This window comes from Corallococcus sp. AB038B, assembly GCF_003668955.1.
Taxonomy (GTDB): Bacteria; Myxococcota; Myxococcia; order Myxococcales; family Myxococcaceae; genus Corallococcus; species Corallococcus exiguus.
This window is the reverse complement of the sequence record NZ_RAWO01000018.1, coordinates 1-57,204: the sequence shown is the minus strand read 5'-3', so window position 1 is coordinate 57,204 and position 57,204 is coordinate 1. Positions and strand designations below refer to the sequence as shown.

The following is a 57,204-nucleotide window of genomic DNA, read 5'->3' as shown; positions in this document are numbered from 1 at the left end:
GATGCTGGCGGGCACGGGCGTGCTGGCGTACGTCACGGCCGCCCTGGGCTTCGTCGCCGCCGCCGGCAGGTCTGCCCCCGCGATGCCGGTGTGGGAGAACCCGCTCGTCCTCGCGATGGCGGGCATCTTCGTGGTGCTCCTGGCGGCGTCCATCGCAGGGCTCGCCCTGGGCCTGGGGCTCGTGCGCAGCCGCCCCGTCTCCAAGGGCCTGGCGACGTTGCTCGCCCTCGTGGCCCTGCCCACTTTTCCACTAGGTACGGTGCTGGGCGTCTACTCGCTCTGGTTCTTCGGTCAGGAGGGCTGGGACGCGGACCTCCAGGAGGCCTGAGCGCGCCGCGTGTGGCGAAGGGTGCGAAGGTGAACGTTTCCATCCGGCGCAGGGCTGCCCACCTGCGGTGGGCGCAGTCTCGTGGGACGCGACTCCCCCGGCGGCTTCGAGCAGGATGGAGCCAAACCGAGCAACACGAGCCCCGAAGGAGGACGGCGGATGAGCGACACGGTGCGGTCCCCCGCGGGGCAGGAAGAGGCGCGGTATCGGGCATTGCAGGCGGTGGATCCGCGTGCGCCCGGAGCCCTGGAGACCTTCACCACCGGTCTGCATGACGAGAGCTGGCGCGTGCGCCACGCGGCGGCGGAAGGACTGCGCCGCGTGCCGGATGCGCCGGGCGTCACCGCGCGGCTCGTCTCCGTCCTGGGCAAACGCGGCGAGACGGGCGCTCGCAACGCGGCGGCCGAGGCGCTGGCCGGAATGGGGCCGGTGGCAATCCCGCCGCTGGTGCACCTGCTGGAGCACGAGGATCCGGATCAGCGGAAGCTGGCGGCGGACATCCTGGGCCAGCTGGGCCGCCCGGAGGTGGAGGACGTGCTCCTGCGCGCGCTCTCCGACGACGACCTCAACGTGCGCGTGGCGGCCGCGGAGGCACTGGGCCGGATGGGCGGGGACGCCGCGGCGAGGGCGCTGGAAGGCCTGCTGGACGCGCCCACGCCCCTGTTGCGGCTGGCTGCGCTGGAGGGGCTCGCGTCGCTCAAGCGCGCCCCCCCGCTGGAGCGGGTGATGGCGCTGGTGGAGGATCCGGGAGTGCAGCGCAGCGCCCTGCGGCTCCTCGGCCTGTACCCGCCGGGCGTGTCCACGGAGCGCATCTGCCGCGCGCTGGCGTCGCCGGTGCGCTCGGTGCGCGAGGCGGCGCTCGTCGCGCTGGGGAAGCAGGCCGTGGGACTGGGCCCGTACGAGCGCGGTGAGCTGGATGCGGTGGCGCGCTCGGTGCTGAGCGGCATCCCGGGAGTGACGGCGCACGTGGCGGAGGCCCTGAACGGCGATGACGTCCGGGTGCGGGCCGGCGCGCTGGTGGCGGCCGGAGCGCTGGGCGAAGCGTCGCTCGCGGTGGCGGTGGCGGAGGTGGCGCGCGAGGACCGGCTGCTGCGCGAGGTGCTCTTCACGCTGGGCCAGCTGGGGCCGGAGGGGAGGCGCCTGCTGCTCGGGAGCATGGGCACGCTGTCGCTGCCCGCGCGCACGGTGGCGGCCGAGGCGCTGGTGCTGCTGGTGGACTCGACGTCGGTGCCGGAGCTGTGCGCGCTCCTGGAGTGGGCGGAGGACGACCTGCGCGCGGTGGTGGTGCGCGCGCTGGGGCGCACGCACTCGCCGGATGCCGTGGCGCCGCTGGTGGAGCTGCTCTCGGACCCCGCGCTGTCGGGCATGGCGGCGCGAGCGCTGGAGCAGCTGACCGTGGCCCACCCGCTGACGGCGCTGGCCGCGCTGGAGGCGGCGGTGGAGCAGCGCACGACGCCCGCGGCGGTGGCGGTGCTGGGCCGGTTGGGGGGAGCGCGGGTGCTGCCCGTGCTGCGGCGGATTGCTCGCGATGAAGACGCTTCCTGGCGCGCGGCGGCGGTGGAGGCCGCGAGCCGGGCGGACGGCGAGGCAGGCATGGAGCTGGCGCGCGGCGCGCTGGCGGACGAGTCCCCCAAGGTGCGCATCGCCGCGGTGCGCTCCCTGGGACAGCAGGGCGGCAGAGGGGCCGCGACGTTCCTGGGGCTCGCGCTGAAGGATGAGGACCGCGGCGTGCGCGTGGCCGCGGTGGAGGCCGTGGGCGTGGCGGGCGCGAAGGAGCGCTCGCCGGACCTGGAGGCCCTGGTGCGCCATGGCGACGGCGCGCTCGCGATGCTGGCGGTGCGCGCGCTGACGAAGCTGGGCACGGTGGGCGCGGGCGTGCTGTGGGACGCGCTCAGCCATCACGACGCGGAGGTGGTGAAGGCGGCGTTGGCGGCGCTGGGGTCGGCGGAGGCCTCGGCGGATGGGGCGGCGCTGGCGGTGTCGCTGCTGGGCCATCCCCGCTGGGACGTGCGGGCGACCGCGGCGCGCGTGCTGGGTGGGCTGGGGCGGCCGGAGTGCCTGCCCGCACTCGAGCAGGCGATGGCGGTGGAGCAGGACGCGCTGGCCCAGGTGGCGCTGGCGGAAGCGGTCGTCCGGTTGTCGGGGCGCTGAGGAGAGGACTCGGATGCCACGCTTCGACGAGGGCCGCCCGGAGATGACGCTGGAGGAGTTCCGGCTGCTGCGTGACCACGTCTACGCTCACTGTGGAATCCTCATCCACGAGAACATGAAGTTCGTGATGGAGCGCCGGCTGTGGCCCCGGCTGGAGGCGCTGGGGATCCAGGACTTCGGCTCCTACCACCGCTACCTGCGCTACGACGCCCAGCGCAGCGCGGAGCTGGAAGCGGCGGTGGAGTCCCTCACCACGCACGAGACGTACTTCTTCCGCGAACCCGCGCAGCTCAAGGCCTTCTGCGAGGAGTTGCTCCCCATCCTGGAGAAGCGCAACGCGCACACGCGGCGCCTGCGGCTGTGGTCGGCGGGGTGTTCCTCCGGTGAGGAGGCGTACACGCTGGCCATGTTGCTCAAGGAGAGTGGCCGCTTCGACGACTGGGACGTGGAGGTCCTGGGCACGGACCTGTCGCGCCGCGTGCTGGCCGTGGCCCGCCGCGCCGAGTACGGCCCCAGCGCCCTGCGCGCGACGCCGCCGGACCTGCTGGAGCGCTACTTCGTGCCCGTGGGGGTGAACCGCGTCCGCGTGCGCGACGACGTGAAGGCGTGGGTGAACTTCGGTCACCACAACCTGTCGGACGTGGCGGGCAGCCAGTTGGTGCCGCGCTCGGACGTCGTCTTCTGCCGCAACGTGATGATCTACTTCGACCTGGCCGCGCGACGCCGCGTGCTGGGCGTCATCCGCGACCGGCTCTGTCCCGGGGGCTACCTGCTCCTGGGCCACGCGGAGAACCTGCTCAGCCTGGGCGCGGACTTCGAACTGGTGCACCTGAAGGGCGACCTCGTCTACCGCCGGCCCGAGCTTCCGGGCGGGGAGGGCCGCTGATGGGACGCCCGCTCACGGTGCTCGTCATCGACGACTCGGCCACCAACCGCCGCACGCTCACCACGCTGCTGGAGTCCTCCCAGGAGGTGATGGTGCTGGACTGGGCCCAGGACGGCGAGGAGGGGCTCAAGAAGGTCCTGGACCTGAAGCCCGACGTGGTGACGCTGGACCTGGAGATGCCCCGGCTGGGCGGCCACACGTTCCTGCGGCTGCTCATGCGCGCGGCGCCCACGCCCGTCATCGTCATCTCCAGCTACGCGCACCGCTCGGACGTGGGCAAGGCGCTGGAGTTGGGCGCGGTCGACTTCATCGCCAAGCCGCCCCAGGTCACGCCAGCGGCGCTGGAGCACTTGCGGCGGGAGCTCATCGACAAGGTGCTCGCGGCGCGCCACGTGAAGGCCGGGGGACGCCACGGAGCCGCGCCGCGCGGCGTCGTGTTGTCGGGGGATGTGCCGCAGATCATCGCCGTGGGCGCGTCCACCGGCGGGCCTCCCGCGGTGCAGCGGCTCCTGGAGGGACTGGCCACCGAGCCGACCGTCAGCGTGCTGGTGGGCCAGCACATGCCGTCGCAGTTCACCAAGGCCTTCGCGGAGCGGTTGGATCGCATCGGCCCCTTCACGGTGAGGGAGGCGTGCGAGGGCGACGTGGTGAAGCCGGGCCACGTCTACATCGCGCCGGGAGGCCGCCACCTGTTGCTGTCTGACCGCACCGGGCGCCTGGAACTGCGCACGCCGTCGCCGGTGCCCGCGGACAAGTATGCACCGTCAGTGGACCGGCTCTTCGAGAGCGCGGCGGACGTGCTGGGCCCGCGCGCGGTGGCGGTGGTGCTGACGGGGATGGGAGCGGATGGGGCGCAGGGCGTGCGCGCGGTCCGCCGCGAGGGCGGCGAGACGTGGGCCGAGTCCGAGGACACGGCGGTGGTGTACGGCATGCCCAAGGAGGCCATCGCCACGGGCGCGGTGAGCCGGGTGCTGGCCCTGGACGCCATCGGGACGGAGCTGGCCGCGCTGGTGCGCCGCCGACGGCAGTCCGGCGGGCAGTGAATCGCTGGCTGCATGACAGCCGCCGCACAATCCCGGGCCGGACGGCGCGCGGGTGCTAGGCTGGTGTCCATGTCGCAGCAGATCCGCGCGCTGGTGGTGGATGACTCGCAGGCCATGCGCCGCAGCATCATGTACGCGCTCCAGCGCCTGGCCGACGTGGTCTGCATCGAGGCACAGGACGGCGTGGAGGGGCTGAAGAAGCTCACCACGCAGGGCCGCTTCGACCTGGTGATGACGGACATCAACATGCCGTTGATGGACGGGCTGAAGCTCATCCACCACATCCGCCAGACGGAAGAGCACCGGGCGGTGCCCATCGTCGTGGTGACGACGGAGGGCGCGGCGGCGGACCGCGAGCGAGCCATGGCGCTGGGAGCCACGGCCTACCTGGTGAAGCCCGTGCAGGCCCGCGTGGTGCTGGACACGGTGAAGGAACTGCTGAAGCTCGGCTGAGCTTCGACAGACATCCCAAGGGCACGCATGGAACCGGCGCTGGACGTCGAAGGGCTGGAGAAGACGTACGGCGCGGTGCGGGCGGTGCGCGGCCTGTCCTTCCAGGTGGCACCGGGCGAGGTGCTGGGACTGGTGGGGCCCAACGGCGCGGGCAAGACGTCCACGCTGCGGTGCCTGGCCGGAATCCTTCCGCCCTCCGAGGGGCGCGTGCGGGTGGCGGGCTTCGACGTGGCCCAGGCGCCGGTGGAGGCGAAGCGCCAACTGGCCTTCCTCCCGGACGAGCCGCGCTTCTTCGAGTACCTCACCGTCTGGGAGCACCTGAACTTCACCGCGCGCCTCTACGGCGTGGAGGATTGGGAGGAGCGGGGCCGCGCGCTCCTGGCGGAGATGGAGCTCACGGGCCGGGAGAAGTCGCTGCCGGGCGAGCTGTCGCGGGGCATGAAGCAGAAGCTGTCCATCGCGTGCGGCTTCCTGCACCAGCCCCGGCTCATCCTCCTGGATGAACCGCTGACGGGGTTGGATCCGCTGGGCATCCGCCGCATGAAGGCCTCGCTGCGCCGCCGCTCGGAGGAGGGCACGGCGCTGGTGCTGTCGTCGCACCTGCTCCCGCTGGTGGAGGAGCTGTGCCACCGGCTGCTCGTCATCGCCGGAGGGCGCGCGGTGGCGCTGGGTTCGCTGCCGGAGATTCGCGAGCAGATGGCGGGCGGAGCCGGGGACGGCGCGTCGCTTGAGGAGCTGTTCGTGCGCATCACCAGCGCGGCGTCGGAGGAGGCGGAAGCGCGGGGGAACGAACCGGCGTGAGCTTCCCGAGCGCGGTGGCGTTCCTCTGGGTGAGGACGTGGCGCAACCGGGTGGTGCGCCAGGTGCAGCGGCTGAAGCGCCCTCGCTACCTCCTGGGCGCGCTGGTGGGGCTCGCGTACCTGTACTCGCTGGTGGGGCGCAGCGTCTTCGTGCAGGGCACGGGCCGCGCGGTGTCGCCCAACGCGAGGCTGTTCGCGGAGTTCTCGCTGGAGGTCTCCGTGCTGGGCACGCTGGTGACGGCGTGGGTGCTGGGCGCGGACCGGCCCGCGCTGACCTTCACGCAGACGGAGGTGCAGACCTTCTTCGCCGCGCCCGTCACGCGCAAGGCGCTGCTGCACTACAAGCTGCTGCGCGGCCTTTTGAGCGCGATGCTCGCGGCGCTGGCTGCGACGATCTTCGTGGGGCGCTTCACCAGTCCTCGCCCGGAGCTCTTCTTCCTGGGCGCGGCGCTGGCCATGGGGACGCTCTACCTGCACGGCACGGCGGCGTCCTTCGTGCGCGCGTGGCTCGTGTCTCAAGGCCGCTGGGGCAGCGCGGTGCGGTGGGCGATCGTGGCGGTGGTCATGGTCGCGGGGATGGGCACGCTGCTGTCCACGCTGCGTGACTACCCGCTGCCAGAGAACCTCTCCCGCCCCTTCGCCGTGCGCGAGTGGTTGCGCGATGTGCTCGATGCTCCCGGTCCCCGAGCGGTGCTGTGGCCGGGCCGGGCGCTGGTGGCCCCCGCGATGGCGCGAAGCTGGGAGGGCTTCCTGCGCTACCTGCCGGCGTCACTGGCGCTGCTGGTGGCGCACTACGCCTGGGTGCTCGCGGTGGAGGTGCCGTTCGAGGACTCCGCGGTGGCCGGGGCGGAAGCGCGGACGAAGCGCAGGGAGCAGCGGGCCGCGCGCTCGGGCAACCTGCGCGTGGGCCGGGTGCCCTTCGTGTTGAAAGCCCGAGGGCGTCCAGAGGTGGCGCTCCTGTGGAAGAACCTCATCGCGCGCAGGCGCATGGGCAGCGGGCTGGCGATGTTGCTGTCCTTCGGGGTGCTGGGCGCCGTGTTCGCGCTGGTGATGGGGGACACGCGGCTGTTCTCCAACAGCCGTGAGTTCCTGGGGCCCATGGCCTTGATGGTCGCGGTGGCCATGGCCGTGATTGGCCCGAGCGCGTTCCGCACCGACCTGCGCATGGACCTGCCGAAGCTGGAGCTCTTGCGCGCGCTGCCACTCACGGGGCGGCAGGTGGTGGGCGCGGAGCTGGCGGCGTCCGCGCTGACGTTGGGCGTGGCGCAATGGGTGATGCTGCTCGTGGCGCTGGTGCTGGGCGTGGGCGCGGACGACGTGACGCTCGCGCCATGGTCCACGCCAGTGGTGTTGGGCCTCTTGTCGGTGTTGCCGGCGCTGGGCCTGGCGGGGCTGTTCGTGCAGAACGCGGCGGTGGTGCTGCTGCCCGCGTGGATTCCGGCGGACTCCGAGCGGGCGCGCGGCGTGGAGGCGCTGGGCCAGCGGCTGCTCACGCTGGTGGGCACGCTGGTGGTGACGGTCCTGGGACTGTTGCCGGCCGCCGTGGTGGCCCTCCTCGTGGGCTATCCGTTGTTCACTGTCATGGGGCGCTGGGCGGTTCCGCTCGCGGGGCTGGCGGCGGCGGGAGCACTCTTCGCGGAGGTGGCGCTGGGCGTCGCCGTCCTGGGCCGCGCCTTCGAGCGGCTGGACGTGTCGGAAGAACAGTCGAACGAAGCGTGAGCACGAAGGGAGCATCTCCATGAAGGTCGGCTTCATCGGGTTGGGGAACATGGGCACGCCCATGGCGCAGAACCTCATCGGCGCGGGCCATGAGCTCGTCGTCTGGAATCGCACCGCCTCCAAGGCGGATCCGCTGAAGCAGCAGGGCGCGCGCGTGGCGAAGACGCCCGCGGAGGCCGCCCGGGACGCGGAGGTCATCGTGTCCATGCTCGCGGACGACCACGCCGCGGAAGAAGCCGTGCTGGGGAAGGACGGCATCGTCAGCGCCCTGCCGAAGAACGCCATCCATGTCTCCTCCAGCACCATCTCCGTCGCGTTGTCGGAGCGCCTGACGAAGGCTCACACGGACGCGGGGCAGGGCTACGTCTCCGCTCCCGTCTTCGGCCGGCCAGAGGCCGCCGCGGGCAAGCAGCTCTGGGTCGTCACCGCGGGCCCGAAGGCGCAGGTGGAGAAGGTGCGTCCGGTGCTCACGGCCCTGGGGCGCGGTCTCACGGAGCTGGGGGAACGGCCGTCCGCCGCGAACACGGTGAAGCTGTCCGGCAACTTCCTCATCGCGTCGATGATGGAGGCGCTGTCGGAGTCCTTCGCGCTCGCGGAGAAGTGCGGCGTGGAGCGCGCCGCGTTCCTGGACGTCTTCAAGTCCGTCTTCGCCAAGGCACCCATCTTCGAGAACTACGCGGGCGCCATCGCGAAGGGGCAGTACACGCCCGCGGGCTTCGCGCTGCGCCTGGGCCTCAAGGACGTGACGCTGGCGCTCGAAGCGGGAAGGGCGGCGGAGGTGCCGCTGCCACTCGCGAGCCTGCTGCGAGACCACTTCCTCACCGGCGTCGCCCAGGGGCGCGGCGATGAGGACTGGTCCGCGCTCGGAGCGCTCGCCCAGGAGCGCGCCGGCATCACGAAGAAGGGCTGAAAAGACGAAGGGCCTCCCGGGGTTCGCGCCACGGAAGGCCCTCGCTGACTTCAGTGCGCCGGGGCGCGGACTAGAACGTCGCGGAGCCCGGGACGCGCGGGTAGGGGATGGCGTCGCGGATGTTCTGCAGGCCGCACATGTAGACGATGAGCCGCTCGAACCCCAGGCCGAAGCCTGCGTGCGGCACCGTGCCGTAACGGCGCAGGTCGCGGTACCACTGGTAGTGCGCGGGATCGAGGCCGAACTTCCTCATGCGCGCGTCCAGCACGTCCAGGCGCTCCTCGCGCTGGCTGCCGCCGATGATCTCGCCAATGCCCGGGGCGAGCACGTCCATCGCGGCCACGGTCTTCCCGTCCTCGTTGATGCGCATGTAGAAGGCCTTGATGGCCTCCGGGTAGTTCATCACCACCACGGGCCGGCCCACGTGCTCCTCGGTGAGGTAGCGCTCGTGCTCCGTCTGGAGGTCCTTGCCCCACTCCGGCGCGTACTCGAACTTCTTCTTCGCCTTCTGGAGGATGGAGACGGCGTCCGTGTAGTCGATGCGCTCGAAGCTGGATCCGATGAACTTCTCCATCCGCTCCGTGACGCCCTTCTGCTGACGCTCCTCGAAGAACTTCATGTCCGGCGCGCACTCGTCCAGCACGGCCTTGAACACGTACTTGAGGAACCGCTCCGCCAGCAGCGCGTCCTCGTTGAGGTCCGCGAAGGCGATCTCCGGCTCAATCATCCAGAACTCGGCCAGGTGCCGCGTGGTGTTGCTGTTCTCCGCGCGGAACGTGGGGCCGAACGTGTAGACCTTGGACATGGCCAGGCAGTACGCCTCCACGTTCAGCTGCCCGGACACGGTGAGGTAGGCCTCCTTGCCGAAGAAGTCCTTGCCCCAGTCGATCTTCCCGTTCTCGCCCCGCGGCGGGTTGTTCGCGTCCAGCGTGGACACGCGGAACATCTGCCCGGCGCCCTCCGCGTCGCTCGCGGTGATGATGGGCGTGTTCACCCAGCAGAAGCCTTCCGAGTGGAAGAAGCGGTGCACCGCCTGCGCCGCCGCGTTTCGCACGCGGGTGATGGCCCCGAAGGTGTTGGTGCGCACGCGCAGGTGCGCCACCTCCCGCAGGAACTCCAGCGAGTGCTGCTTCGGCTGGATGGGGTAGGTGTCCGGGTCGTCCACCAGACCCAGCACCTGCACCTCGTCCGCCTGGATCTCGAACGCCTGGCCCTTGCCCTGGGACTGCACCAGCGTGCCGCGGCAGATGACGGAGGCGCCCGCGGTGAGGTGCAGGATTTCCTTCTCGTAGTTGGGCAGCGAATTGGGCGCGACGACCTGGATGGGGTCGAAGACCGACCCGTCGCTCACGTTCACGAAGCTGATGCCCGCCTTGGAGTCGCGGCGCGTCCGCACCCAGCCGCGCACCTCCACCTTCGAGCCCGCTTCGACAGCCCCCGACAGGGCCTTCTTCACACTCACGACCTGCATGGTGCTCTCCCTCATGCTCCAGACCGGGAAGGCGAGTTAGTCGTGCCCGGCCCCAAGGGCAAGCACCGAGCGAGGCCTGGCCCTGGCCCGGGGCCTGCCGGGTCCCCGCCCATCCGGGTTTCCCGGTCAGGGCCCCGGGGCCGCCAGCCGTCCAGGCCTTCGACGCGCCAAGACTTGTTGCCCGCGTGTCCTACCTCCCGCTAAGAGACCGAGAAGCCATGGCGATGAACGAGCGTTACGAGCCGCAGTCGATTGAAGGAAAGTGGCAGACCCGCTGGGAGCAGGAGGGCCTCTTCCGGGCAGGCAGGCGCCCGGATGCCCCGAAGAAGTACGTCCTGGAGATGCTGCCGTACCCCAGTGGCCAGATGCACATGGGGCATGTGCGCAACTACCTCATTGGGGACGTCTACGCGCGCTACTACCAGATGCGCGGCTTCGATGTGCTGCACCCCATGGGCTGGGACGCCTTCGGGCTGCCGGCGGAGAACGCGGCCATCAAGGACGGCGTCCACCCGGCCATCCGCACCCGCGAGAACATCGAGTCGTTCAAGGCGGAGATCAAGACGCTCGGCTACAGCTACGACTGGACGCGCGAGGTCAACACCAGCCAGCCGGAGTACTACCGCTGGAACCAGTGGTTCTTCCTCCAGATGCTCGAGCGCGGGCTCGTCTATCGCCGCTTCAGCAAGGTGAATTGGTGTACCGGCTGTCTCACCGTCATCGCCAACGAGCAGGTGAAGGACGGCCGCTGCGAGCGCTGCGACTCCGAGGTGCAGGACAAGGAGATGCCCGAGTGGGCGTTCCGCATCACGAAGTACTCGCAGGACCTGCTCGACGCGCTCGACACGCTCAAGGAGTGGCCGGACCGCATCACCTCGGCCCAGCGCAACTGGATTGGCCGCTCGGACGGCGCGGAGGTGGACTTCCGAGTGCAGGGGCATGACGCCGCCCTGCGCGTCTTCACCACCCGCGTGGACACGCTCTACGGCTGCACCTACGTGGTGCTCGCGCCGGACCACAAGCTCGTGGCCCAGGTGACGACGGCGGACCGCCGCGCGGACGTGGACGCGTTCGCGAAGAAGATGGCCGCCCAGAACAAGACGGAGCGGCTGGGCGAGGACGCGGAGAAGGAGGGCGTCTTCACCGGCGGCTACGCGCTGAACCCGGTGACGGGCCAGCCGGTGCCCATCTGGATCGCCAACTTCGTGGTGAGCGACTACGGCACCGGCGCGGTGATGAGCGTCCCGGCGCACGACGCGCGCGACTTCGCCTTCGCGCGCAAGTACTCGCTGCCCGTGCGCGTGGTCATCCAGCCGGCGTCCGGCGACAAGCTCGGCGCCGGTGAGACGCTCGACGCGGCGTACACGGAGGACGGCGTCCTCGTGGACTCCGGTGACTTCACCGGCATGCCTTCGGCCGAAGCGCGCGTGAAGCTGGCCGCGAAGCTGGAGTCGCAGGGGCAGGGCAAGGCCACGGTGACGTACCGCCAGAAGGACTGGGGCTTCAGCCGCCAGCGCTACTGGGGCACGCCCATCCCCATCGTCTACTGCGAGAAGTGCGACCCCGAGCGCAAGGGCATCCCCGTCCCGGTGGAGCAGCTCCCGGTGCGGCTGCCGGACATCGACACGCAGGCGGTGCTCACCGGCAAGGGTGAGCCGCCGCTCGCGAAGGTGCCCGGGTTCGTCAACGCGACCTGCCCGAAGTGCGGCGGCGCCGCGCGCCGGGAGACGGAGACGATGGACACCTTCGTCGACTCCTGCTGGTACTTCGCGCGCTACCTGTCGCCGAAGTACGACGTGGCGCCCTTCGACCCGAAGGAGGGCAAGCGCTGGCTGCCGGTGGACATCTACGTGGGCGGCCCCGAGCACGGCGTGATGCACCTGCTCTACTTCCGGTTCTGGACCCGGGTGATGAAGCTCCTCGGGCTGTCGCCGGTGGACGAGCCCGTCACGCGGCTGATCACGCAGGGCATCGTCAACGGCGCGGACGGCCGGAAGATGGGCAAGCGCTACGGCAACGGCGTGGCGCCCAACACCATCGTGGCGAAGTACGGCGCGGACACCGCGCGCACCTACGTGCTCTTCGCGGGCCCGCCGGAGCGCGACTTCGACTGGTCCCACGAGCAGGTGGAGGGCGTGTTCCGCTTCCTCAAGCGCGTGTGGACGCTGGCCGCCACGCACCACGCCTCCTCGGCGGAGGCCACGTACTCGGGCCCCTACGAGGGCAAGGCGCTGGAGACGCGCCGCGCGGCGCACAAGTGCGTCAAGCGCGTGACGGAGGCCATCGAGCGCCTGTCCTTCAACACCGCCGTCGCGGGCGTCATGGAGTGCGTGAACGCGCTCTACGCGGTGGGCACGCCGGAGACGCCCGCGGAGAAGGCGGCGATGGGGGAGGCGGTGCGGCTGCTCGCGCGCATCCTCACGCCCCTGGCGCCGCACATCGCGGACGAGCTGGCGGAGGCCTACGGCGCGAAGGCGTCCACCGTCACGGAGTCCTGGCCGGAGTTCGACCCGGCGCTGGTGGTGGACGACGTGATTCCGTACGCCGTGCAGGTGAACGGCAAGCTGCGCGCGGAGGTGCGCGTGGCGGCGGACGCGGGCGAGGCGGATGTGCGCGCGGCGGCGGAGGCGGACGACAAGGTGAAGGCCGCCCTCGAAGGCAAGACGCTGCGCAAGTTCGTCTTCGTCCCCAAGCGGCTGGTGAACTTCGTCGTCGGCTGACGGCGGAAGGGAGGGGCGGTGCCCGCGGAAGTGCTCGTCATGTGCTCCGCCTGCGGGCGCCCCCAGACGGCGGCCCGGCGCCGCTGTGCCTTCTGCAACGCGGAGCTGCCGGAGGCGCCCCTGCCGCCCCGGTCCCGCGAGGCTTCGGAGTCGCCCGCGTCGTTTCCGGGCGTCACCCCGCTGGCGTTGGACCTGGGCAACCGGCGCGCCCTGGCGGTGAATGACATGCAGCTGTCGTTCCAGGGGCGCCCGGGAGGCGGCCCGACGCTCGACGTGCCCTGGGCGAGGGTGCGGCGGCTGGAGTGGCGCACGCGGCCCTACTACGAATCGCTGGGGCTGCTCGCCTTCACCGTGCTGGGCCTCTTCTGGGCGCCCACGCAGACGGTGCGGATCATGTCCCTCGCGGGGGGCGTCATCGGCCTGGGGCTCGTGGTGCTCTACCGCCACCATGGGCTCACGCTGGAGCTGGATGACGGCACGCGGATGCAGTGGCCCCTGTGCATGGCGCTGAAGGGCTCGGCCCGAGAGGGAAGGCTCACCGCGGCCCGAGCCACGCTGGCGGACACGAGTCGCATGCGTGGCGTACCGCTGGCCGGCTCCGGCGCTTGAGGGAGCCCGCGCCGCGGGACGACGGGCCCGGTCGCGAAGCCACGCCGCTGGCCGGCCCCGGCGCTTGACGGAGGATCGCGGCCGGGTAGGGTGCGCGCCCATGCGGCCCTCGAGGAGCGCGGTTCAGGCGGGTGCGGTGAAGGCGTTCCGGTGGGGCGTGGTGGCTGCGGCGATGCTGGGAGCCGGATGCGGCTACCGCTTCAGCCCGTGGGGCTCCGCGCTGCCGGAGGGCACGGGCCAGGTGTGCGCGCCCATCTTCGCCAACGAGACGCCGGAGCCCGCGCTGGAGAACCTCTTCACGCGCTACCTGCGGCAGCAGCTCATCGAAGCGGGCCGTCTGGCCAGCGCTCCGAACTGCACGTCCACGATTGAGGGGGCGGTGCTCAACGTCTGGGCCTCCCCGACCATCATCGGCAACAACTACCGCGTCTCCACCACGGTGCGGCTGCGCCTCGTCAAGGAGGGGCAGCTGCTCGGGGAGACGGTGGTGTCAGGGACCGAGGACTACCTCCAGGGACGCGGAAACGTCCTGGAAGCCGAGGCCAACCGTCAGGCCGCGCTGGCGCGCCTTGCGGAGTTGCTCATGCGCGACGGGTACGATCGGCTGGCAAGCACCTGGTGAGGACCGGGGAGCCCGGTCCTCAACGCGCGGTGGTGCGACGGGACGACTAGGCCTTCGCCTTCGCGGCGGCCTTGGCCAGCCGGGAGATGCGGCGCGCGGCGGTGCGCTTGTGGAGGACGCCCTTGCTGGCCGCCTTGTTGAGGGACTTGGAAGCCGCCTTCAGCGAGTCCGTCAACTTCGAACCGTCCTTGGAGGCAATGGCCTCGCGGGCGGACTTGACGGCGTCCTTCACGGACGTCCGGACATTCACATTCCGGGCGCGGCGCTTCAGGGACTGGCGGTAACGCTTCTCTGCAGACTTGGTGTTCGCCAAGGCAATGCTCCAGCGGAAGGCAAGGCAAGGAAAAAGAGGGGCCGTCCTTACTGCGACGCCCCCGTTGCGTCAAGGCACGCGTGCGATCGCGATCAGGATTTCCAGTTCGGGAACCCCTGGGAGGCCTCCGGAATGCCTCCCGAGGGCCCCACCGACGCATCATGCCGGAAGAATCATGCCGGAGGGGCGGCGTATTCCCACCGCAACCCGGCGGGATCCATGAACTGGAAGCCCGCCTCGGCGTTGGCGCATGGCACCAACCGTCCCGGATGGTGGGCTCGGAACAGCTCCAGGAGCCGGGCGACCCCCCCGAAAGAGGGGGCCTCCAGGGTGAGGGCCACCGCGGCCCCAGCCTGCGCATGGGCGCCCGGCATGAAGACGAGCCCCAGGCCCGCGCCCGTGTAGGCCGCCGTGCCATCCGTCGTCCGGGTGGGCGTCCAGCCCAGCCAGGAGGCCAGCTCGTCCCAGAAGGCCTTCTGGGCCGGCACGTCCGGCACCGCCAGGCGCAGGGTGGCCACGGAGGCGCGCGGCGGGTGGCTGGGCGGGGGGAGCGCCTTCTCCACGGCCTTCGCGGCCTGCCAGTGCCGCTCCATGTGCTCGAGCGTGGCGCCGCCGAAGGGGACGTTCTCCTCGTGCAGCTTCGCCTCGATGTACTGGAAGCGCGTGACGAAGCGGCGCGAGGCCATGCGCAGCGCATCCTCCGCGGGCGTCTTCACGAAGCGCGCGAGGTTCGCGAGCGAGAACAGGACGTCCCCCAGCTCGTGCTCGATGGCGTCCCGGCCGCCTGACGCGATGGCCTCGTCCAGCTCGCGCAGCTCCTCGTCCAGCTTGCCTCGCACCCCGGCCAGGTCCGGCCAGTCGAAGCCGATGCGGCTGGCCTTCTCCGTCAGGCGCTCCGCGCGCAGCAGGGACGGGGCCGCGGTGGGCACGCCGTCCAGCACGGAGCCCGCGCGCCCGGTCTTCTTCTTGCGCTCCTCCGCCTTCAGCTGCGCCCAGTTGGCCAGCACCTGCTCGGCGCCGTTCACCTTCACTTGCTGATCCCCGAACACGTGCGGGTGCCGGCTGGTGATCTTGTCGCTGATCGCCGCGCAGACGTCCGCCATCGTGAACTCGCCCAGCTCCGCCGCCAGCTGCGCGTGGAAGACAATCTGGAAGAGCAGATCCCCCAGTTCTTCACACAGCGGGCGCCACGGGCCTCCGTCGGAGACGCGGTCCATTTCATCCAGGACCTCGAACGCCTCCTCGGTCAGGTAGGGGCGCAGCGAGCGCAGGTCCTGTTCGCGGTCCCACGGGCAGCCGCCCTCGGCCCGAAGGCGCTGCATGATCTCCACCAGTCGTTCCAGCTCGCTTCCAGGCGCCGCCATTCATTCACTCCCGAGCAATCCCCCCGCCACGGGATCCTGTAGCACGGGCGGAAGGCACCACATGATTTCGGATCGTCCAGCCTGTCGCCTATCATCGGACGTCCGGATGCTCCGCTCGTTCCTCGGCCTGTGTTGCAGCCTCGTGCTGCTTGTCCCCGCGCGCGCCCCTGCGTTGATGCAGGAGCCGCTCCTGCGCATCGAGGAGAAGGTCATCGAGCCGGAGCCGGACCCCAGCACCTTCCAGGCCACGGAGGATGATCCGGTGGAGGACACCGGCTCCGAGGAGGCCGACGAACCGGAGCCCGAGCCCCGTCCCGACCCCCGGCGCCGCGTCATCGCCCCGCCGCCCGTGAAGCCCGTCGCTCCCGCGGCCCCCGCCGAACCCGCGCCCCCGCCCGTCATCGTCCCGTCCCGTCCCGCGCTCACCCCGGTGATGGCGCCGAAGGTGACGGACGCGGAGCTGCTGGCCACCTGGGAGAAGTGGAAGTCGGCCCGTTCCCGCAATGATCTCGCCGCGGCGGAGGCCGCCCAGAAGGAACTGCTCACGCTGCGTGAGGAGGTGCTTGCCTCCGACCTGGAACCCCTGAGCATGGGCTTCGTGCGCGAGGCCGGGGTCCGCCGCCGCGCCGGGGACCTGAAGGGCGCGCTCGCGCTCCTGGATGTGGCCGTGGCCCTGTCGCCCGGGCTGCCCGCCGCGCGCTTCGCCCGGGCGGAGACGTACGTGGTGGAGGAGCCGCTGAACGTGCCGCGCGGGCTGGGCGAGTGGAAGACCGCTCTCGTGACGCTGCTCGGAGACGCCCGCTACCGCCGGCCCGCGCTCACGGACCTGGGCGCGCTGGTGCTCGCGGCGTGGGCGGCCACGGCGGTGGCGGTGGTCGCGGTGCTGTTCCTGCGGCGGATCCGCTACGCGCTGCATGACTTCCACCACCTGCTCCCCCGGGCGGTGACGCGCTGGCAGTCCGGACTCCTGGGCTTGATGCTTCTGTCGCTGCCCGCGGTGCTGGGCGTGGGTCTGGTGCCGGTGCTGCTCCTGCTGTTCGCCTCGGTCGCGCTGTACGTGGGCCGCGCCGAGCGCTGGGTGGCTGCGGTGCTGCTCATGGGTCTGGGCGTGATGCCGCTGGCCGCGGGGACGCTGACGCGCTTCACCGTCTTCGCCGGCACGCCCGCGGAGGACGTCTACCTCCTGGAGCGCGGGGGCCTGTCCGCGGGGGGCGCGGCGGCCCGCGTGCGCGCCCGCGCGGAGGCTCGCACGGCCCGCTTCCAGGAGCTGGGCGCGCTCGCCTGGTACGAAACGCGCCGGGGCCTGCTGGAGGAGGCGCGGGCGGACTTCAAGGCCGCCTCCGCCCTCAAGTCAGGCGACGCGCGGATGCTCACGCGCTTCGGCAACGCGCTCATGGGCCTGGGCGACGTGGACGGCGCGGTGCTCCTCTACACGCAGGCGTCCAAGGCGGATCCGTCCATGGCGGATCCGCACTACAACCTGGGGCAGGTGTACCGGCGCCGGGCCCGGCTCCTGCCGGATGATCAGCTGGGCAAGGAACTGGACCGCTCCACCTCCGCCATCGCCCAGGCGCAGACCCTGGACAACTCGCTCCTGCGCCGGGATCCGCCGCCGGAGGACCGCCCCCTGCTCAACCTCCTGTTGCTGGCCCCGACGGTGCCGGAGCGCGACTGGATGGAGCTGGCGGACGGCACCCAGGAGGGCGCCCGCGTGGAGGGCCAGGTGGGCCGGTGGTTGTCGCCCAGCCTGCCTGCGGGCCCGGTGGGCTGGGGCCTGACCGCGGCGCTCGCGGCCCTGGTCGCCGTCTTCGGAGAGGCGTCCTGGCGCATGAAGGCGGCGCGCGGCTGCGAGCGGTGCGGAAACGCCGTCTGCCTCCGCTGCGACAAGGACCTGTCCGTGGGCAGCGCGATGTGCGGCCAGTGCGTCCACGTCTACGCGCGCAAGAGCCAGGTGCCCAAGGAGTTCCGCTCGCGCAAGCAGGGTGAGGTGGACCGCCACCAGGCCTGGACGAAGCGGGTGACGTACACGCTGGGCAGCCTGGTGTCCGGCGCGGGCCACGTGGGCACGGGCCTTCCGGTGCGGGGCGCCCTCTATGCCTTCCTGTTCAGCTTCGCGGTGGCCGCGCTGGTGCTCCACCGGGGCCTCGTCCGCACGCCGTACGGGGATGCTCCGCTGTACCTCAAGCTCGTGCCTGCGGGCACGGTCCTCTTCTTCGTCTACCTGCTGACCCTGCGCGGCCTGCGCCGCCACCAGCGGGGGGAGGCCTGAGCCATGGCCCTCAAGGGCACCCTCAAGGACTTTGGAATCGGCGACATCCTGCAGCTGATTGGTCAGCAGCAGAAGACGGGCACGCTCCACCTGCGCAACAAGGACCAGGAGGTGCGCGTCGGCTTCCAGGACGGCCACATCATCAAGGCCGAAAGCCTCACCCGGAAGCGCAAGGAGCTCATCGGCGCCATGCTGGTGCGCGCCGAGATCATCACGGAGACGCAGCTGGTGGCCGCGCTGGAGGTCCAGAAGCGCACCCTCAAGCGGCTGGGTGACGTGCTGGTGCAGAGCCACGCCCTCACCGCGGAACGTTTCCAGCACATGGCCCAGCTCCAGGTGACGGAGACGCTCTACCGCCTCTTCACCTGGAAGGCGGGCACCTACGAGTTCATCCAGGAGCCCGTGGAGCCCGGCCCCGAAGGCATCACCCCGCTGCGCGCGGAGACGGTGCTGATGGAGGGGTTCCGGATGGTGGACGAGTGGCCCGTCATCCGGAAGCGCATCCACCGCGACGACATGACCTTCGAGCGCGTCAAGGCGCTCCCGCCGCCCCGCGCCAACGCTGACGAGGGCGGAGAGCTGGGCGTCATCGGTCCGACGGAGCGCCACGTCTACGAGGAGATCGCCGTGGGGCGCGACCTGCGCCGCATGGTGGACCTCAGCGGCCTGGGCGAGTTCGAGACCTGCAAGGCGCTCTACAACCTGGTCAAGGGCGACTATGTGCGCGCCATCGACCCGGAAGGCCGCGCGCCCGTGCCGGAGGACACCCGCCTCGTCGCGAGGGTGGCTGGACCCCTGGGACGCATCGCGGTGACCATGGCGGTCATCGCGGGGCTGGCCTTCATCGCGTCCCGCTGGGTCGGGGGAAGCGGGCACGAGCCCGGCGCCTCCCGGTTGGGGGATCCCGCCGCCCAGCGTCAGATTGCCCATGCGCAGCGCGTCCGCATCGAGGCAGCGCTGGAGGTGTTCCAATTGGAGAAGGGAACCCTCCCGGAGCGGTTGGATGCTCTGGTGGATGCCGGATTGTTGAGTCCGGAGGAGCTGCGCTACCCGTGGCGGGAGGAGTATTATTACCGTCGCACGGACGCCCGGCAGTTCATCCTCCTACCGCCCGTGCGCTAGCCCGCGGGCAGGCTCGCCGTCGAGAGATGGCGGGCGTGGGGGGAGGGGCGGCGTTAAATTGAGGGCAAGCGATCACTGAACGAGGAATGACGCGCATTGCGAAATCCCGCCACGCTGGAAGTGCCCGCAGCCCGCGCTGAAACCACTCCCACCTCCGCCAAGGTGGACGTCCGTGACAACGAGACGACCCTGGCCCTTTGCGGAAATCAGAACGAAAACCTCAAGCTGATGGAGCGGCGCCTGGGGGTCCGGGTGGGGCAGCGCGGTACGGAGCTGCTCCTGTCGGGGCCCGCGGACGCGGTCGCCTTCGCGGTGCGCCTCGTGGAGAACCTGGAGGGGATGATCCGCGCCGGACGCCCCGTCTACCGCGAGGACGTGGAACAGGCCATCAAGGTCCTGGGCCGCGGCACGGAGTCGTTGCAGGAGGTGATGCTCGGCACCGTCCTCAAGAGCTCCGGCAACCGGCAGATCGCCCCCAAGAGCATCGCGCAGAAGCGCTACGTGGACGCCATCCGCAACCACGACATCGTCTTCGGCGTGGGCCCCGCCGGCACCGGCAAGACGTACCTCGCCATGGCCATGGCGGTCGCCTTCCTCCAGGAGCGCAAGGTCAAGCGCATCATCCTGGCGCGCCCCGCCGTGGAGGCTGGTGAGAAGCTCGGCTTCCTCCCCGGCGACCTGGCGGAGAAGGTGAACCCGTACCTGCGCCCGCTCTACGACGCGCTGCACGACATGATGGCCGTGGAGCGCGCCCAGGCCCTGGTGGAGCAGGGGGTGGTGGAGGTCGCGCCGCTCGCGTTCATGCGCGGCCGCACCCTCAACGACGCCTTCGTCATCCTCGACGAGGCGCAGAACACCACCGTGGAGCAGATGAAGATGTTCCTCACCCGCCTGGGCTACAACAGCAAGGCGGTCATCACCGGCGACGTGACGCAGGTGGACCTGCCCACGGGCAAGCTGTCCGGCCTGAACCACGCGCGCTCCGTGCTGAAGAACATCGACGGCATCCACTTCTCGGAGTTCTCCGACGTGGACGTCGTGCGCCACCCGCTCGTGCAGGAGGTCATCCGCGCCTACGAGCGCTCCGAGGCCGCTCAGAAGACCGCCCCGGCGGCCCGCGAGGCTGCCTCGGCCTCCGAAGGCGCAGCCCCTGCGGTGGAACGCACGGAGTCCTGACGTCGTGACGCCGCACCCGCCACCCCCGCTCCCAGCCTTGCGCCGGGACGGGGGTGGAGTCGCTGGGTGACCCACACTGCTGCCTGTTGGCTTACCTGCAAATATCGCAGAGCGAACTGGCGTCCGGGCGGCGGCTGTCCCACCCTCACGAATTTTCCCCGTCGCTGCTTCCTTCTAGGGAGCCTGACGTCTTCGCAGGGTGAGGAGTTCCCCCATGGCCGATCCTGAATCACCAACCCCCGGGCCCAGTCCGCTGGACGCGCTCGCGGTGCGCCTGGGGCTCGGGCGGCGTGGGGAGTGGGGTCGGCGCATCGTGCAGGCCTTGTTGCTGCTCGTCGTCTCGGTGGGGGCGGGCTTCGTCATCTCCCCGGGCCTCTACAGCCAGCAGATTCCGGCGCTCACCACGGAGAACCTGGGCAAGCCCTTCCGGGCCAACTCGCCCGCCGGCTTCAAGGCCGCGCGCGACTACGACATCGTCCACCAGTCGATGACGGAGCAGCGCCGCCGCGAGGCCCGGAGCGCCGTGCGCCCGGTGTACGACCTCAATCCGGCGGTGGTGGGCAACCTGCGCGCGTCCGTGCGTGCGGGCTTCGCCTCCGCGCGTGAGCACCTGGAAGAGGAGAAGGATGCCCGCGCCGAGGAGCCCCCGCAGGAGGAGGGCCAGACCAAACGCCGCCGCGCCCCGCCGCTCACGCCGGAGGCCCTGGAGCGCCAGCGCCGCGACCGCGAGGAGATGCAGGCCCGGTTCCAGGAGCAGCTCTTCGGCCAGCGGGACGCGGGGTTGGAGTCCGAGGACTTCCAGGCGCTCGTCGCCAACGGCTTCTCGGAGGAGTCGGAGACCGCCACCCTGGTGCTGCTGGACCGGGCCTACCGTGCGGACGGCAGCCAGGTGTACGTGGCCGGCTCGCGGGAGGAACTGGTGCGGGAAGCGCCCCAGGGCCTCACCGTGCGCGACGTGCAGCACAAGAACGAGGAGACGCTGCCCGCGGGCGCCGCCCAGGTGGTGGACATGCGGGAGGCGCACCAGGAGATGGACCGGTTCGCCTCCGTGCCCGGCAACGTGATGCCGGAGGCCCCGGCGGTGCAGCGCCGCGCGGTGCTGCGCGTCGCCAAGCGGCTCGTGCGCCCCAGCCTGACCATCAACATCGCGGAGACGGACCTGCGCCGCCGGCTCGCGGGCGATGCGGTGAAGGACGCCGTCATCGCCATCAAGAAGGGCCAGCGCGTCATCGGCGACGGCGAGCTCGTCAACGAAACGCACCTCGTCATGCTGCGCGGGATGCGCGCGCAGACGGACCGCCTGGACCTGCTCCAGCTCCAGGTGGGCGGCACGGGCCTGGTGGCCCTGCTGGTGGTGGCCTTCTACGGCTTCTGCCGCGCGGCCTTCCGCCGCTTCCGCCCCACGCGCAAGGACGGCATGCTGCTGGGCCTTTTGCTGGTGGGCCTGTTGGGCCTGCTCCAGGTCTGGGTGTCCATCGCGGACGCGGTGCAGGACCGCTACACGGCGCTGCCGATTGAGGCGTTCTATTACGCCTTCCCGGTCGCGGCGGGCGCCATGCTGGTGCGCTTCATCCTCGCGCAGGAGCTGGCGCTGTTCTTCGCCATGGTGTTCGCGTGCCTCGCGGGCGTGATGCTGGGCAACTCGCTGGCGTTCGGCATCTACACGCTGGTGGGCTCGCTGGTGGCGGCGGACCGCATCGTCAAGGCGAAGGACCGCGTGGGCATCTTCCGCGCGGGCCTCGTCACCGGCATCGCCAACCTCATCGCGGTGATCTTCCTGTTCCTCGTGGAGGGCAAGGGCCTGGCTGGGGACACGCTGATCACCGCGGTGTGCGCGTTCTTCGGCACCGCGCTCGCCGTCCCGGTCATGGTGATGGCGCTGACGCCGCTCATCGAGGCCACGTTCGGCTACGCGTCGGACATCAAGCTCTTGGAGCTGGCGAACCTGAACCACCCGGCGCTCAAGGAACTCATCGTCCAGGCGCCCGGCACGTACCACCACTCCATCATCATCGGCACGCTGGTGGAGAACGCGGCGGAGACGATTGGCGCGAACCCGCTGCTGGCGCGCTCGTGCGCGTACTACCACGACATCGGAAAGGGCCGGAACCCGCTCTACTTCGGGGAGAACCAGAAGGGGGAGAACCGGCATGACGGGCTCGCGCCCGCGATGAGCGCGGTCATCATCAAGCGCCACGTGACGGAGGGCCTGGAGATGGCCCGGCAGTACCGCTTGCCCAAGCTGGTGGCGGACGCGATTCCGCAGCACCACGGCACGCGCACGGTGGGCTTCTTCTTCCACAAGGCCATGAAGGAGCAGGAGGGCAAGGAAGGCGCGCCCCCCATCGACGAGAGCATCTACCGCTACCCGGGCCCCAAGCCGCAGTTCCGCGAGGCGGCGCTGGTGATGATCGCCGACGCGGTGGAGGCCTCCACACGCTCCATGCCGGACCCCACCAGCGCGAAGCTCCAGGCGCAGGTGCAGAAGATCATCAACATCATCTTCTCCGAGGGCCAGCTCGACGAGTGCGACCTGACGCTCAAGGACCTGAACCTCATCGCCCAGTCCTTCCTGCACACGCTGGAAGGCATCTACCACACGCGCCCCGTCTACCCGGCGGGCGCGATGGGTGGGGGCAAGGGCGGAGGCGCGCCGCTGATGATGGCGCCCGCGCCCGCCAAGACGGAAGCGAAGGACACGAAGGTGCGAACGGCGGGCATGTCATGAGCCGCAAGGTGGAGGGCGTGAAGCTGCGCAAGGGCAAGGTGATTCCGCGCGACGACGGCAAGCGCATCGAGGAGTTCGTGGGCGTGGCCAGCACGCAGACCGAGTCCGCGTCCGTGGCTCGCATGCGGGCGCCGCCAGGCTGGAGCGAACCCGCGCAGACGCCGGAGTTCGACGAGGTGGTGCTCGTCCTCACGGGCGAACTCACCCTGGTGGTGGACGGCAAGCGCGAACGGATTGGCGCGGGCGAGGTGGGCTTGGTGCCGCGCGGCAAGCGCGTGGTGTACCGCAACGACTCGCAGGGCGCGTGTGACTACTGGTCCATCTGCGCCCCGGCGTTCCGCGTGGAGCTGGCGCACATGGAGAAGCCGGCGCCCAAGGCGAAGGCCGTGGACAACCACGTGACGGTGCAGGTGGCGCACGGCCAGGGCGCGGACTACGAGCGCCTGCTCACCACCTGGTCCCGCGACTACCTCAAGCGCCTGGGCCTCACGGACTGTGAGCTGTCGCTGTCGCTCGTGGGGGACCGGGCCATCCGCCGGCTCAACCGCACCTGGCGCCAGAAGGACAAGGCCACGGACGTGCTGTCCTTCCCCGCGGGCGACCTGCCCAAGGGCACCCCGGGCCCGCGCCCGCTGGGCGACGTGGTCATCTCCCTGGATACGGCGAAGCGGCAGGCGAAGGAGTATGGCCGCACGCTGGAGTCGGAGATGGGCCGCTACCTGGCGCATGGCCTCCTGCACCTGTTGGGGCATGACCATGAGAAGCCTCGCGACGCGAAGCGCATGGCGGCCCTGGAGGAGCAGCTCCTGGGTGAGCGGGGCATGGTGGCGGACTCGCTGACCATCGACTCGCGCGCCCGCCGCGCGAAGCTCATCTGAAATCCCCGCCGGGGGGCTTGCGGCCCCCCGTGCCTCGTGTTGGATGGAACGATGCCCCGCCTGTCGTCTCTCATCGTCGCAAGCCTGTTGGGTCTCCTGCTGTCCGCGTCCCCCGCGCGCGCCGCGTCGGTACCGCCGTGGGGCACGGGCGAGAGCCGGGGCGAGGACCTGTCCATCTGGCTGGTGACCTTCAGCCCTGGCGACGACGTCTTCTCGTGGTGGGGCCACGGCTCGCTGGTGGTGGAGGACCGCGCCCGCAACATGCAGCGGCTCTACAACTACGGGATGTACTCGTTCGACGACCAGACGGTGGTGCACTTCGCCAAGGGCCGCCTGGAGTTCTGGGTCGGTGAGTCGAGCGTCAACGGCACCTTCCGCTTCTACAAGTCGCTGGGGCGCGACGTGCGCGTGCAGGAGCTCAACCTCACGCCGGAGCAGCGCGTGACGGTGGCGAAGAAGCTGGCGGACAACGTGCTGCCGGAGAACCGCGACTACCTCTACGAGCACTACAGCGACAATTGCGTGACGCGGCTGCGCGACATGATCGACGTGGCCGTGGGCGGCCGGCTGTCCGAAGCGGAGAAGGCCCCGGCCCGCATGACGCTGCGCGAGCACACGCGGCGCTACACGTCGGTGAGCCCGCCCGTGAGCTTCCTGCTCGACTTCATGATGAATGACTCCATCGACAAGCCCATCACCCGCCGCGAGGAGGCCTTCCTCCCGGACGAGCTGGAGCAGCAGGTGGCGGAGCTGAAGGTGCCGGGCCCGGACGGGCAGCCGGTGTCGCTGGTGGAGAAGCAGTGGGACTTCTACGCGTCGCCCACGCGCCCCCGGCCCCCCGCGCAACCCCCGAACTTCGGTCCGTGGATCCTCGCCCTGGGCGTGCTCCTGGGCGGCGCCGCGCTGGGCCTGTCCGCGTGGGAGAAGAAGGGCAGTCGCGCGGCGCGCATCCTCCTGGGCCTGGAGAACGTGGTGGTGGGCCTGGTGCTGGGCATCCCCGGGCTGGCGCTCGTCATCATGTGGGTGGGCACGAACCACGTCGTCACGCACCACAACGAGAACCTCTTCCTCGCCAACCCGCTGACGCTCCTGGCCGTGCCGTACGGCCTGCGCCTCACCTGGAACAGCGCGAAGGCGCGGGCGCGGCTCAAGTGGGTGTGGGGCCTGCTCGTGGCCACGGGCGCGCTGGGGCTGGTGCTCAAGGTGCTGCCCTGGTTCGACCAGGACAACTGGCGCGCCATCGCGCTCATCCTGCCCATCTCCCTGGGCATGGCCGGCGCGTTCTGGCTGGACCGGCTCCGGGCGCTCGTGCCAGGAACGGCGCGCACGCCGCCCCGTCAGGATGCGCCGGTGACCTCGCTCAAGGCCTCCTGAAACACCCCGGCTTTCCCAACTGTTTCGATACGAAGGAGACGACGAACGCCATGGCGAACGATTCGATGGAGACGATCCACGCCCTGAAGGAGCGCCTCAACGCGCTCCGGGGGCATCTTTGACCTCGACCGCAAGCGGTCCCGCATTGCGCTGATCGAGCGTGACTCCACGCAGCCCGACTTCTGGAACGACAACACCAGGGCCCAGGGCCTGCTGAAGGAGAAGTCCACGCTGGAGGCCAGCGTGGGCGCCTTCGACAAGACGATGCGCGGGCTGGACGACGCGCAGACGCTGCTGGAGCTGGCGGCGGAGATGAACGACGAGGCGAGCGCGCAGGAGGCGGAAGGCACGCTCGCGTCGCTGGAGGGCGAGGTCGCGAAGCTGGAGCTGGCGCGGATGCTCTCCGGACCGCAGGACCGCAGCAACTGCTTCATGGACATCAACCCGGGCGCGGGCGGCACGGACTCCATGGACTGGGCCGCCATGCTCCTGCGCATGTACACGCGCTACGGTGAGACGAAGGGCTGGAAGGTCGAGATCAGCGACGCGTTGCCGGGCGAAGAGGCGGGCTTCAAGAACGTCTCCCTGCGCATCGAGGGCGAGAACGCCTACGGCTACCTCAAGGCGGAAGTGGGCGTGCACCGGCTGGTGCGCATCAGCCCCTTCGACGCCAACGCGCGCCGGCAGACGGCCTTCGCGTCCGTGGACGTGTACCCGGAGGTCGACGACAGCATCCAGATTGACCTGCCGGAGAAGGACTACGAGTTGAAGTTCATCCGCGGCAGTGGCGCGGGTGGCCAGAAGGTCAACAAGACGTCGTCCACGGCGCAGCTGCGGCACCTGCCCACGGGCATCATGATCACCTGCCAGACGGAGCGCTCGCAGTCGGCCAACAAGGACATGGCCTTCCAGATTCTGCGCGGCCGCCTGTACGAGCTGGAGATGAAGAAGCGCGACGCCGAGCGCGACGCGGCCGAGGCGGCCAAGAAGGACATCTCCTTCGGCTCACAGATCCGCAGCTACGTGCTGGCGCCGTACCGCATGGTCAAGGATCTGCGCACCGGCGTGGAGACGGGCAACGTGGACAAGGTGCTGGACGGTGACCTGGAGGAGTTCGTCACCGCACAGCTCCTGGGCGTGAAGAACCCCAACCGCAACGCCGCCGCGGACTAAGGCCAGGGCGCCCTGTCCGGATGCATCCCACCCCTCCCGGGCCTTGAGTCCGGGAGGGGTTTTCCATGTCCGGGAACCTTTTTTCCGGGGCTGGTGTCAGGGGCGGGGCAGGGTGGTGCGGTAGGATGGAGTAGGCCCTACACGGGGAGGCGCGGGTGTCACCGGGCGGAGTGCTCGACGTCGGACAGCAGGCCCTGGCCCCCGAGGCCCAGGCCGACCCTCGCCGCGTGGAACAGGCGCTGCTCGTCCGGCTGCGGCGCGGCGACCCGGAGGCCTTCGAGTCGCTGGTGCACCAGCACCAGGACCGCCTCTACGACTTCTGCTTCCGCATGGTGGGCGACCGCGAGGAGGCCCACGACCTGGTGCAGGAGATTTTCGTCAGCGTGCACCAGCACGTCCGGCGCTTCCGCGAGGACGCGCGCCTGTCCACGTGGCTGTTCCGCATCTCCAAGAACCACTGCCTCAACCGGCTGAAGTACCTCCAACGCCGGGGGCGGGGCCGCTCGGAGGTCTTCGACGAGGTGAGCGCCGCCGCCATCGCGGAGGGCGGGGGCGCGCCGCCGCAGCCGGACGCCGCCCTGGACGCGGCGCGTGAGCGGGCCCGGGTGCAGCGGGCCATTTCCCAACTGGACCCCGATGCGCGCATGCTGGTGGCGCTGCGAGACATCGAGGGCCTGAGCTACGACGAGATTGTCGACATCACCGAGCTGCCCGAGGGAACCGTGAAGAGCCGGCTCCACCGGGCACGCGAGAAGCTGGCGGACCTGCTGGGGCGCTTCGAACCATGAGCGGCGGCGGGTGGAGGTCAACGGACGTGGAACCTCGATTGGATCACCGGGAGGCGAAGGCGCTGTTCCTGGCGCTCGCCGACGAACAGCTGCCTGCCCCCCAGGAGCAGGCGGTGCGCAGCCACCTGGACGGCTGTGAGGAGTGCCGCCAGGGGTGGGACCGGTACGCCCGCACGGTGGAGCGGGTGCGCACGGTGGAGCGGGAAAAGGCCCCGCCCGCGCTCGCGTCGCTCGTGGCCGCCCGCGTGCGCCGCCAGCGCCGTTTCGGCCTGAAAGGCCTGCACCTGGCGCATGCCCAGCACCGCTTCCCGGTGGAAATCCTCATCCCGCTGCTGTTGGCCGCGGCGGTGGGCGCATTTCTCTTGATGTCTTCCTGACGGTCATTTCCGGGGCCGCTACCCCCTGGGATGCGTTGCGTACCGGGGGAGGCTTGGCTACGGTGCCGCGCCTTTCACACGAGCGCGTCATGGCCGACACCGAGAACAAGACCCCCCCAGGTGAGAAGAGCGGCGAAGCGGCGGACTCCAGCTCCAAGGAGCAGGAGATCTACCAGCAGCGGTTGGACAAGGCCGCGAAGTGGCGCGAGGCCGGCTTCAACCCCTACGGCAACGGCTACGCGCCCAAGGACGTGGCGCAGCGGCTCCACGACGACCACGGCCAGAAGACCGCCGAGGACCTGGACAAGGATGCCCCCCAGGCGGACGTCGCCGGCCGCATCGTGGCCATGCGCTCGTTCGGGAAGGCCGCGTTCATCAAGCTGCGCGACCGCTCCGGCGAAATCCAGGTGCACGTGAAGAAGGACGCGCTGGGGGACCTCTATGAGGTCTTCAAGCAGTGCGACCTGGGTGACTTCGTCGCCGCGCAGGGCACCGTCTTCAAGAGCAAGACGGGCGAGCTGTCCATCGCGGCCACGAAGTTCATCCCGCTCACCAAGTCCCTGCGCCCCATGCCGGAGAAGTGGCACGGCCTCACGGACGTGGAGGTCCGCTACCGCCAGCGCTACCTGGACCTCGTCTCCAACCCGGACGTGAAGCAGGTCTTCCTGAAGCGCAGCAAGCTGGTGAAGTTCATCCGGAGCTTCCTCGACGGGCGCGACTTCGTCGAAGTGGAGACCCCGATGATGCACCCGCTGGTGACGGGTGCGGCGGCGCGGCCGTTCGTCACGCACCACAACACGTACGACATCGACCTCTTCATGCGCATCGCGCCCGAGCTCTATCTGAAGCGGCTCGTGGTGGGCGGCATGGACCGCGTCTACGAAATCAACCGCAACTTCCGCAACGAGGGCATCAGCACCCGGCACAACCCGGAGTTCACGATGCTGGAGTTCTATCAGGCGTACGCCACGTACGAGGACCTGATGGACCTCACGGAAGAGATGCTCTCGGAGGCCTCCCGCCACGTCACCGGCGACTCCAAGGTGAAGTACGGCGAGCACACCATCGACTTCGGCAAGGGCTGGAAGCGCATCCCCATGCCGGAGGCCATCCGGGAAGCCGTCCCCAGCCTGTCCGACAAGGACATGGTGGACGTGGACCGCCTGCGTCACGAACTGCTGAAGACGGTCCACTCGGAGGCGGAGCGCCGCGCCGTGGACGCCATGAACCACGGTGAGTTGGTGGGCGCCCTCTTCGAGGCCCATGTCGAGCACACGCTCATCCATCCCACCTTCATCACCCAGTATCCCACCGCCGTCTCGCCGCTCGCCCGCCGCAACGACCAGAACCCGGAAATCACGGATCGGTTCGAGCTCTTCGTCGCGGGCCGGGAAATCGCCAACGCCTTCTCCGAGCTGAACGACCCCCTGGACCAGAAGGGCCGCTTCCAGGCCCAGCTGGACGCGAAGCAGCGGGGGCAGCAGGAGACCATGGACTACGACGAGGACTACATCCGCGCCCTCGAACACGGCATGCCGCCCACGGCCGGTGAAGGCATCGGGATTGATCGCGTCGCCATGTTGTTCACGGACGCCGCCAGCATTCGTGACGTGATTCTCTTCCCCCTCCTCAAGCCGCTGGCGAAGTAGCCACGAGGCCTCGTGCACCCCGCCGAACGGCAGACCGACTATCGCTGGCCCCTCCTGTGGGCCGGCGCCCTCGTGGCCCTCGTGGGAGCCATCCTCCTGGGGGTGGCCATCTCCGAGTCCGAGGCGTGGGCCGAGGTGGCCGGCGCCCTGGGCCTCTCCTTCGTGGGGTGGGGCGGGCTCGTCCAGTCCTTCGACGCCGGGGCGCTCGCCCTGGGCGCCCAGAAGGCCACGGCCGTGGCCGGACCCAAGGCGCTGGTGGCCGGGACGCTCGTCTGGCTGGCCGGCTGGGGGCTCATCGCCGCCGGCATCCGCCGCGCGCCGGCCTCCGGTGAAGGGCCCAGCCCCGCCGCGGGTGCCCCCCTGTACCCGCGCCTGGCGCGCTACCGGGACTTCTACTGGAGTACGCTGGGCGCCTACGGCGGCGGCATCCTCCTGGCGGAGCTGGCGCTGCTGCTGCTCCAGACCGTGCTCTCCAGCGGCGTGCCGTCCGACCTGGGCGGCGCGGCGCGCGAGGCTTCGGGCGGAGGCCTGTCGCTGCCTCCCACCATCGCCTTCGCCATTGCGTTCATCGTGAGCATGGGCGTGGCGTTCGCGTCCGGCTTCGTGGGCGCGTCCCGGGCGCAGCGGCTGTCGTTCCCGGAAGCCACCATCGGCGTGTTCTACCTGGGCCTGCCGGTGCCCATCCTCCTGTCGCTGATGGAGCGCGTGCCGTCGCTGCAACTGGCGCTGGGCTACCGGCTGCGCGAGGTGACGTACGTCGCGGGGCTCATCGGCCGGCCGGAGCTGGCGTACTGGCTCGTCTTCGCCGCGCTGGTGCTGGCGCTCGTGCTGGGCATCAACACGGGTTTCATCGCGGCGGGCAGTGGCCGGGTGGACCTGCGGCTGGGCTTCGAGCTCTTCGTCGCGCGCCGGCACGTGGCGGTGTTCCGCCCGTCGCTGCTGTTGGGCGCGCTCGCGGTGCTGATGTTCGGCATCATCCCGCCGCTCATCGTCTACTTCATCATCCGCGGGGCGGAAGCCGCCGTGGAGCGCACGCGCGTGAAGAACCTGGGCCTGGCGGATCCGCTCGCCGCCGCGTCCGCGCAGCACCGCATGAAGCTGCATGAGCAGTCGCCCACCATGATGATGACCGCGCTGTCCGTGGGCGGCGTGGGCGTGGGCGTGATGGCGCTCATCATCGTGCTCAGCGTGATGAGCGGCTTCGAGGCCGACCTCCAGCAGAAGATTCTCGGCACCAACGCGCACGCGGTGGTGTCGCGCTACGCAGGCGATTTGCCGGACTACGACAAGGTGATGCAGCAGGTGAAGCGCGTGCCCGGCGTCGTGGGCCAGACGCCCTTCATCATCAACCAGGTGATGATCGCCTCGGAGGGCAACGTCGACGGCGTCATCATCAAGGGCATCGACCCGAACACGGTCGGCTCGGTGACGGACCTGCCGCAGAACATCCTGCCCGGTGGCGACCTGGGCCACCTGGAGCAGCCCGCGAAGATCCTCCCCAGCAGCGCGGTGGAGGACGCGGAAGGCAAGAAGGACGCCGAGGAGGAGGACCCCATCATCGGCAAGCCCTCCAAGCCCGCGAAGCCCACGGTGCTGCCGGGCATCATCATCGGCCGGGAGCTGGCGGCGTCGCTGCGCGTGGTGGTGGGGGACCGGGTGAACGTGGTGTCCCCTCTGGGCACGGAGCTGGGGCCGTCCGGGCCCATCCCCAAGAGCCGCGCGTTCCGGGTGGCGGGCGTCTTCTACTCGGGCATGTACGAGTACGACTCCAAGTTCGTCTACATCCTGCTCAAGGAAGCGCAGGACTTCTTCGCCGTGAAGGGCGCCACCGGCATTGAACTGAAGGTGGCGGACATCGACGACGCGCGCCGCATCGCCAACCAGGTGGTGCGTGTGCTGGGCGGCTACCCCTACCGCGCGCGCGACTGGGGCGAGATGAACAAGAACCTCTTCTCCGCGCTGCGCCTGGAGAAGCTGGTGATGGGCATCATCCTGTCCATCATCATCATCGTCGCCGCGGGCCTCATCGTCGCCACGGTCATCATGCTGGTGCTGGAGAAACGGAAGGAGATCTCCGTCCTCAAGGCGCTGGGCGTCCCGGACGGCGGCATCGTGAAGATCTTCCTCGCGGAAGGGCTCCAGATTGGCGTGGCCGGCGGCGTGCTGGGCCTGTTCTCCGGCCTCGCGTGGTGCCTCTTCATCGAGAAGGTCGGCATCAAGCTGGATCCGGAGGTCTATTACATCCCCGCGCTGCCGGTGCGCATCGAACCGGTGCAGACAGCGCTGGCGGTGATCATCGCGGTGCTCGTCACCTACCTGGCGTCCATCTACCCGGCCCTCAAGGCGAGCAGCGTGGAACCGGTGGAAGGTCTGAAGGCGGAGTAGCCATGGCGCTGTTGTCCATCCGCAACGTCTTCAAGAGCTACTTCCTGCACGGCAAGCGCATTGACGTGCTGCGCGACGTGTCCCTGGACATCAACGCCGGCGAGCTCGTCTCCATGATTGGCGCGTCCGGCGCGGGAAAGAGCACCTTCCTGCACGTGCTGGGCACGCTGGACGCCCCCGCCGCCGGTGAAGTCCTCTTCGACGGCAAGTCCGTCTTCTCCATGAACGACGCGGAGATCGCCGAGTTCCGCAACCGCACCATCGGCTTCGTCTTCCAGAGCCACTACCTGTTGCCGGAGTTCACCGCGCTGGAGAACGTGGCCATGCCCGCGCTCATCCAGCGCAAGGACCGCACCCCCGCCTACGCCTACGCCCGTGAGCTCCTGGAGCGCGTGGGCCTGGGCAGCCGCGTGGACCACCGCCCCGGTGAGCTGTCCGGCGGCGAGGCCCAGCGCGTGGCCCTGGCGCGCGCGCTGGTGCTCAAGCCCGCGGTGCTGCTCGCGGACGAACCCACGGGCAACCTGGATCCCACGACAGGCGAGGGTATCCACCAGCTGCTCCGGGAAGTGAACCGGGACCTGGGCATCACCGCCGTCGTCGTCACGCACAACGAGACGCTTGCTCGCTCCATGCCCCGCCGTCTGAGACTGGCCGGCGGGCAGGTGTCGGAGGCCTGATGGCCGCGCGCTTTTGGATTGAGGGGCCCTCCCCCCATCCCGTACATTGCCCCGCCTTTTCCTGGCCGGACTGCACTTGAGGCTCACCGTTCTGCGCAAGTCATTGCTCCCGCTGCTGGCGGTCGCCCTGTGGGCGTTTGGGCCCGTTGCTGCCTACGCCCAGGTGGACGTGGACGCGGGTTCGCCCGTCGTCCTCCCCCCGTCCACTCCCGCCGCCACGCCCGTATCGCCTCCGGATGGGGGCCCTCCCTCGGGCGCGGACGCGCCGCTGGCGTCCTCTCCGGACGACGAGGACACCAACGTCTCCCCCACGGATCGCGTCGTCGAGATCCGCATCGAGGGCAACCGCCGCGTGGAGTCGGAGGCCGTCCGCCGCGCCATGCGCACCCAGGTCGGTGACGCGCTCACCCGCTCCGCGGAAGACCTCCGCGCCATCTGGGCCCTGGGCTACTTCACGGACGTGCAGCTGCTCGCGCAGCGCATGGCCAACGGCATCGCGTACGTGGTGCGCGTGTCGGAGCGCCCCACCATCCGCGCCGTGGCGCTCCAGGGCAACGAGGAGCTCAACGCGGAGGACCTGAAGGAGCAGCTGGATCTCAAGATCGGCACCATCCTCGACATCGAGGCCGTGCGCGCCACGCAGAAGAAGATCCAGGAGAAGTACGTCGAGAAGGGCTACTTCCTGGCGGAGGTGACCTACAAGCTGGAGCCGGTCGAAGGCGGCGCCGCGGTCACCGTCGTCTACATCATCAACGAGCACTCGAAGGTGATGGTGAAGCAGATCATCCTTCAGGGCGCGGAGAAGGTGCCCCCGGAGGAACTCAAGGCGACCATGATCACGAAGGAGGGCGGCTTCCTGTCCTTCTTCACCGGCGAGGGCACCTACCGCGAAGAGGCCTTCCAGCGCGACCTCGCGGTCATCCAGATCGCCTACTACGACCGCGGCTTCATCAACGTGCGCGTGGACAAGCCCACCGTGCAGCTGTCCGCGGACAAGCGCGACATCTACATCACCCTGCACATCACCGAGGGTGAGTCGTACGACATCGGGAAGATCGACTTCGCGGGCGACCTGGAGCGCCCGCCGGAAGAGCTGCTGCGGCTGATGAAGTCGCGCCCCAAGGAGCGCTTCAACCGCGGCCAGCTCTCCACGGACATCTCCGCCATCTCCGACGTGTACTTCGACAAGGGGTACGCGTACGCCAACATCAACCCCGTCACCTCCGTGAACGCGGAAGACCGGACGGTGGACCTCACCTTCGACATCCAGAAGGGCCCGCTCGTCAACATCGAGCGCATCGACGTCGTCGGTAACACCAAGACGCGCGACAAGGTCATCCGCCGCGAGCTGCGCGTCTACGAAGGCGAGCTCTACAACGGCACCGGCGTGAAGCGCAGCCGCGAGCGCGTCACCGCCCTGGGCTTCTTCGAGACCGTCGAAATCACCCAGCACCCGGGCAGCACCGACAACGCCATCGTGTTGCAGGTGGAGGTGAAGGAGAAGGCCACCGGCACGTTCCAGGTGGGCCTCGGCTTCTCCAACGTGGAGAACTTCATCTTCACGGCCCAGGTGTCGCAGAACAACTTCCTCGGCTGGGGCCAGAGCGTGTCCGCGTCCGCGCAGATTTCCGGCCTGCGCTCGCTCGTCCAGCTGTCGTTCTACGACCCGTACTTCCTGGACACGAACTACCTGCTGTCCGCGGAGTTCTTCCGCGTGCAGGCGGACTACGAAGGCTTCATCCGCAACTCCACGGGCGGCACCATCTCCCTGGGCCGCCAGCTGGTGGACGACGTGCTCGCCACGGTCGGCTACTCGCGTGAGTACGTGGACGTGCAGGCGGGGCAGGGCATTGGCGCGGTACTGCTCGCCAACCAGTTCCAGTCCGGCGTCACCAGCGCGCTGCGCCTGTCCGTGTCCTTCGACCGGCGCGACAACCGCCTCTTCCCGTCGCGCGGCTTCATCCACTACGGCTCGGTGGAGACGGCGCCCTCGTTCCTGGGCGGCACGTTCCTCTTCAACCGCTACACCGCCTACTCGCGCCTGTACTTCCCCCTGCCGCTGGGCTTCGTCTTCAAGACGAACGCCACGATGGGCTACGTGCAGCAGCTGGACTCCAGCAAGCCGCTGCCCATCAGCGAGCTCTACTACGTGGGCGGCATCAACACGATCCGCGGCTACTACCTGCGCAGCATCAGCCCCACGCTGCTGGTGCCGCGCGCGGACAACCCGGACGCCAACGTCACCGAGTTCCGGGTGGGCGGCAACAAGCAGCTCATCTTCAACTTCGAGCTGGAGTTCCCCATCTTCGAGAAGGCCGGTCTGCGCGGCGTGCTCTTCTACGACGCCGGTAATGCCTTCGGCTCAAACGAGAAGTTCTTTGAGGACCGGCAGGACAAGCTGCCCCTGGGCCTCTTCCACGCGGCGGGCTTCGGCTTCCGCTGGTTCTCGCCCATCGGACCCCTGCGCTTCGAGTGGGGAATCCCGCTGACCAAGCGGCCGTCGGACGACTCCATCCTGTTCGAGTTCACGATCGGTAACTTCTTCTGATAGGCATTGACCCCAAGGCCTTCCCGGTACGTCCTTCTCCGCCCCACCCGGGCGGAAGTGAACAGGCCGGGATGGCGGACGTCGGAGCCTGCAGCACCCTTTCCGAGGAGCCGTAACCCATGTCGCTTCGAAGCACCCTGGCGGCCGCCGCCGCTGTCCTGTCGCTCGCCCTCCCGGTTGCCGCTTCGGCCGCCGAGCTCAAGGTTGCCTACGTCGACCTGCAGCGCGTGCTGCTGGAGGTGGATGACGGCAAGGCCGCCAAGGCCCGTCTCCAGAAGTGGCTGGAGGACCGTCAGAAGGAGATCGACAAGGAGCAGGAGACGCTCCGCAAGGAGAAGGACACCCTGGACAAGCAGGCCAGCGCCATGAGCGAGGCCACGCGCACCCAGAAGGCCACCGAGCTCCAGAAGAAGGTGATGGAGCTGGCGCAGAAGTACGAGCGCAGCCGCGCCGAGGCCGCCAACAAGGAGCGCCAGGAGATGGAGCCCATCGTCAACCGCATCGACCAGGTCATCGCTTCCATCGCGGAGCGGGACGGCCTGGGCATGGTGCTGGACAAGCGCGACTCCGGCATCGTCTTCGCGCTGTCCCAGTACGACATCTCCAACGAGGTCGTGCGCAGCTACAACAACAGCGCCTCCAAGAAGCCCGCGCCGGCGGCCAAGGACGCCCCGGTCAAGAAGTAGGCGTTGGACACCCCCGTGCCATCCGCATCCAACGCGCACCGGCTGGGGGACATCGCCACCCACGTCCGGGGTGAGCTCCTCGGCGACCCCGGACTGCTCATCCATGGCCTGAACGGCCTGGAGGAGGCAGTCCCGGGGGAGGTGTCGTTCTACGGCAACCCCCGCTACCGCAAGCAGTTCGAGGCCACCCGCGCCTCGGCGGTGCTGGTGGGGATGGATGCCACCGCTCGCGACGGCGTGGCCCTGGTGCGGGTGCCGAACCCGCACCTGGCCTACGCGAAGCTCCTCGCCCTGTTCCACCCGGCCACGCGGCCCGCCGCGGGCATCCACCCGGCGGCCCACGTGCACCCGGAGGCCACGGTGCACCCGGAGGCCACGGTGAAGGCCGGGGCGGTGGTGGAGAAGGGTGCCCACGTCGGCGCCCGCACGGTGCTGCACTCCGGGGCCTACGTGGGTGAAGGCGCGCGCGTCGGCGACGACTGCGTGCTCTACCCGCACGCCACGGTGCGCGAGAACTGCGTGGTGGGCTCGCGCGTCATCCTCCACGCCTCGTCGGTGGTGGGCGCGGACGGCTTCGGCTTCGCGTTCGACGCGGAGGGCGAGGACGGCCCCCGCCACTTCAAGATTCCCCAGGTGGGCATCGTCCGCATCGAGGACGACGTGGAAGTCGGGGCCTGCACCTGCATCGACCGTGCGACGGTGGGTGAAACGGTGGTGGGCCAGGGGACGAAGCTCGACAACCTGGTTCAGATCGCCCACAACGTGCGCGTGGGCCCGCTGTCGCTCATCTGCGCGCAGGCGGGCGTTTCGGGTTCGGCGGAGGTGGGCACCGGCGTGGTGCTCGCGGGGCAGGTGGGCGTGGTGGGCCACATCCGCGTGGGAGACCTGGCCAAGGTGGGCGCGCAGTCGGGCGTCGCCCATGACGTTCCGGACGGGCAGGTCGTCAGTGGCAGTCCCGCCATCCCCCACAAGGAATGGCTGCGAGCCAGCGCCGCGTCGGGGCAGCTGGCGGACCTGCTCAAGGAAGTGCGCGCCCTTCGCAAGAGGGTGGAGCTGTTGGAGAAGGAGAAGGGCGGATGATGGACATTGGCGAGATCCAGGCGCTGCTGCCGCACCGCTACCCGTTCCTCCTGGTGGACCGGGTGGTGGAAATCGTGCCGGGCCAGAAGCTCACGGCCTACAAGAACGTCACCATCAACGAGCCCTTCTTCAACGGCCACTTCCCGGGGCACCCGGTGATGCCGGGCGTGCTGATCCTCGAGGCGCTCGCCCAGGCCACGGCCATCCTTGCGTATAAGACGGAAGCCATGGACCCGACGCGGCTCGTCACGTACTTGATGGGCGTGGACAACGCGCGCTTCCGCAAGCCGGTGGTGCCCGGGGACCGGCTCCAGTTGGACATTGAAGTCATCCGCCACAAGGGCGCCATCTGGAAGACGAAGGGTGTGGCGTCGGTGGATGGCGCCAGGGTGGCGGAAGGGGAGTTCCTCGCCACCGTGGTGGACAAGAACAAGGCCGCCAAGGGCGACGAGAGCGCGGCGCCGTAGGGCGCGTCATTCGCGCTGCTGAGGAGAGAAGGACATGGCGCAGGTTCATCCCACCGCGGTCGTCCATCCGGGAGCCCGGCTCCACGACACCGTGGAGGTGGGGCCGTTCTCTGTCATCGGGCCCCATGTCGTCATTGGCGCGGGCACCCGCATCGGGCCGCACGTCGTCATCGAGGGCCGCACCACGTTGGGGGAGCGCAACCACCTCTTCCAGTTCTGTTCCGTGGGCGCGGCGCCACAGGATCTGAAGTACGCGGGCGAGGACACGGAGCTCGTCATTGGCGACGAGAATCAAATCCGTGAGTTCGTCACGGTGAACCTGGGCACGGTGGCCGGTGGTGGCGCCACGCGCCTGGGCCACCGCAACCTGCTGCTCGCCAACAGCCACATCGCGCACGACTGCGTCGTGGGCAATGAAGTCCTCCTCGCCAACGGGGCCGCGCTCGCGGGCCACGTGGTGGTGGAGGACGCGGTGAAGATTTCGGGCTTGGTCGCGGTGCACCAGTTCACCCGGCTGGGGCGCTACGCGTTCATCTCCGGCGGCTCCATGGTCACCATGGACGTGCCTCCGTACTGCACCGTGCAGGGCGACCGGGCCACGCTGGTGGGCCTCAACACCGTGGGCCTGGAGCGCGGCGGCTTCACCGAGGAGCAGATTGGCCGTGTGAAGGAGGCCTACCGCATCCTCTTCCGCTCCAAGCTGGGGCTCCAGGACGCGCTCGCGCAGCTTCGCGGGGAGCTCTCCAGCCACCCGGAAGTGGAGCATCTGGTGCGGTTCGTGGAGACGAGCAAGCGCGGCGTCACGCGCTAGGCCTCTTCACGAGGGAACGGAGGGGAGTGGGTGGAGCGCATCGGGCTCATCGCCGGTAACGGCCAGCTTCCCTTCCTCTTCGCGCGGGCCGCCCGTGCGCGCGGCCTGGAGGTAGTGGTGGCCGCGCACCGGGGAGAGACGGACCCGGCGCTGGAGCAGGAGGTCGGCCACTTCGCCTGGGTGCGTGTGGGGCAGGTGGGTCGCATCCAGAAGGTCTTCCGCCAGGCGGGTGTCACCCGGGCGGCCATGGCGGGCGGCATCGGCCGCGTGCGCGCGCTCACGGAGGCCCGTCTGGACCTGGGCGCGGTGCGCATCATCTCCCGCCTGCGCAGCTTCCGGGACGACGCGCTCCTGCGCGCGGTGGCCGCGGACTTCGAATCCCAGGGCATCACCATCATCGCGCCCACGGACTTCCTGGGTGAGGTGCTGTGCCCCGAAGGGCACCTGGCGGGCCCCGTGCTCAAGCCCGCGCAGGAGAAGGACGTGGCCCTGGGCCGCGAGGTGGCGGTGCTCCTGGGGCAGGCGGACGTGGGCCAGACGGTGGTGGTGCGTGACGGCCACGTGCTCGCGCTGGAGGCCGTGGAGGGCACCGACGAGACCATCCGCCGGGGCGCGAAGCTGGGCGGCCCGGGTTCGGTCGTGGTGAAGCGCTGCAAGCCGGAGCAGGACCTGCGCTTTGATTTGCCCGCCGTGGGGCCCCGGACGCTGGAGGTCATGGCGGAGGTGGGCGCCCGGGTGCTGGCGCTGGAGGTAGGGCGCACGGTGCTGTTGGACGCACCTGCCCTCTTCGCGGGGGCCACCGCGCGAGGCATCACCCTGGTGGGCGTGCGGTAGGCTTCCGCGGGAATCCGTTCCCCCGGGCTGGAGTTGCCTCCCCACCTCCCCCGCGACGCCGAGGTTGACGCCGCATGTCCGTTCGACTCCTACCTCTCGTGGCCCTGCTGGGCCTGCCACTCACCGCCTCCGCGGAGGCCATCCGGGTATCGCTGGAGAGCAAGGCGGCGCTGGGTGAAGGCGTGCCCACGCTGGTCATCCACATCGAAGAGCCCATCGACGGCTTCGAGGTGAAGCTCAAGCGCAGCGACGGCAAGGCGGTGGAACTCAAGGGGGGCGGCAAGCCGGGCATCTCCCGCCGCCTCGCCTTGGAGCAGCCGGAAGGGAAGTTTCACTACGAGGGCGAGCTCACCGTGCGGTTCCCGGGCGGGGCGGAGCCGGGCTCCATGCCTCTCTCGTTCGACACGGAGCTCAACGGGCCGCTGAAGCTGGAGGTTCGCCCGGAGGACGTGGACGTACCCGGGCGCAAGCTGCGCTTCACGCTGTCGCGCCCGGCCGCGAAGACGGAAGTGACGGTGAAGATGGACACCGGCAAGACGGCCTTCGCGGGCGACGTGGACTTCAAGGGCGCGCCCGCGGGCACGCCCCTGGAGGTGAAGTGGCTGCCGGCGGAGGGCAAGGTGATGCACATCCGCCTGAGGGCCTACGACACCTCCGACTTCTACACGGGCGTGGACCTCTACCCGTGGCAGGTGGACATCCCGCATGAGGAGGTGACCTTCGCCTCCGGCCGCTCGGACGTTCCCCCGGCGGAGAAGGGCAATCTGGACGCCAGCTACAAGAGCATCACGGAGGCGTTGAATAAGTATGGCCGCTGGGCGTCGCTGCGCCTGTACGTGCTCGGGCACACCGACACGGTGGGCAGCACGAACGACAACCGCGAGCTTTCGCTCAAGCGGGCGAAGAGCATCGCGACGTACTTCCGCCAACGTGGCCTGAAGGTACCAGTGTTCTACGAGGGCTTTGGTGAGCAGTCCCCGGCGGTGCCTACGCCGGACGAGACGGCGGAGGCGGGCAACCGCCGCGCCGAATACATCATCGCGGTGGAGGACCCGTCGCTGACGAACGCGCCCTTCACCCCTCGCTGGCGCAAGCCTTGAGGTGTCACATGGTGGAACTTGCTCGCATCCGTTGGGTGCTCGCCGTGGCGGGCCTGGGCTTCCTGGGGACGGTGGGCTGTGCGCACTCCGTCCCCCTTGAGCAGCGCGTGCAGGCCGAGGCCGAGAAGTGCACGCTCCTCCAGGCGCTGATGCGCCAGCCCGCGCCCGCGAAGGCCATCCAGAAGTTCGTCGCCGAGGGCAAGGAGGAGAGGGCCCCCGTGGTCGTCTACGTGCGCCACCCGGAGGAGGCCACGCTGGAGCGCTTCTTCACCGGCGACACCCAGTGCGCGAACGAATCGTTCAAGGTGGTGCAGGAGAACGTGGTGGACGCCGTGGTGGTGTACCTGCAGGAGGTCCAGGGCGGCTACGCGTACGACGCGCAGCGCTCCAGCCCGGACCGCCTCACCATGGACGGCCGTCCCCAGGGCACCGTGCGCAAGGACGGCACCGTGTGGGTGGCGGGCGCGGACGCTATTTGAGCAGGTCCTTCGCCCCGTCCGCGATGAACTGCACCGCGATGGCGGCCAGGATGAGGCCTGACACGCGCTCCAGGATGGCGACGCCGGACTGACGCAGCACCCGCTGCACCAGGCTGGACGCGTTGAGGATGAAGTAGGTCACGGTGAAGGTCAGCACCACCGCCGCGACCACCGGCAGCGCGGAGACGAAGGACGTCCCGGAGCGCGCCATCAGCACCATGGCGGTGGCGATGGCGCCCGGCCCCGCGAGCAGCGGAATGGCCAGCGGGACGATGGCCACGTCCTCCTTCACCACGCCTTCTTCCTCTTCCGTGGGGCTGGTGCGCGTGGAGGACGGACGGGCGCGCAGCATGTCCAGGGACGTGATGAGGAGCAGGATGCCGCCCGCCACGCGGAAGGCGCCCAGCGACACGGCGAACACCTGGAAGATGACGCGGCCGAAGACGGCGAAGAACAGCATCATCCCGCACGCCACCAGACAGGCGCGCAGGGCGGTGCTGCGAATCTGCTGCTTGGTGTCCCCCGCCGTCATCGCCAGGAACAGCGGCACGACGCCAATCGGGTCCACCACGAAGAAGATGGCGGACATCGACACGAGGAAGGTGGACACCATCGCGGACATCGACATGGCGCTCTAGACCGTGAAGCGCAGCTTCCAGACCATGCCCAGCGCTTCGACGAAGATCTTCTTGTTCATTTTCGAGTGCCCCACACGCCGGTCCTCGAACACGATGGGGACCTCGCGCACGGTGAAGCCCTTTCGCAGGGTGCGGTAGGTCAGCTCAATTTGGAACGCGTACCCGGTGCTGCGCACCTCATCCAGGTTGATGCTCTCCAGCACGCGGCGGTTGAAGCACTTGAAGCCGCCGGTGAGGTCGCGCACGTCCACGCCCAGGATGCTGCGCGCGTAGAGCGAACCGCCGCGGCTGATGATCTTCCGTCCCACGCCCCAGTTCACCGTGCCGCCGCCATCCACGTAGCGCGAGCCCAGCACCAGGTCCGCGCCGCCTTCCGCGGCGTCCATGAAGGTGGGCAGGTAGCGCGGGTCGTGGCTGAAGTCCGCGTCCATCTCCAGGATGTACGTGTAGCCCTCGGCCAGGGCCCACCGGAAGGCGGCCAGGTACGCACGGCCCAGGCCCTCCTTTTTCTCGCGGTGGAGCACGCGCACGCGCGGGTCCTTCGCGGCCAGCTCATCCGCGAGCTGTCCCGTCCCGTCGGGCGAGTTGTCGTCGACGACGAGGATGTCCACACGGGGGTCCGCCGCCAGCACCGCCTGGGTGATGGGGCCGATGTTGTCCCGCTCGTTGTAGGTGGGGATGCAGACCAGCGCACGGTTCATGACCCGGCGGACATACCCCAAACCCGGCGCTGGAACAGCACTCCCGACGCCAACCCGGTCGGTTCTCCGGCTCAGGCGACAGGGGGCGGGGGCAACAGCTCCAGCACCGTCTGGGCCGCGCGGTGGGCGGCCCCCACCTCACCCAGGCGTCCGCGCACCTCGGCCAGGCCCTGGACCATGGCGTCGCGGGGCTCACCCGGCAGCCACACGCGCCGCACCTCGGAGGCGATGTTCTCCGGAGTCATCTCCCCCTGGAGCAGCTCCGGCACCACGCGCCGGCCCGCCAGCAGGTTGATGAGCGACACGAAGGCCACTTTCAGCATCATCCGGCCCACCCAGTACGTCACCAGCGACACGCGGTACACGACGACGAGCGGCCGTTCCATCAGCCCCGCCTCCAGCACCGCCGTGCCGGAGGCCACCACCGCGGCGTCGCTCGCGCCCACCACCTCTGGGGCACGCCCGTCCACCAGCACCGGCGTCACGCCGCTGCCCTCGAAGCGGGAGAGGATTTCCTCCTTGGCGATGGTGGGCGCCACCGGCACCACCACCTGGAGCCCCGGCCGCTCGGAGGCCAGCTGCTTCGCGGCCCCGACGAGGGTGGGCAGGATGCGGCGGATCTCACTCATCCGGCTGCCGGGCAGCAGCGCCAGCGTGGGAGCGTCCTGAGACAGGCCCAGGCGCTGCCGGAACTCGAGGGCGCTGGCGGCCTTGGGCATCTGCTCCAGCACGGGACTCCCCACGTAGCGTGCGGGCACCCCGGCCTCCCGGTAGAAGTCCTCCTCGAAGGGCAGGATGCAGAGCATCCGGTCCACCAGCCGCTGGATGGTGCGCACGCGGCCCCGGCGCCAGGCCCAGATCATCGGGGACACGTAGTAGGCCACGGGGATGCCCAGGGCCTTGAGCTTCTTGGCCAGGCGCAGGTTGAAGTCCGGGATGTCCACCAGGATGGCGCAGACGGGACGGCGCTCCTCGGCGGCCTGGGCCAGGTCCTTCATGATCCGCAGGATGCGGGGGATGCGGGGGAGCACCTCGGTGATGCCCATGACGGACACTTCGCGGGCGTCGTGGATGAGTTCCACCCCCCGGGCGGCCAGCCGGGCGCCTCCCATGCCGAAGAAGGTGAGGTCGGGGCGCAGGGCCTGGAGTGCGGCGACGAGCTCCGAGGCGTGGGTATCGCCGGAGGCCTCGCCGGCCACGACGAGGATGCGGGGGGAGGATGGCTGCGTCATGGGAGGCAAGACCCTCATCGTAGCTGATGCGCGGAGGGAGGGAGGTTGTAGACTGCGGCCCCCTTGAAGACGCTTCTGCTCGCTGAGAGCCACCCCCCGACCCTGGAGCACCTGACGGGCTTGCTCTCGCAGGCCGGGTACACCGTTCGGGCGGTGAATGACGCCGTGATGGCGTTGGAGCACTTCTCGGCGGACAACCCGGACGTGGTGGTGCTGGGCGTGGACCTTCCGCGAGTGGAGGGACAGCACGTCGTGCACCTCATCCGAGGGCACAGCCAGGGCGGGCGCGTGCCCATCGTGGCCATCGACAAGGGGCACCTGGGCCGCGCGAAGGGCGTGAGCTCGGTGCTGGACCTGAAGGTCAACGCGTACATCCCGGATCCGCTCAAGCCGGGCGAGTTGGTGCCCCGCCTGGAGGCGCTGGTGAAGGCCGCGCAGGCCATCACGCTCACGGGCCTGTCCGCCACGCTGTCGAGGCCCGCGGTGGCGGCGGGGGACCTGAAGGCCTTCCCGCTGCCGGCGCTCCTGCACTCGCTCTACCGGTTGCGCCGTGACGGCGTGCTGGTGGTGGCCCTCAAGGGTCTGTCGCGCCGGGTGTTCTTCCTGCGAGGCGGGCCGGTGAACTTCGACTCCTCCGCGAAGGAGGACGCGCTGCCACGCTTCCTGCGCGAGCGGCGGGTCCTCACGGAGGCGCAGGAGCAGCCGGTGGTGGAGTCGCTCGCCTCCGGACTGCGCATCGGAGCGGCGCTGGCGGACGTGGGCGTGGAGGCGGTGGGCGAGGACCTGCTGGCGCTCCTGCGCGACTTCACGAGGGACCGGCTCGGGCGCGTGCTGGCCATGCGCGAGGGCCGGTACGCGTTCTACGCGGGCGACGAGTTCTCCTCCGAAGTGGCCTCCGTGGATCAACCTGCCCTGGCCCCGCTGCTGGAGGCCGCGCGCAGGCGGATGCCCCTAAGGGTGGTGGCGAACGCGCTCAAGGCGCACCTGAACGAGTACCCGGTGCGCTCGGCGGACTTCGGCCGGGACCTCCAGTCGATGGCGCTGGACACGGAGGACATCAAGCTGGCCATGCAGGTGAATGGCCGCATCGTGCTCAAGGACCTGCTAGCGCACGGGCGCGCGGAGCTGCGAGCGGCGTACACGCTGCTGTGGTTCCTCAAGCTGACGGGCGGGGTGACGTTCTCCGCGACGCCGGTGGCCACGGGGTCGGACGTGTTGAGCGCGGCGGCGGTGCCGGACGTCATCGCGCCGCGCAAGCGCAAGAGCCTGCCCGCGGAGACGGCGGCGGCGCTGCGTGAGGAAGCGGTGCGCATCATCACGCGCAGCTACTTCGGCGGGCTGGGGCTGGACCTTGCGGCGGACAAGGAGGCGGTGGAGCGCGCGTATCACGAGACGGCGATGCGCTTTCATCCGGACACCTACGCGGAGTTCGACATCTCCGACCTGCGCGACCTGTTGGAGCAGGTGCAGGAGAAGCTGTCCGCGGCGTACCGGGTACTGAGCGTGGATGAGAAGCGCCGCGCCTATCTCCAGTACTTCTTCAGCCGGCAGGAAGTGGTGGGCCGGGCGACCGCCATCAACGTGGACGCGGAGCTGTCACTGCGCCGGGGCGAGTCCGCGATGAAGCGGGGCGACTACAAGGCGGCCATCCAGGGCTTCGAGGAAGCGGTGTCGCTCAACGGCGGCGAGCCCGAGTACTACTCGTACCTCGCCTGGGCGAAGTACCGGGGGGCGCCCGGGCCGCTGATGCAGCGGGCGCTCGCGGCGCGCAAGGTGCTCAAGCAGGCGCTGACGTTGGATCCGTACCTGGAGCGGGCGCAGATCATCGCGGCCATCATCGAAATCGACCTGGACGACGTGCCGCTCGCGCGCAAGAAGTTGATGAAGGTGCTGGAGCTGAACCCGTATTCGGTGCTCGCGAGGGCGGCGTTGCAGAAGGTGGTGAAGTAGTCATGCATCACGCGCTCTGGCGGTTGCTCCGGTACGCGAAACCGCACGCGGGAATCCTCGTCCTGGCCTTCGCATGCATGGCGGTGTTGGGGCTCGCGACGGGCGCGTACGCGTACCTGCTGGGCCCGGCGCTGCGCTTCCTGTTGTCAGGAGGCGAGGAGGGCTTCGCGAGCGCGCACCGGGTGCCCTGGCTGTCGAACCTGCCGCGCGAGGCTGCGCTCTGGGGCTTCCCGGTGTTGGTGCTGTGCGTGGGAGCGGTGAAGGGTGTGGGGTACCTGGGCCAGTTCTACTTCATGGGCCTGTTCGCGCAGCGAGTGGTGAAGGACCTGCGGCGCGACCTGTTCCTGAGGCTCACGGCGCTGTCGCCGTCGCAGCTGTCGAAGGAGCGGACGGGAGATCTGCTCAGCCGCTTCTCCTCGGACGTGATGGCGGTGGAGCTGGCCGCCATGTACACGGTGGGTTCGTACCTGCGAGACACCATTCAGGTGCTGGTGCTCGCGGGAGTGGCACTGGCGATGAGCCCGATGCTCGGAGGGTTGATGCTGGCGGTGATTCCGCTGGCGGCGCTGCCCGCATCGAGGCTGACGCGCAAGGTGCTGAAGGGAACGCGAGAAGGGCAGGCTCACCTGGGCCAGCTCGCGGGCCAGCTGCACGAAGGGCTGGGAGGGCTGCGCACCATCCAGGCCTTCAACGGGCAGGAGGCGGAGCTGGCGCGCTTCGAGTCCTACGCGAAGGCCCACGAGGAAGCGGTGGTGGGTGCGGCCTGGGCGCGAGGAGGTGTGCCGGGGTTGATGGAGGTGCTCGCCGCGGCGGCGCTCGCGGGAGCGCTGGGGTACGCGGCGGCGACGCGAGCGATGGAGCCGGAAGCGCTCCTGTCGCTGCTCACGGCGGTCATCCTCGTGTACCAGCCGGTGAAGGACCTGGGCCGGGTGACGCAGTTCGCGGTGCAGGCGGGAGCGGCGGGAGAGCGCCTCTTCGCGCTGCTCGACTTGAAGCACCCTGTGGAGGACGCAGTCGGCGCGGGGCCAGCGCCAGCGCTGCGTGAGTCGCTGCGCATGGAAGACGTGCGCTTCTTCTACGGCGAGCGCCGAGCGTTGGACGGGCTGACCCTGGACCTGAAGGTGGGGCAGGTGGCGGCGCTGGTAGGAGGCAGTGGAGGAGGCAAGAGCACGGTGACGTCGCTGCTGCTGCGCTTCGAGCGTCCCCAACAGGGACGCATCCTCCTGGATGGAGTGGACGCGGACACGTACACGGCGGCGAGCGTCCGGAGTCAGTTCGCGCTGGTGACGCAGGAACCGCTGCTCTTCCACGGCACCGTGCTGGAGAACCTGAGGCACGCGAGGCCCGAGGCAACGAAAGAGGAAGTGGAGGCCGCGGCGAAGGTGGCGAACGCGGACGCCTTCATCCAGGGCCTGCCCCAGGGCTACGACACGCGCATCGGCGAGCGAGGCGTCATCCTGAGCGGAGGCCAGCGCCAGCGCCTGTGCATCGCGAGGGCGGTCCTGTCCAAGGCCCCGGTGATGGTGCTCGACGAAGCGACCAGCAGCCTGGATCCGGAGAACGAGCGCGAGGTGCAGGCCGCACTGGCGAAGGTGCTCCCCGGCAGGACGGCGCTGGTCATCGCGCACCGGCTGTCCACGGTGACGAGCGCGGACGTCATCCACGTGGTGGAGGCGGGCCGCATCGTGGAGAGCGGAAGCCACGCGGACCTGCTCCAGAAGGAAGGCCGCTACGCCGCCATGTGGCGCCTGCAGACGTCAGGCCCCGTCGAGCGGGGAGCGGCGTGAGCAAGGCGGGCACGGCCAGGCGGCCCCTCGCCCTGGCGATCCGCGCAGTGTTCGGTGTGTTGTTCCTGCTTCTGGGGGTCGCGGGCTTCTTCGCCTTCGCGGCGGGCTTCGCGGACTACCCCGTCGTCGAACCCGCACCGGAAGCAAAGCCGTGGATCCGCGGCGCATACCACGTGCACACCACGCGCTCGGACGGGAACGGGACGCCCGCGAAGGTCGCCCGGGAGGCGAAGGCCGCGGGCCTCGACTTCGTGGTGCTCACCGACCACAACGACTTCAAGCCGCCCGCCGCGACCTGGGTGGACGGCGTACTGCTCATCCCCGGGGTGGAGATTTCGACCAGCGCGGGCCATCTGGCGGCGTTCGGCATGCAGAGGCCCATCGAAGGCGTGAAGCCCTGGGGCCCACCGGAAGAGGCAGTGGCCGCGGTGGAAGCCGCCGGAGGCACGGCGGTCCTCGCGCATCCGGTCCAGACGAAGAACCCCTGGAAGGACGAAGCGACGGCGCACCAGGTCCCAGGCTTCGAGCTGTACTCAGCGGACACCTTCTTCCGGCAGGCGCTGCGAAGCCCGGTGAGCCGGCTCCTGCCCGCGGTAGGCGCCTCCCTGGTGAACCCGGTGCACGGCGTGATGCTGCTAGCGGTCCCAGAGCCACGCCCGACAGAGCGCTTCCTGGAGCTGGCGCGAGAGCGAAAGCGCATCGCCCTGTGCGGCAACGACGCGCACGGAGTGCCCGCGTACGAGGACATCTTCAACGCGCTCGACATGGAACTCCCGCCGGGCCTGCTGCCGGGCCCCCTGTCCCAGAACGCGCGCGAAGCCGCGGCCCAGGTCACGCAGGCGCTGGCGAGCGGCCACGCCCTTTGCGTCTTCCGAGCGCTCGGAGCGCCAGAGGGCTTCGCCCTGAAAGGCTTCGACGCGAACACGAGGGAAGCCCCCGTGGGCACGGTGCTGACGGTCCGCCTCCCGGAACACACCCCGGGCACGGTGGAGGTCCGGGTGTGGGGCGACGGTCGCCTGCAACCCGACGGGCAGCACATCGAGCTGACCGGTCCCGGAGCAGTCCAGGTGGAGGTCTGGGCCCACGCGCCCGGACGCTTCTTCGGCCACGAGTGGCGGCCCTGGCTGGTCCCCAGCCCGGTGCGAGTGGTGCCGAGACCGCCGGGCATCTGATAGAGCGCGGGACGTCGCCCATGCGCCTGCTCTACGTCGTCGCCACCTACGTCCTCTTCGCGCTGCTGTTCCCGGTGCTCTGCGTGTACCGGAAGACGCGTCACGGGCTGAAGCAGCGGCTGGGCTTCTATGGACCGGGCGACCTGCCAAAGGGAGAAGGCCCGCTGCTGTGGTTGCACGGAGCCAGCGCGGGGGACCTGCTGGCCCTGGCGCCCATGTTCGGCCCCCTGCGCCAGCGCTTCCCAGGCTGCCGCATCGTGCTCTCGACGATGACGGACAGCGGCCACGCGATGGCAAGGGACCGTCTGGCGAAGCAGATCGACGGAGTCGTGTACGTGCCCTACGACCTCTGGGGCGCGACGCGAAGGGCGGTGCGAGCCCTCCAACCTGACCTCCTCGTCCTCGAGTACACGGAGGTCTGGCCCAACCTCATCCGAGCCGCGAAGCAGTCCGGAGCCAGCGTGGTGATGACCAACGGGCGCTTCTCCCCCGCGAACGTGGGGAAGTACCGGACGCTCTTCGGCCTCATCGACAACCCGCTGAAGGACATGGACCTGCTGCTGATGAGGCAGGACGAGGAATCCGAAAGAGCAAAGGCCCTGGGCGCACCGGCCGAACGGGTCCTCACCACCGGAAACACCAAGTTCGACGCCCTCGCGGCGGGCCCAGCCCCCGAGGATGAAGCCCTGCGAACCGCCCTCGGTCTGTTTCCAGCGGATCCGGTGTGGCTCGCGGGAAGCACGCACGAGGGCGAGGAAGAAATCCTGTTGCAGGTGTATCAGCGTCTACGGGAACGCTGGCCCACGCTGAGCCTGGTCATCGCTCCGCGCTACCTGAACCGGGCGGAGCGGATCCAGACCCTCGCCAGGGAGCGGAATCTGACCGTGGGCCTGCGCTCGCAGGGCAACCCGGAGCGAGCGCCGGTGGTGGTGATGGACTCGATGGGCGAGCTGTCCCGAGCCTATCGCCTGTCGACGGTGGTGTTCGTGGGCGGCTCGTTCACGAAGCGAGGCGGCCAGAACATCCTGGAGCCAGCGGGGCAGGGCAGGCCGGTGTTGTTCGGCCCGCACATGGACAACTTCCGAGACAGCGTCACGGTGCTGCAAGGCAACGGAGGCATTCAAGTGGCGGATGGAGAAGCCCTGCACGCCGCGCTGGAGGACCTCCTCGCCCATCCCGAGCGCAGGCAGCAACTGGGAGCCCAAGCCGAAGCCACGGTGCGCCGCATCTCCGGAGCCAGTGAGCGCAACGCGGAAGCCATGGCCGCGCTAAGGAGGGCTCCTCGATGACGCTCATCGTCCATCCACACTTTCACAAGCGCTACACGGGAGTGACGCGGCACGTGGAGTCCGTGGTGCCCGCGCTGGCCCAGGGCGACGAGACACGGGTCATCGGCTCCGGCCTGACGGAGACCCTGCCACGCATTACCTGGGGAGAGTTGATCCGCCGCTCGCACCAGGAGCCCATCGTCTGGCACGCGCACCGGAACAATGAACTGCTGGCGGGGATGCTCTTGAAGGCGTTGGGAGGAAGGGTCCAACTCGTCTTCACCAGGCACACGTCGGTAGCCCCCACGAGCTTCACCCGCTGGCTCGCGAGGGGCGCGGACGCGCTGGTGTCGCTCACGAAGCAGATCTCCGACGTCATCGCGCTCCCATCCACGGTGATTTCGCACGGCATCGACCTCAAGCGCTTCCACCCACCAGAAGACCGTGACGCGGCCTGGGCCCGGCTCCAGCAGGGAGGCCGCTACGGAATCGGCGTCATCGGCCGCATCCGCAAGGAGAAGGGGCAGGGCGACTTCATCGAAGCGCTGAGGCCCCTGTTGCCGCAGCGGCCGGACTGGCAGGCCGTGCTGGTGGGGCTCGCGAAGGGGCCGGACCTGGCGTGGGTGAACGGGCTGCGCCAGGGCATCGAGGACCGGGTGCTGCTCGCGGGAGAGCAGTCCACCATCGAGCCCTGGTACCAGGGCCTGAGCATCCTGGTGCATCCCTCCTACGCGGAGGGCTATTCGCTGGTGCACGTGGAGGCGATGGCTTCCGGGTGCTGCGTGGTGGCCTCGAAGCTGCCGTACCTGGACACGCTCATCGAGCACGGCCGCACGGGCTTCTTCTTCGAGCCCGGAGACGTGAAGGGTCTGCGCGACCTGTTGGACGAACTGACCCGCGAACCGGAGCGGGCCCGTCAGGTCGGCCGCAACGCGCAAGAGGAAGCGCGCAGCCGCTGCGGTGTCGAGCACGAAGCCCGGGCGCTCCGAGACCTCTACCACTCGCTGGTGAAGCGCTGATGCGCATCCTGCACCTGCTCGCGAGTCCCTTCTGGAGCGGCCCGGCGGAGAACGTCGCGCTGCTGGCCCAGGCGCAGCGGGCCCTGGGCCACGAGGTCACGGTGGCGGTGGACCGCAAGCGCCGGGACATCGCCGCCGAGGAACCCGCCGTGCCCCGCTTCCAGCAACTGGGCCTCATGGACGAGGGAGGCCTGACGTTGTCCGTGAAGTCTCCCCCGTGGGAAATCTGGAGCGACCTGCGAGCCCTCCGCCGCAGGACGGTGGACGTGGTCCACGCCCACTTCACCCATGATCATCTCGTGGCGCGCTGGGGAACGCCGAAGGGCGCGGTGCGGATCCGCTCCATCCACGCGCCCCGTTCGTTGCGTGCATCGCTGCCCGAAGCGGGCGCGTACACGGTACCCGCGAGCCACCTGATGGAGAAGCTCGAAAGCAGGCATCGCCCCGTCCAGGTCCTGCCCGCGTTGGTGGACCCGATGTTCGAGCCACCCCAGGATCGCAAGGCCCTCCGCCGGAGCCTGGGCCTCGAAGACACGCATCTGGTGGGGATGATCTCCACGTTCCAGAAGAGCCGCCGTCATGAACTGGGAGTCGAAGCCTTCGCCGCGTTCCGCCAGCAACGTCCCGAGTCCCGCCTCGTACTGGTGGGCGACGGGGCCCTGCTCGAAGCGACGCGGACACAGGTGACGGAGCGAGGCCTCACCGAACAGGTGACGTTCGCGGGCTACCAGCAGGGAGCGGACTTCGCGAAGTGGCTGCAGGCCCTGGATGAAGTCTGGATCCTCGGTCTGGGAAACGATTGGAGCGCGAGGGCCGCGGCCCAGGCCAGGGCCTGCGGCGTCCGAGTGGTCGCGGTGAACGAGGGCGCGCTCCCGGAGCTGTCGGACGCGAAGGTGGAAGCGCCCACGGTGGAAGCCGTCGTCACCGCCGCGCTGTCCGGAGCAACGGCGGGGACCCGGCACCCGACGAACGAACACATCGCCCGGGACATCCTCGCCCTCTACCAGAAGGCCGCGGAGCGACAGCGATGACGGGCGGACCCACGGCCCTGGAGCGGATCTTCTATCCGCCGACACCGGAGCCCTGGACCCGTCGTGCCCTCCTGTCACCGCTCACGCTGTTGTCCTGGTCCTACAGCGGAGCGGTCCGCCTTCGAGGTGCCCTCTACGACTCGGGACTGAAGCGAGCCGAACAAGTCGAAGGCTTGCGGGTCATCTCCATCGGCAACCTCAACGTCGGAGGCACGGGCAAGACCCCTGCGGTCCTCCATCTCGCGGAGCTGCTGATCAGCGAAGGACGCAAGGTCGGCATCCTCACCCGAGGCTACGGACGCGAGTCCCAAGAGCCACTCACCTTCACGGGAGCAGAGCCCCTGCCCGCGGTGACGGAAGCCGGAGACGAACCCCTGTTGCTCGCGCGCAGGTGCAAAGGGGCCCGGCTCTTCGTGGGAGCGGACCGCGTCGCGGCGGCATTCCGGGCCCGGGACGACTTCGGCCTCGACACGGTCCTGCTGGACGACGGCTTCCAGCACCGCCGCCTGCACCGTGACGAAGACCTGGTGGTCGTGGACGAAGCGGTGGGGCTGGGCAACGGCCAACTGCTCCCAAGAGGCCCACTGCGCGAGCCCCCATCGGCCCTGCGCCGCGCCACGCTCCTCTGGCTGAGAGCCGCTTCCGGAGACGCCGCCCCCAACCCATGGCTCGAAGGAGTGACTGCTCCCAGGGTTCGGACGCGCTATGGACCCACGGCGTGGTGGGACCCTTCGGGGACCGAGCACGCGACGAACGCGCTCGAAGGAAAACCGGTCCTCGCCCTGGCGGGGCTGGCCCGGCCCGGAGGCTTCCTGAAGACCGTGACGACACTCGGAGCGGAGGTCCGGGACGCTGCCCTCTTCCCGGATCACCATCGCTTCACGGCGGACGAGCTTCGCCAGGTCGAAGCCCGGGCCCGCCAGCACGGAGCACTCGTGGTGACGACGGAGAAGGACGCGGTGCGCCTGCCCGCCGGCTTCGAGGCCTGGGTGGTGCGCCTGGGAGTGGAGGTCCTGGAGGGCGAAGCGCATCTGAAGCGGGCGCTCGGGCTGCAGGGAAAGACGCGCGACTTGTGAGGGCTGGACCGCTGTGGGACAACGCGCGGCCATGCCAGCGGCCCCGTCTTCACGTCCGGCAGCGTCGTCCTCGCGCCTGCCACTCGCCTTCGCGCGCCGTCGGGTGTTGCTGGTGGGAGACCTGGTCGCCGACCACTATCTCTACGGCCAGACGGACCGGGTGAGCCGCGAGGCCCCGGTGCTCATCGTCCGGTACGAGTCGTCGGAGGTGAATCTCGGCGGCGGGGCCAACGTGGCGGCCAACATCCGAGCGCTGTCGGGGCAGGTGACGGCGGTGGGCGCCCTGGGCGTGGACTCAATGGGCAGCGAACTGCGCAAGCTCTTCGAAGCCGCGGACATCCGGCTGCACGCGGTCAGCAGCCGGAGCATCCAGACGGAGACGAAGACGCGCATCCTCGCGGGAGGCATCAGCACCACGAGACAGCAGATGCTCCGCGTCGACCGGGGCCAGCGGGGCCCCCTCCCGCCCCGGATGCGCAAGGCCATCGCCAGGCAGGTGGAGGCCGCCGCGAAGGACGCGGACGCGGTGGTGGTCTCGGACTACGGAGCGGGCGTCGTCAGCGACGAAGTCCGGGCCGTGTTGCGAAAGCTCGCTGCGGACGGCCTCCCGGTCTGCGTGGACAGCCGCTACGCGCTCATGGCCTTCGCGGGCCTCACGGTGTGCAAGCCCAACGAGCCGGAGCTGGAAGCGCTCACGGGCCGTCCGGTGCGCACGAAGGAGGATCTTCTGGAGGCCGGTCACGAGGCGGTCCGCAAGCTGGGCTGCAAGGCCCTGCTGGTGACGCGAGGCCGGCATGGCATGGCCGTCTTCGACGCGAAGGGCGGCGTGGACCTCATCCCCGTGCACGGAGCGAAGTCAGCGGTGGACGTGACGGGAGCGGGCGACACGGTCATCGCGAGCTTCGCATTGGCACTCGCGGCCGGAGCCTCGTTCGGTGAAGCCGCGAGGCTCGCGAACGTCGCGGGCTCGCTGGTGGTGCAGAAGCCCGGCACGGCGACGGTCTCCCGCGAAGAACTCCTCGAAGCGCTGCGGAGCCCACGATGAACACCCTGGACAAGCTTCGCCCCCTCTCAGCCATCGCGGAGGAGCGGGAGCGCTGGCGCGAGCAGGGCCGCACGGTGGCCCTGGCCAACGGCGTCTTCGACCTGCTGCACGTCGGGCACGTCCGCTACCTGGAAGGGGCGAAGGCCCTGGCGGATGTGCTGGTGGTGGCGGTGAACTCGGACGCCTCCACCCGGGCCTACAAGGGGCCGGGCCGTCCGCACATCCCGGAAGCGGAGCGCGCGGAGCTGGTCGCGGCGCTGGCTTGCACGGACCGCGTTATCGTCTTCGACGAGCCGAACGTGCGGACCATCATCCGCGCCCTCAAGCCCGACGTGCACGTGAAGGGGACGGACTACACGCCGGACTCCATTCCGGAAGGTGACGAAGTCCGGGCCTACGGGGGCAGGACGGCAGTGGCGGGAGACCCGAAGGACCACAGCACCACGGAGCTGGCCCGCAGGCTCGGCCGCGAAGGCGCGAAGTAGCCCATGGACCTGGACCCGGTGCTGAGGTCCATCCTGGGATGTCCCCACTGCAAGGCCCCGCTCGAAGAGCACCAGGGCCCTCCGCCCGAAGTCTGCTGCGGCAGGTGCCTGCGAGCCTGGCCCGTGGAGGAAGGCGTCCCCCAACTGGTGCCCGAGCAGGAGCGACCGCTCACCCCGTGAGCGAGGTCCGCTCCGCGACGAACGACCGGACCTCCGCGGACACGCGCTGCTCCAACCCCACGCCAGAAGCCCCATCCACAATGGGCGTCAGGTCCACCATCCGGTGGGGCGCCACCGCATGGCCCCAGCGCTCCATGTCGATGCGCAGGAAGAACGCGAGCGTGGGAGCGCCCACAGCGACCGACAGGTGCATGGGCCCGGTGTTGTTGCAGACGGTGAGGCCCGCGGTCCGCATGAGCGCACCCAGTTCATCGATGCTCGTCGCCGGAGCCAGCTCCGCCCCCGGGGCTCCGGAGAGCACGGTCCGAGCCAGGGCCTCTTCTCCAGGCCCCCAGGTCACGACAGGCGAATAGCCGAGCGAAATCAGCTCCCGGGCCGCCGCCGCGAATGCCTCGGCCGGGATGCGGCGCTCGCCCAACCGTCCCCCCGGGTTGATGACCGCGCGCCGCGAACCCGTCCCGGAGAACGTCGCCAGATAGCCGCGGAATGCCTCGCCCAGCACCGGTTCCCGGAACGAAAGCCCCTCGGCGACAGCTCCCTTTGTCAGGGGCGTCAGCAGGTGGGTGCGCTGAATGGCCTCATGCCGCGTATCGGACCGGGCCGCCACGGACACCGACTGCAGCAGCGACACCGGCCAGATGCCCGGTCCAATGACGACTGCCTTGGGGCCCACCATCCGCGCGATGAGCGCGCTCGTCACGGATGGAGCGCTCCAGTTGGCGCAGTCCACCACGGTGTCATAGCCCGCGCGACGGAGTGCGCGGATGCCAGGCGCCAGGGGGCCCAGCCAAAGCAGTCGCCGGTCGAACGCCAGGACCGCGTCCGCGTCAGGGTGTCCCTGGAGGACGCGAGCCACCTTGGCGTGCACCAGCACGTGCACCTCTGGAGGCGGGTGGAGATGCGTCTTGAGGGTCCGCATGAGGGGCGTGGTGAGAAGGGCCTCGCCCACGCGGTTGTCGGGCCGGACGAGCAGGACCTTGCGCGGGTGGGGGAGGGGCGTCCCGGGAGAACGGTGACGTCCGGGGCGCCAGAACAGGAGGGAAGCCAGGAGCGTCAGTGCCAGCTTCGCCCACGTTTCAAGCCGCTTGTGCCACGCCATCGGCGGCGGACCCTACCAGAATTGGAACGGACACAAGACGCTGGCTTGACCTTGGGACCGAAAGCCCCTAGCACCCGGCCCAATGCTCAAGAGCATGACCGGATTTGGCTCGGGCCGCGCCCGCGTGGGGGACGAAGAGGTCTCCGTGGAAGCACGCTCGCTCAACCACAAGTTCTGTGAAGTGAAGGTCCGGCTGCCGCGCGAGCTGTCCGCGCTCGAGCCCGCCCTCGTGAAGCAGGTGAAGGACCGCCTCGCGCGCGGCTCGGTGGAGATTTTGGTGCGCCGGCAGGCCGCCACCGTCTCGGGAAACGTCCCCACGGTGGATGTCGCCCTGGCCCGCGAATACGCGCGCGCCTTCCGCGAAGTCGCCGAGGCCATGGGCCAGTCGGTGGAGATCGCCTGGTCGCAGGTGGCCAACCAGCCGGGCGTCATCCGTCTGGAAGAGAAGGGCGTGGACGTGGAGTCCGCCACCCAGGCCACGCAGACCGCGCTCCAGCAGGCGCTCGCGGCCCTGGAGACGATGCGGAACACCGAGGGCGAGTCCATCCACACGGACCTGGACGCCCGGATGAAGCTCATCGAGGGCTGGAGCCAGGAGGTCGCCCGGCTCGCGCCTCGCGCGGTCAGTGACTACCAGCAGCGGCTCACCGAGCGTGTCGCGGAGCTCGCGCGCGGCGTCGCGGTGGATCCGCAGCGCCTGGCGCAAGAAGTGGCCCTGTTCGCCGAGCGCACGGACATCGCGGAAGAGGTGACCCGGCTCGCGACCCATCTCGAGCAGTTCCGGCTCCTGATGGCGAGCCCCGAGCCGGTGGGCCGGCGCATGGACTTCCTCGTGCAGGAGATGCACCGCGAGGTGAACACGACAGGCTCCAAGAGCCAGCACGCGGAAATCTCCGCGCGCGTGGTCTCGATGAAGGCCGAGGTCGAGCGCATCCGCGAACAGGTGCAGAACGTCGAATGAACGAACCCACTGGACTCCAGCCTGGCCTGCTCCTCGTCCTTTCCGCACCGTCCGGAGCGGGAAAGACCACCCTCGCGCACCGCCTGCTGAAGGAGATGCCGGACGGCATCTTCTCCACCAGCGTCACCACCCGGCGTCCCCGGGGCAAGGAGCAGGAGGGCGTGGACTACCACTTCGTGGGAGTCGCCGCCTTCCAGGAGAAGATCGAGAAGGGTGAGTTCGTGGAGTGGGCCGAGGTCCACGGCCACTTCTACGGCAGCCCGCAGTCCGTGGTGGACGAAGCCCGCACGCGCCGTGGCACCGCCATCTTCGACATCGACGTCCAGGGCGGGCAGGCCATCAAGCGCAAGCACCCCGACGCGGTCCTCATCTTCGTGCTGCCCCCCTCCATGGAGGAACTGGAGCGGCGGCTGCGAGACCGTCAGACGGATGCGGACGAGACCATCCGTCGCCGGATGCTGGCTGCCCGCTCGGAGATGGAGCGGGGAATCGCGTCCTACGACTACATCGTGGTGAACGACGACTTCGAGCGCGCTTATCAGGAGCTGCGCTCGGTGGTGGTCGCGGAGAAGTGCCGGCGGGGGAGGGTGGACCTCTCCAAGCTCAGGTTCGGGAGCTGAAATCCGCCGGGGGAATGGGTGGAACCGCCCCACGGGTTCCCCCTCCACCACGTCGCACCGCGCCGGCAGCCTGCATCAAATTTCTTGCGCTGGCCGATCGCCTGATGGATAAGCCGCCCACCTCGCGGCGACACGCAGGCGTCACTCCGGTGGCACCTGAGCGACGCAGAAACGGGGAGAGGCGCAGTCGGCCTCATCGGTGACGGGAAGTTGACATTCTCCGAATCGATTCTTAGATGGTGCCGCAGCAGGGCAGCCGAACGCGGGCGTTGAAGGTGTTGGAGCGGGTTGCCGCCTCATGGGAGGCGGAGCGGGTCGGGAAGCAGCAGCAGTCGAGCGGTTGACACAGGATGCGGCGGTGGTAGAAGCCGCGCCCCTCACCTCGAAGCCCGCGCACTGGCGCGGAAGGCACTTCGAGGAGAGAGCAGCACCGACAAGGAAATAGGGCAGTCAACGAGCGAGTTGACAGCGAACGCGGCGAAGAGATAGAAGCCGCGCCCCACCGAAGCAGCAGCAGTCCGGAAAGCAACACGACGGACGCAAAGCGGTGAGGAAAGCTGACAGCAAGCGGTTGACAGGGAAGACGGCGCTGAAGTAGAAGCCGCTCCCCTTCGAAAAGAAACGGCGGAAGTCACTGGACGGCGCCGACGAACTTCGAAGCAGCCCGCAGGACGCAAAAAGCGAAGTTGACGCTGAATGCGAACTGAAATAGAAGCTGCAACCCCGCCGGTTGAAGCGAAACCGGCAACGAAGTAGACGGTAGCAAAAGTCGCGAAGCAAGACAAGCGGCTCGGTCTTTGAAAACCAAATAGCAAGCCCAAGCAGTAATGGATTGCGGAAACCCGCAGTCAATTTTTTGAGGGCGCTTCACCTCAAGAGCAGCGCTGAAAAGCGCAGCGAGAGGGAAGTGCCGACGAATCAGCGAGCCGAGACTCCTTAGCCGGGTCTCG

At 69.7% G+C, this 57,204-nt stretch carries 51 protein-coding genes (1 of these 51 only partly in view); 43 read left to right on the top strand and 8 right to left on the bottom strand.

The features are described from left to right. The 8 genes from D7Y04_RS39635 to D7Y04_RS39600 form a co-directional block, all read left to right on the top strand. Positions 1-328, top strand: the 3' portion of a protein-coding gene (locus D7Y04_RS39635) for a hypothetical protein (protein WP_121762694.1). 62 nt of this gene lie to the left of the window's left edge; 328 of the gene's 390 nt are visible here — the last part of the coding sequence; its start codon lies beyond the left edge, outside the window; the stop codon is at positions 326-328. A 159-nt stretch (positions 329-487) separates the two neighbouring features. Next, on the top strand, positions 488-2,479 hold the full coding sequence (locus D7Y04_RS39630; protein WP_120594237.1) for a HEAT repeat domain-containing protein: 1,992 nt from the start codon (positions 488-490) through the stop codon (positions 2,477-2,479). 13 nt (positions 2,480-2,492) lie between these two features. Next, the gene (locus tag D7Y04_RS39625) at positions 2,493-3,365 is read left to right on the top strand and encodes a protein-glutamate O-methyltransferase CheR (RefSeq protein ID WP_171807060.1); all 873 of its coding nucleotides are present in this window, start codon (positions 2,493-2,495) and stop codon (positions 3,363-3,365) included. After that, positions 3,365-4,408, top strand: a complete 1,044-nt coding sequence (cheB, locus tag D7Y04_RS39620; protein ID WP_121762693.1) for a chemotaxis-specific protein-glutamate methyltransferase CheB — start codon at positions 3,365-3,367, stop codon at positions 4,406-4,408. Before D7Y04_RS39625 ends, cheB begins: the two co-directional genes overlap by 1 nt. A 69-nt stretch (positions 4,409-4,477) precedes the next feature. After that, positions 4,478-4,861 carry a response regulator gene (locus D7Y04_RS39615; protein ID WP_120594235.1) on the top strand — a complete coding sequence of 128 codons (384 nt, stop codon included), beginning with the start codon at positions 4,478-4,480 and terminating at the stop codon, positions 4,859-4,861. A gap of 27 nt (positions 4,862-4,888) precedes the next feature. Then, positions 4,889-5,662: an ABC transporter ATP-binding protein gene (locus tag D7Y04_RS39610; RefSeq protein WP_120594234.1), complete on the top strand. Its 774-nt coding sequence runs from the start codon at positions 4,889-4,891 to the stop codon at positions 5,660-5,662. Further along, positions 5,659-7,380, top strand: coding sequence for a putative ABC exporter domain-containing protein (locus tag D7Y04_RS39605; RefSeq protein WP_120594233.1), 1,722 nt, complete (start codon positions 5,659-5,661; stop codon positions 7,378-7,380). Before D7Y04_RS39610 ends, D7Y04_RS39605 begins: the two co-directional genes overlap by 4 nt. A gap of 19 nt (positions 7,381-7,399) precedes the next feature. Then, positions 7,400-8,290 (top strand): NAD(P)-dependent oxidoreductase, encoded by an 891-nt coding sequence (locus D7Y04_RS39600; protein ID WP_121762692.1) that lies wholly within the window; start codon positions 7,400-7,402, stop codon positions 8,288-8,290. 70 nt (positions 8,291-8,360) lie between these two features. Here the strand turns inward: D7Y04_RS39600 and asnS are convergent, their stop codons facing one another. Further along, positions 8,361-9,761: an asparagine--tRNA ligase gene (gene asnS / locus D7Y04_RS39595; protein WP_121762691.1), complete on the bottom strand. Its 1,401-nt coding sequence runs from the start codon at positions 9,759-9,761 to the stop codon at positions 8,361-8,363. A gap of 218 nt (positions 9,762-9,979) precedes the next feature. Here asnS and leuS point away from each other — a divergent pair, with 218 nt between their 5' ends. The 3 genes from leuS (at position 9,980) to lptE (ending at position 13,712) form a co-directional block, all read left to right on the top strand. Beyond that, on the top strand, positions 9,980-12,481 hold the full coding sequence (gene leuS, locus D7Y04_RS39590) for a leucine--tRNA ligase (protein ID WP_121762690.1): 2,502 nt from the start codon (positions 9,980-9,982) through the stop codon (positions 12,479-12,481). A gap of 18 nt (positions 12,482-12,499) precedes the next feature. After that, positions 12,500-13,090, top strand: coding sequence for a hypothetical protein (locus D7Y04_RS39585; protein ID WP_121762689.1), 591 nt, complete (start codon positions 12,500-12,502; stop codon positions 13,088-13,090). A gap of 100 nt (positions 13,091-13,190) precedes the next feature. Continuing rightward, a complete protein-coding gene (gene lptE, locus D7Y04_RS39580; RefSeq protein ID WP_120594228.1) occupies positions 13,191-13,712 on the top strand; it encodes an LPS assembly lipoprotein LptE in 522 nt (173 codons plus the stop codon). Positions 13,713-13,758: 46 nt separating this feature from the next. Here the strand turns inward: lptE and rpsT are convergent, their stop codons facing one another. Then, on the bottom strand, positions 13,759-14,025 hold the full coding sequence (rpsT, locus tag D7Y04_RS39575) for a 30S ribosomal protein S20 (protein WP_120594227.1): 267 nt from the start codon (positions 14,023-14,025) through the stop codon (positions 13,759-13,761). Between the two features lie 173 nt (positions 14,026-14,198). Beyond that, on the bottom strand, positions 14,199-15,389 hold the full coding sequence (gene mazG / locus D7Y04_RS39570) for a nucleoside triphosphate pyrophosphohydrolase (protein WP_121762688.1): 1,191 nt from the start codon (positions 15,387-15,389) through the stop codon (positions 14,199-14,201). A 106-nt stretch (positions 15,390-15,495) separates the two neighbouring features. On the opposite strand from mazG, the gene D7Y04_RS39565 reads away from it, so the two are divergent. From D7Y04_RS39565 to D7Y04_RS39470, 20 genes are all read left to right on the top strand, one after another. Beyond that, on the top strand, positions 15,496-17,658 hold the full coding sequence (locus tag D7Y04_RS39565) for a tetratricopeptide repeat protein (protein WP_121762687.1): 2,163 nt from the start codon (positions 15,496-15,498) through the stop codon (positions 17,656-17,658). A 3-nt stretch (positions 17,659-17,661) separates the two neighbouring features. Next, positions 17,662-18,780 carry a DUF4388 domain-containing protein gene (locus D7Y04_RS39560; RefSeq protein ID WP_120595171.1) on the top strand — a complete coding sequence of 373 codons (1,119 nt, stop codon included), beginning with the start codon at positions 17,662-17,664 and terminating at the stop codon, positions 18,778-18,780. 96 nt (positions 18,781-18,876) lie between these two features. Beyond that, positions 18,877-19,956 (top strand): PhoH family protein, encoded by a 1,080-nt coding sequence (locus tag D7Y04_RS39555; RefSeq protein WP_120595172.1) that lies wholly within the window; start codon positions 18,877-18,879, stop codon positions 19,954-19,956. Positions 19,957-20,170: 214 nt separating this feature from the next. Then, entirely contained in the window at positions 20,171-22,684 is a 2,514-nt protein-coding gene (locus tag D7Y04_RS39550; RefSeq protein WP_121762686.1) for an HD family phosphohydrolase, read from the top strand. Then, the gene (ybeY, locus tag D7Y04_RS39545) at positions 22,681-23,562 is read left to right on the top strand and encodes an rRNA maturation RNase YbeY (protein WP_171807615.1); all 882 of its coding nucleotides are present in this window, start codon (positions 22,681-22,683) and stop codon (positions 23,560-23,562) included. The genes D7Y04_RS39550 and ybeY overlap by 4 nt, the downstream gene beginning before the upstream one ends. Positions 23,563-23,613: 51 nt before the next feature. Continuing rightward, a complete protein-coding gene (locus D7Y04_RS39540) occupies positions 23,614-24,936 on the top strand; it encodes a DUF4105 domain-containing protein (protein ID WP_121762685.1) in 1,323 nt (440 codons plus the stop codon). Between the two features lie 50 nt (positions 24,937-24,986). Further along, a protein-coding gene (gene prfB, locus D7Y04_RS39535) for a peptide chain release factor 2 (RefSeq protein WP_233601800.1) occupies positions 24,987-26,109 on the top strand; the annotation gives its coding sequence in 2 pieces (ribosomal slippage) (positions 24,987-25,055 and positions 25,057-26,109; 1,122 coding nt in all). A 155-nt stretch (positions 26,110-26,264) separates the two neighbouring features. After that, positions 26,265-26,897 (top strand): RNA polymerase sigma factor, encoded by a 633-nt coding sequence (locus tag D7Y04_RS39530; protein WP_120595175.1) that lies wholly within the window; start codon positions 26,265-26,267, stop codon positions 26,895-26,897. After that, positions 26,894-27,274 carry an anti-sigma factor gene (locus D7Y04_RS39525; RefSeq protein ID WP_120576357.1) on the top strand — a complete coding sequence of 127 codons (381 nt, stop codon included), beginning with the start codon at positions 26,894-26,896 and terminating at the stop codon, positions 27,272-27,274. The genes D7Y04_RS39530 and D7Y04_RS39525 overlap by 4 nt, the downstream gene beginning before the upstream one ends. A gap of 89 nt (positions 27,275-27,363) precedes the next feature. Further along, positions 27,364-28,923 carry a lysine--tRNA ligase gene (gene lysS, locus D7Y04_RS39520; protein WP_120595177.1) on the top strand — a complete coding sequence of 520 codons (1,560 nt, stop codon included), beginning with the start codon at positions 27,364-27,366 and terminating at the stop codon, positions 28,921-28,923. Positions 28,924-28,935: 12 nt separating this feature from the next. Beyond that, positions 28,936-31,308: an ABC transporter permease gene (locus D7Y04_RS39515; protein WP_120595178.1), complete on the top strand. Its 2,373-nt coding sequence runs from the start codon at positions 28,936-28,938 to the stop codon at positions 31,306-31,308. 2 nt (positions 31,309-31,310) lie between these two features. Continuing rightward, complete coding sequence (locus D7Y04_RS39510) at positions 31,311-31,985, top strand: ABC transporter ATP-binding protein (protein WP_120576360.1); 675 nt, start codon at positions 31,311-31,313, stop codon at positions 31,983-31,985. A 76-nt stretch (positions 31,986-32,061) separates the two neighbouring features. After that, positions 32,062-34,533, top strand: a complete 2,472-nt coding sequence (bamA, locus tag D7Y04_RS39505; protein ID WP_233601799.1) for an outer membrane protein assembly factor BamA — start codon at positions 32,062-32,064, stop codon at positions 34,531-34,533. Between the two features lie 119 nt (positions 34,534-34,652). Next, complete coding sequence (locus D7Y04_RS39500; protein WP_014395493.1) at positions 34,653-35,219, top strand: OmpH family outer membrane protein; 567 nt, start codon at positions 34,653-34,655, stop codon at positions 35,217-35,219. A 15-nt stretch (positions 35,220-35,234) separates the two neighbouring features. Then, positions 35,235-36,299, top strand: coding sequence for a UDP-3-O-(3-hydroxymyristoyl)glucosamine N-acyltransferase (gene lpxD, locus D7Y04_RS39495; RefSeq protein ID WP_121762793.1), 1,065 nt, complete (start codon positions 35,235-35,237; stop codon positions 36,297-36,299). After that, positions 36,296-36,766 carry a 3-hydroxyacyl-ACP dehydratase FabZ gene (fabZ, locus tag D7Y04_RS39490; protein ID WP_206797923.1) on the top strand — a complete coding sequence of 157 codons (471 nt, stop codon included), beginning with the start codon at positions 36,296-36,298 and terminating at the stop codon, positions 36,764-36,766. The genes lpxD and fabZ overlap by 4 nt, the downstream gene beginning before the upstream one ends. Before the next feature lie 34 nt (positions 36,767-36,800). Then, entirely contained in the window at positions 36,801-37,577 is a 777-nt protein-coding gene (gene lpxA / locus D7Y04_RS39485; RefSeq protein WP_120576362.1) for an acyl-ACP--UDP-N-acetylglucosamine O-acyltransferase, read from the top strand. 30 nt (positions 37,578-37,607) lie between these two features. Beyond that, a complete protein-coding gene (locus D7Y04_RS39480) occupies positions 37,608-38,411 on the top strand; it encodes an LpxI family protein (RefSeq protein ID WP_121762683.1) in 804 nt (267 codons plus the stop codon). Positions 38,412-38,485: 74 nt separating this feature from the next. Beyond that, on the top strand, positions 38,486-39,511 hold the full coding sequence (locus D7Y04_RS39475) for an OmpA family protein (RefSeq protein WP_121762682.1): 1,026 nt from the start codon (positions 38,486-38,488) through the stop codon (positions 39,509-39,511). An 8-nt stretch (positions 39,512-39,519) separates the two neighbouring features. Continuing rightward, positions 39,520-39,990, top strand: coding sequence for a hypothetical protein (locus tag D7Y04_RS39470; RefSeq protein WP_121762681.1), 471 nt, complete (start codon positions 39,520-39,522; stop codon positions 39,988-39,990). Here the strand turns inward: D7Y04_RS39470 and D7Y04_RS39465 are convergent. The 3 genes from D7Y04_RS39465 to lpxB all read right to left on the bottom strand — a co-directional run bounded on the left by D7Y04_RS39465 (position 39,983) and on the right by lpxB (position 42,561). Then, positions 39,983-40,618 (bottom strand): MarC family protein, encoded by a 636-nt coding sequence (locus tag D7Y04_RS39465; protein WP_370457313.1) that lies wholly within the window; start codon positions 40,616-40,618, stop codon positions 39,983-39,985. The genes D7Y04_RS39470 and D7Y04_RS39465 overlap by 8 nt on opposite strands. Before the next feature lie 6 nt (positions 40,619-40,624). Then, on the bottom strand, positions 40,625-41,329 hold the full coding sequence (locus tag D7Y04_RS39460; protein ID WP_120576367.1) for a polyprenol monophosphomannose synthase: 705 nt from the start codon (positions 41,327-41,329) through the stop codon (positions 40,625-40,627). Positions 41,330-41,400: 71 nt separating this feature from the next. Further along, positions 41,401-42,561 carry a lipid-A-disaccharide synthase gene (lpxB, locus tag D7Y04_RS39455; RefSeq protein ID WP_120595184.1) on the bottom strand — a complete coding sequence of 387 codons (1,161 nt, stop codon included), beginning with the start codon at positions 42,559-42,561 and terminating at the stop codon, positions 41,401-41,403. A gap of 63 nt (positions 42,562-42,624) precedes the next feature. On the opposite strand from lpxB, the gene D7Y04_RS39450 reads away from it, so the two are divergent. The 10 genes from D7Y04_RS39450 to D7Y04_RS45305 are packed head-to-tail and all read left to right on the top strand — an operon-like array spanning position 42,625 to position 53,574. Then, a complete protein-coding gene (locus tag D7Y04_RS39450) occupies positions 42,625-44,511 on the top strand; it encodes a DUF4388 domain-containing protein (protein WP_121762680.1) in 1,887 nt (628 codons plus the stop codon). A gap of 2 nt (positions 44,512-44,513) precedes the next feature. Then, complete coding sequence (locus D7Y04_RS39445) at positions 44,514-46,298, top strand: ABC transporter ATP-binding protein (RefSeq protein ID WP_121762679.1); 1,785 nt, start codon at positions 44,514-44,516, stop codon at positions 46,296-46,298. Continuing rightward, the gene (locus D7Y04_RS39440) at positions 46,295-47,470 is read left to right on the top strand and encodes a PHP domain-containing protein (RefSeq protein WP_121762678.1); all 1,176 of its coding nucleotides are present in this window, start codon (positions 46,295-46,297) and stop codon (positions 47,468-47,470) included. The genes D7Y04_RS39445 and D7Y04_RS39440 overlap by 4 nt, the downstream gene beginning before the upstream one ends. A 20-nt stretch (positions 47,471-47,490) precedes the next feature. Beyond that, positions 47,491-48,759, top strand: a complete 1,269-nt coding sequence (locus tag D7Y04_RS39435) for a 3-deoxy-D-manno-octulosonic acid transferase (RefSeq protein WP_121762677.1) — start codon at positions 47,491-47,493, stop codon at positions 48,757-48,759. Next, on the top strand, positions 48,756-49,757 hold the full coding sequence (locus D7Y04_RS39430) for a glycosyltransferase family 4 protein (RefSeq protein ID WP_120595189.1): 1,002 nt from the start codon (positions 48,756-48,758) through the stop codon (positions 49,755-49,757). The genes D7Y04_RS39435 and D7Y04_RS39430 overlap by 4 nt, the downstream gene beginning before the upstream one ends. Then, positions 49,757-50,788, top strand: coding sequence for a glycosyltransferase (locus tag D7Y04_RS39425; RefSeq protein WP_121762676.1), 1,032 nt, complete (start codon positions 49,757-49,759; stop codon positions 50,786-50,788). Before D7Y04_RS39430 ends, D7Y04_RS39425 begins: the two co-directional genes overlap by 1 nt. Beyond that, on the top strand, positions 50,785-51,864 hold the full coding sequence (gene lpxK / locus D7Y04_RS39420) for a tetraacyldisaccharide 4'-kinase (protein WP_121762675.1): 1,080 nt from the start codon (positions 50,785-50,787) through the stop codon (positions 51,862-51,864). Before D7Y04_RS39425 ends, lpxK begins: the two co-directional genes overlap by 4 nt. 31 nt (positions 51,865-51,895) lie before the next feature. After that, entirely contained in the window at positions 51,896-52,909 is a 1,014-nt protein-coding gene (locus D7Y04_RS39415) for a bifunctional heptose 7-phosphate kinase/heptose 1-phosphate adenyltransferase (RefSeq protein ID WP_121762674.1), read from the top strand. Then, a complete protein-coding gene (locus D7Y04_RS39410; RefSeq protein ID WP_121762673.1) occupies positions 52,906-53,394 on the top strand; it encodes an adenylyltransferase/cytidyltransferase family protein in 489 nt (162 codons plus the stop codon). Before D7Y04_RS39415 ends, D7Y04_RS39410 begins: the two co-directional genes overlap by 4 nt. A gap of 3 nt (positions 53,395-53,397) precedes the next feature. After that, positions 53,398-53,574, top strand: coding sequence for a Trm112 family protein (locus D7Y04_RS45305; RefSeq protein ID WP_199749810.1), 177 nt, complete (start codon positions 53,398-53,400; stop codon positions 53,572-53,574). Here the strand turns inward: D7Y04_RS45305 and D7Y04_RS39405 are convergent. Beyond that, positions 53,564-54,673 (bottom strand): glycosyltransferase family 9 protein, encoded by a 1,110-nt coding sequence (locus D7Y04_RS39405; protein ID WP_121762672.1) that lies wholly within the window; start codon positions 54,671-54,673, stop codon positions 53,564-53,566. The two genes, D7Y04_RS45305 and D7Y04_RS39405, sit on opposite strands and share 11 nt — an antisense overlap. 82 nt (positions 54,674-54,755) lie before the next feature. Between D7Y04_RS39405 and D7Y04_RS39400 the strand changes: the two genes are divergently transcribed. Together D7Y04_RS39400 and gmk are read left to right on the top strand one after the other, a co-directional pair. Further along, positions 54,756-55,634 (top strand): YicC/YloC family endoribonuclease, encoded by an 879-nt coding sequence (locus D7Y04_RS39400; protein ID WP_120595195.1) that lies wholly within the window; start codon positions 54,756-54,758, stop codon positions 55,632-55,634. After that, the gene (gene gmk, locus D7Y04_RS39395; RefSeq protein ID WP_120595196.1) at positions 55,631-56,254 is read left to right on the top strand and encodes a guanylate kinase; all 624 of its coding nucleotides are present in this window, start codon (positions 55,631-55,633) and stop codon (positions 56,252-56,254) included. The genes D7Y04_RS39400 and gmk overlap by 4 nt, the downstream gene beginning before the upstream one ends. 631 nt (positions 56,255-56,885) lie before the next feature. On the opposite strand, the gene D7Y04_RS46075 is transcribed toward gmk, so the two are convergent. Further along, positions 56,886-57,204 (bottom strand): hypothetical protein (locus tag D7Y04_RS46075; protein WP_233601798.1); only part of this gene is annotated, 319 nt, incomplete at its 5' end.

Coding starts and splice junctions, on each gene's coding strand:
- mazG (WP_121762688.1), bottom strand. CDS start 15,389: ATGGCGGCGCCTGGAAGCGAGCTGGAACGACTGGTGGAGATCATGCAG.
- gmk (WP_120595196.1), top strand. CDS start 55,631: ATGAACGAACCCACTGGACTCCAGCCTGGCCTGCTCCTCGTCCTTTCC.
- D7Y04_RS39430 (WP_120595189.1), top strand. CDS start 48,756: ATGACGCTCATCGTCCATCCACACTTTCACAAGCGCTACACGGGAGTG.
- leuS (WP_121762690.1), top strand. CDS start 9,980: ATGGCGATGAACGAGCGTTACGAGCCGCAGTCGATTGAAGGAAAGTGG.
- lpxA (WP_120576362.1), top strand. CDS start 36,801: ATGGCGCAGGTTCATCCCACCGCGGTCGTCCATCCGGGAGCCCGGCTC.
- D7Y04_RS39600 (WP_121762692.1), top strand. CDS start 7,400: ATGAAGGTCGGCTTCATCGGGTTGGGGAACATGGGCACGCCCATGGCG.
- D7Y04_RS39625 (WP_171807060.1), top strand. CDS start 2,493: ATGCCACGCTTCGACGAGGGCCGCCCGGAGATGACGCTGGAGGAGTTC.
- D7Y04_RS39565 (WP_121762687.1), top strand. CDS start 15,496: ATGCTCCGCTCGTTCCTCGGCCTGTGTTGCAGCCTCGTGCTGCTTGTC.
- asnS (WP_121762691.1), bottom strand. CDS start 9,761: ATGCAGGTCGTGAGTGTGAAGAAGGCCCTGTCGGGGGCTGTCGAAGCG.
- D7Y04_RS39525 (WP_120576357.1), top strand. CDS start 26,894: ATGAGCGGCGGCGGGTGGAGGTCAACGGACGTGGAACCTCGATTGGAT.
- D7Y04_RS39405 (WP_121762672.1), bottom strand. CDS start 54,673: ATGGCGTGGCACAAGCGGCTTGAAACGTGGGCGAAGCTGGCACTGACG.
- D7Y04_RS39465 (WP_370457313.1), bottom strand. CDS start 40,618: ATGTCGATGTCCGCGATGGTGTCCACCTTCCTCGTGTCGATGTCCGCC.
- lpxB (WP_120595184.1), bottom strand. CDS start 42,561: ATGACGCAGCCATCCTCCCCCCGCATCCTCGTCGTGGCCGGCGAGGCC.
- D7Y04_RS39550 (WP_121762686.1), top strand. CDS start 20,171: ATGGCCGATCCTGAATCACCAACCCCCGGGCCCAGTCCGCTGGACGCG.
- lptE (WP_120594228.1), top strand. CDS start 13,191: ATGCGGCCCTCGAGGAGCGCGGTTCAGGCGGGTGCGGTGAAGGCGTTC.
- D7Y04_RS39460 (WP_120576367.1), bottom strand. CDS start 41,329: ATGAACCGTGCGCTGGTCTGCATCCCCACCTACAACGAGCGGGACAAC.
- D7Y04_RS39630 (WP_120594237.1), top strand. CDS start 488: ATGAGCGACACGGTGCGGTCCCCCGCGGGGCAGGAAGAGGCGCGGTAT.
- D7Y04_RS39560 (WP_120595171.1), top strand. CDS start 17,662: ATGGCCCTCAAGGGCACCCTCAAGGACTTTGGAATCGGCGACATCCTG.
- D7Y04_RS39415 (WP_121762674.1), top strand. CDS start 51,896: ATGCCAGCGGCCCCGTCTTCACGTCCGGCAGCGTCGTCCTCGCGCCTG.
- D7Y04_RS39470 (WP_121762681.1), top strand. CDS start 39,520: ATGGTGGAACTTGCTCGCATCCGTTGGGTGCTCGCCGTGGCGGGCCTG.
- fabZ (WP_206797923.1), top strand. CDS start 36,296: ATGATGGACATTGGCGAGATCCAGGCGCTGCTGCCGCACCGCTACCCG.
- D7Y04_RS39610 (WP_120594234.1), top strand. CDS start 4,889: ATGGAACCGGCGCTGGACGTCGAAGGGCTGGAGAAGACGTACGGCGCG.
- ybeY (WP_171807615.1), top strand. CDS start 22,681: ATGAGCCGCAAGGTGGAGGGCGTGAAGCTGCGCAAGGGCAAGGTGATT.
- D7Y04_RS39400 (WP_120595195.1), top strand. CDS start 54,756: ATGCTCAAGAGCATGACCGGATTTGGCTCGGGCCGCGCCCGCGTGGGG.
- D7Y04_RS39425 (WP_121762676.1), top strand. CDS start 49,757: ATGCGCATCCTGCACCTGCTCGCGAGTCCCTTCTGGAGCGGCCCGGCG.
- D7Y04_RS45305 (WP_199749810.1), top strand. CDS start 53,398: ATGGACCTGGACCCGGTGCTGAGGTCCATCCTGGGATGTCCCCACTGC.
- cheB (WP_121762693.1), top strand. CDS start 3,365: ATGGGACGCCCGCTCACGGTGCTCGTCATCGACGACTCGGCCACCAAC.
- D7Y04_RS39500 (WP_014395493.1), top strand. CDS start 34,653: ATGTCGCTTCGAAGCACCCTGGCGGCCGCCGCCGCTGTCCTGTCGCTC.
- D7Y04_RS39475 (WP_121762682.1), top strand. CDS start 38,486: ATGTCCGTTCGACTCCTACCTCTCGTGGCCCTGCTGGGCCTGCCACTC.
- lpxK (WP_121762675.1), top strand. CDS start 50,785: ATGACGGGCGGACCCACGGCCCTGGAGCGGATCTTCTATCCGCCGACA.
- D7Y04_RS39410 (WP_121762673.1), top strand. CDS start 52,906: ATGAACACCCTGGACAAGCTTCGCCCCCTCTCAGCCATCGCGGAGGAG.
- D7Y04_RS39435 (WP_121762677.1), top strand. CDS start 47,491: ATGCGCCTGCTCTACGTCGTCGCCACCTACGTCCTCTTCGCGCTGCTG.
- D7Y04_RS39510 (WP_120576360.1), top strand. CDS start 31,311: ATGGCGCTGTTGTCCATCCGCAACGTCTTCAAGAGCTACTTCCTGCAC.
- lysS (WP_120595177.1), top strand. CDS start 27,364: ATGGCCGACACCGAGAACAAGACCCCCCCAGGTGAGAAGAGCGGCGAA.
- D7Y04_RS39615 (WP_120594235.1), top strand. CDS start 4,478: ATGTCGCAGCAGATCCGCGCGCTGGTGGTGGATGACTCGCAGGCCATG.
- D7Y04_RS39445 (WP_121762679.1), top strand. CDS start 44,514: ATGCATCACGCGCTCTGGCGGTTGCTCCGGTACGCGAAACCGCACGCG.
- D7Y04_RS39540 (WP_121762685.1), top strand. CDS start 23,614: ATGCCCCGCCTGTCGTCTCTCATCGTCGCAAGCCTGTTGGGTCTCCTG.